At 67.6% G+C, this 55788-nt stretch carries 55 protein-coding genes (2 of these 55 running past the window's edge); 34 read left to right on the plus strand and 21 right to left on the minus strand.

The window, feature by feature from the left end; all coding sequences use genetic code 11:
• The 3 genes from N5I32_RS13955 to mdh form a co-directional block, all read right to left on the minus strand.
• A protein-coding gene (locus N5I32_RS13955; protein ID WP_261496485.1) for a glycosyltransferase family 25 protein crosses the window boundary here: on the minus strand, window positions 1-723 show its 5' portion. The gene continues 150 nt to the left of window position 1, outside the view; only the first 723 of its 873 coding nucleotides appear in the window; its start codon is at window positions 721-723; the stop codon falls past the left edge of the window.
• Window positions 724-737: 14 nt separating this feature from the next.
• Window positions 738-1931, minus strand: a complete 1194-nt coding sequence (sucC, locus tag N5I32_RS13960; protein WP_261496486.1) for an ADP-forming succinate--CoA ligase subunit beta — start codon at window positions 1929-1931, stop codon at window positions 738-740.
• A 279-nt stretch (window positions 1932-2210) separates the two neighbouring features.
• Window positions 2211-3173 (minus strand): malate dehydrogenase, encoded by a 963-nt coding sequence (gene mdh, locus N5I32_RS13965; RefSeq protein ID WP_261496487.1) that lies wholly within the window; start codon window positions 3171-3173, stop codon window positions 2211-2213.
• A gap of 147 nt (window positions 3174-3320) precedes the next feature.
• Between mdh and N5I32_RS13970 the strand changes: the two genes are divergently transcribed.
• Entirely contained in the window at window positions 3321-4061 is a 741-nt protein-coding gene (locus tag N5I32_RS13970) for a sulfite exporter TauE/SafE family protein (protein WP_261496488.1), read from the plus strand.
• On the opposite strand, the gene N5I32_RS13975 is transcribed toward N5I32_RS13970, so the two are convergent.
• A complete protein-coding gene (locus tag N5I32_RS13975; RefSeq protein WP_369414316.1) occupies window positions 3995-4387 on the minus strand; it encodes a hypothetical protein in 393 nt (130 codons plus the stop codon). The two genes, N5I32_RS13970 and N5I32_RS13975, sit on opposite strands and share 67 nt — an antisense overlap.
• A 215-nt stretch (window positions 4388-4602) precedes the next feature.
• Here N5I32_RS13975 and N5I32_RS13980 point away from each other — a divergent pair, with 215 nt between their 5' ends.
• The 12 genes from N5I32_RS13980 (at window position 4603) to N5I32_RS14035 (ending at window position 13906) form a co-directional block, all read left to right on the plus strand.
• The gene (locus N5I32_RS13980) at window positions 4603-5502 is read left to right on the plus strand and encodes an HpcH/HpaI aldolase/citrate lyase family protein (protein ID WP_261496489.1); all 900 of its coding nucleotides are present in this window, start codon (window positions 4603-4605) and stop codon (window positions 5500-5502) included.
• Window positions 5499-6530, plus strand: coding sequence for a MaoC family dehydratase (locus N5I32_RS13985; RefSeq protein ID WP_261496490.1), 1032 nt, complete (start codon window positions 5499-5501; stop codon window positions 6528-6530). The genes N5I32_RS13980 and N5I32_RS13985 overlap by 4 nt, the downstream gene beginning before the upstream one ends.
• 74 nt (window positions 6531-6604) lie before the next feature.
• Window positions 6605-7258 carry a TorF family putative porin gene (locus N5I32_RS13990; protein WP_261496491.1) on the plus strand — a complete coding sequence of 218 codons (654 nt, stop codon included), beginning with the start codon at window positions 6605-6607 and terminating at the stop codon, window positions 7256-7258.
• 60 nt (window positions 7259-7318) lie between these two features.
• A complete protein-coding gene (locus N5I32_RS13995) occupies window positions 7319-8002 on the plus strand; it encodes a DUF1194 domain-containing protein (protein ID WP_261496492.1) in 684 nt (227 codons plus the stop codon).
• A 172-nt stretch (window positions 8003-8174) separates the two neighbouring features.
• Window positions 8175-8558, plus strand: a complete 384-nt coding sequence (gene sdhC, locus N5I32_RS14000; RefSeq protein ID WP_261496493.1) for a succinate dehydrogenase, cytochrome b556 subunit — start codon at window positions 8175-8177, stop codon at window positions 8556-8558.
• Window positions 8559-8569: 11 nt separating this feature from the next.
• Entirely contained in the window at window positions 8570-8941 is a 372-nt protein-coding gene (gene sdhD / locus N5I32_RS14005) for a succinate dehydrogenase, hydrophobic membrane anchor protein (RefSeq protein ID WP_261496494.1), read from the plus strand.
• Between the two features lie 9 nt (window positions 8942-8950).
• On the plus strand, window positions 8951-10753 hold the full coding sequence (sdhA, locus tag N5I32_RS14010; RefSeq protein WP_261496495.1) for a succinate dehydrogenase flavoprotein subunit: 1803 nt from the start codon (window positions 8951-8953) through the stop codon (window positions 10751-10753).
• Window positions 10753-11271 (plus strand): hypothetical protein, encoded by a 519-nt coding sequence (locus tag N5I32_RS14015; RefSeq protein WP_261496496.1) that lies wholly within the window; start codon window positions 10753-10755, stop codon window positions 11269-11271. The genes sdhA and N5I32_RS14015 overlap by 1 nt, the downstream gene beginning before the upstream one ends.
• Window positions 11271-11567, plus strand: coding sequence for a hypothetical protein (locus tag N5I32_RS14020; RefSeq protein ID WP_261496497.1), 297 nt, complete (start codon window positions 11271-11273; stop codon window positions 11565-11567). The genes N5I32_RS14015 and N5I32_RS14020 overlap by 1 nt, the downstream gene beginning before the upstream one ends.
• A 3-nt stretch (window positions 11568-11570) precedes the next feature.
• Window positions 11571-12347 (plus strand): succinate dehydrogenase iron-sulfur subunit, encoded by a 777-nt coding sequence (locus N5I32_RS14025; RefSeq protein ID WP_261496498.1) that lies wholly within the window; start codon window positions 11571-11573, stop codon window positions 12345-12347.
• Between the two features lie 92 nt (window positions 12348-12439).
• Window positions 12440-13597 carry a WD40/YVTN/BNR-like repeat-containing protein gene (locus tag N5I32_RS14030; protein WP_261496499.1) on the plus strand — a complete coding sequence of 386 codons (1158 nt, stop codon included), beginning with the start codon at window positions 12440-12442 and terminating at the stop codon, window positions 13595-13597.
• A gap of 36 nt (window positions 13598-13633) precedes the next feature.
• Window positions 13634-13906 carry a hypothetical protein gene (locus N5I32_RS14035; RefSeq protein ID WP_261496500.1) on the plus strand — a complete coding sequence of 91 codons (273 nt, stop codon included), beginning with the start codon at window positions 13634-13636 and terminating at the stop codon, window positions 13904-13906.
• Here the strand turns inward: N5I32_RS14035 and glyA are convergent.
• Window positions 13903-15222, minus strand: coding sequence for a serine hydroxymethyltransferase (gene glyA / locus N5I32_RS14040; RefSeq protein ID WP_261496501.1), 1320 nt, complete (start codon window positions 15220-15222; stop codon window positions 13903-13905). The two genes, N5I32_RS14035 and glyA, sit on opposite strands and share 4 nt — an antisense overlap.
• A gap of 95 nt (window positions 15223-15317) precedes the next feature.
• Between glyA and N5I32_RS14045 the strand changes: the two genes are divergently transcribed.
• Entirely contained in the window at window positions 15318-16187 is an 870-nt protein-coding gene (locus N5I32_RS14045) for a LysR family transcriptional regulator (RefSeq protein ID WP_261496502.1), read from the plus strand.
• Here N5I32_RS14045 and deoD read toward each other — a convergent pair.
• Together deoD and N5I32_RS14055 are read right to left on the minus strand one after the other, a co-directional pair.
• A complete protein-coding gene (deoD, locus tag N5I32_RS14050) occupies window positions 16184-16888 on the minus strand; it encodes a purine-nucleoside phosphorylase (RefSeq protein WP_261496503.1) in 705 nt (234 codons plus the stop codon). The two genes, N5I32_RS14045 and deoD, sit on opposite strands and share 4 nt — an antisense overlap.
• Window positions 16889-16980: 92 nt before the next feature.
• Window positions 16981-18948, minus strand: coding sequence for a protein meaA (locus tag N5I32_RS14055; protein WP_261496504.1), 1968 nt, complete (start codon window positions 18946-18948; stop codon window positions 16981-16983).
• Window positions 18949-19083: 135 nt separating this feature from the next.
• On the opposite strand from N5I32_RS14055, the gene N5I32_RS14060 reads away from it, so the two are divergent.
• The 8 genes from N5I32_RS14060 (at window position 19084) to N5I32_RS14095 (ending at window position 26299) form a co-directional block, all read left to right on the plus strand.
• Window positions 19084-20499: a 1-acyl-sn-glycerol-3-phosphate acyltransferase gene (locus N5I32_RS14060; protein ID WP_261496505.1), complete on the plus strand. Its 1416-nt coding sequence runs from the start codon at window positions 19084-19086 to the stop codon at window positions 20497-20499.
• Between the two features lie 119 nt (window positions 20500-20618).
• A complete protein-coding gene (gene ccrA, locus N5I32_RS14065) occupies window positions 20619-21911 on the plus strand; it encodes a crotonyl-CoA carboxylase/reductase (protein WP_261496506.1) in 1293 nt (430 codons plus the stop codon).
• A 195-nt stretch (window positions 21912-22106) separates the two neighbouring features.
• Complete coding sequence (locus N5I32_RS14070; protein WP_261496507.1) at window positions 22107-22322, plus strand: hypothetical protein; 216 nt, start codon at window positions 22107-22109, stop codon at window positions 22320-22322.
• Complete coding sequence (locus N5I32_RS14075) at window positions 22279-22980, plus strand: helix-turn-helix transcriptional regulator (protein ID WP_261496508.1); 702 nt, start codon at window positions 22279-22281, stop codon at window positions 22978-22980. Before N5I32_RS14070 ends, N5I32_RS14075 begins: the two co-directional genes overlap by 44 nt.
• A gap of 68 nt (window positions 22981-23048) precedes the next feature.
• On the plus strand, window positions 23049-23681 hold the full coding sequence (locus N5I32_RS14080; protein ID WP_261496509.1) for an acyl-homoserine-lactone synthase: 633 nt from the start codon (window positions 23049-23051) through the stop codon (window positions 23679-23681).
• Window positions 23682-23722: 41 nt separating this feature from the next.
• A complete protein-coding gene (locus N5I32_RS14085; protein ID WP_261496510.1) occupies window positions 23723-25252 on the plus strand; it encodes an ATP-dependent DNA helicase in 1530 nt (509 codons plus the stop codon).
• A 71-nt stretch (window positions 25253-25323) separates the two neighbouring features.
• Window positions 25324-25560 (plus strand): Lrp/AsnC family transcriptional regulator, encoded by a 237-nt coding sequence (locus N5I32_RS14090; protein ID WP_261496511.1) that lies wholly within the window; start codon window positions 25324-25326, stop codon window positions 25558-25560.
• Between the two features lies 1 nt (window position 25561).
• Window positions 25562-26299 carry an SDR family oxidoreductase gene (locus N5I32_RS14095; RefSeq protein WP_261496512.1) on the plus strand — a complete coding sequence of 246 codons (738 nt, stop codon included), beginning with the start codon at window positions 25562-25564 and terminating at the stop codon, window positions 26297-26299.
• A 1-nt stretch (window position 26300) separates the two neighbouring features.
• Here the strand turns inward: N5I32_RS14095 and N5I32_RS14100 are convergent, their stop codons facing one another.
• A complete protein-coding gene (locus N5I32_RS14100; RefSeq protein WP_261496513.1) occupies window positions 26301-27062 on the minus strand; it encodes a TIGR02186 family protein in 762 nt (253 codons plus the stop codon).
• Window positions 27059-27976: a sulfite exporter TauE/SafE family protein gene (locus N5I32_RS14105; protein ID WP_261496514.1), complete on the minus strand. Its 918-nt coding sequence runs from the start codon at window positions 27974-27976 to the stop codon at window positions 27059-27061. Before N5I32_RS14105 ends, N5I32_RS14100 begins: the two co-directional genes overlap by 4 nt.
• A 578-nt stretch (window positions 27977-28554) precedes the next feature.
• Between N5I32_RS14105 and N5I32_RS14110 the strand changes: the two genes are divergently transcribed.
• From N5I32_RS14110 to N5I32_RS14125, 4 genes are all read left to right on the plus strand, one after another.
• The gene (locus N5I32_RS14110; protein ID WP_261496515.1) at window positions 28555-29679 is read left to right on the plus strand and encodes an extracellular solute-binding protein; all 1125 of its coding nucleotides are present in this window, start codon (window positions 28555-28557) and stop codon (window positions 29677-29679) included.
• A 125-nt stretch (window positions 29680-29804) separates the two neighbouring features.
• Window positions 29805-30917: an ABC transporter ATP-binding protein gene (locus N5I32_RS14115; RefSeq protein ID WP_261496516.1), complete on the plus strand. Its 1113-nt coding sequence runs from the start codon at window positions 29805-29807 to the stop codon at window positions 30915-30917.
• 13 nt (window positions 30918-30930) lie between these two features.
• Complete coding sequence (locus tag N5I32_RS14120) at window positions 30931-31851, plus strand: ABC transporter permease (RefSeq protein ID WP_261496517.1); 921 nt, start codon at window positions 30931-30933, stop codon at window positions 31849-31851.
• Window positions 31848-33203, plus strand: coding sequence for an ABC transporter permease (locus N5I32_RS14125; RefSeq protein ID WP_261496518.1), 1356 nt, complete (start codon window positions 31848-31850; stop codon window positions 33201-33203). The genes N5I32_RS14120 and N5I32_RS14125 overlap by 4 nt, the downstream gene beginning before the upstream one ends.
• Window positions 33204-33266: 63 nt before the next feature.
• Here the strand turns inward: N5I32_RS14125 and N5I32_RS14130 are convergent, their stop codons facing one another.
• The 8 genes from N5I32_RS14130 to N5I32_RS14165 all read right to left on the minus strand — a co-directional run bounded on the left by N5I32_RS14130 (window position 33267) and on the right by N5I32_RS14165 (window position 40253).
• Window positions 33267-34235, minus strand: coding sequence for an ABC transporter permease (locus tag N5I32_RS14130; protein WP_261496519.1), 969 nt, complete (start codon window positions 34233-34235; stop codon window positions 33267-33269).
• Window positions 34235-35326, minus strand: a complete 1092-nt coding sequence (locus N5I32_RS14135; RefSeq protein ID WP_261496520.1) for an ABC transporter permease — start codon at window positions 35324-35326, stop codon at window positions 34235-34237. The genes N5I32_RS14130 and N5I32_RS14135 overlap by 1 nt, the downstream gene beginning before the upstream one ends.
• A complete protein-coding gene (locus N5I32_RS14140) occupies window positions 35323-36900 on the minus strand; it encodes an ABC transporter ATP-binding protein (RefSeq protein WP_261496521.1) in 1578 nt (525 codons plus the stop codon). The genes N5I32_RS14135 and N5I32_RS14140 overlap by 4 nt, the downstream gene beginning before the upstream one ends.
• Window positions 36900-37901, minus strand: a complete 1002-nt coding sequence (locus tag N5I32_RS14145) for a BMP family lipoprotein (protein WP_261496522.1) — start codon at window positions 37899-37901, stop codon at window positions 36900-36902. Before N5I32_RS14145 ends, N5I32_RS14140 begins: the two co-directional genes overlap by 1 nt.
• Window positions 37902-38054: 153 nt before the next feature.
• Entirely contained in the window at window positions 38055-38486 is a 432-nt protein-coding gene (locus tag N5I32_RS14150) for a GNAT family N-acetyltransferase (RefSeq protein ID WP_261496523.1), read from the minus strand.
• Window positions 38483-39139 (minus strand): tRNA (adenosine(37)-N6)-threonylcarbamoyltransferase complex dimerization subunit type 1 TsaB, encoded by a 657-nt coding sequence (gene tsaB, locus N5I32_RS14155; RefSeq protein WP_261496524.1) that lies wholly within the window; start codon window positions 39137-39139, stop codon window positions 38483-38485. Before tsaB ends, N5I32_RS14150 begins: the two co-directional genes overlap by 4 nt.
• Window positions 39129-39689: a NifU family protein gene (locus N5I32_RS14160; protein WP_261496525.1), complete on the minus strand. Its 561-nt coding sequence runs from the start codon at window positions 39687-39689 to the stop codon at window positions 39129-39131. Before N5I32_RS14160 ends, tsaB begins: the two co-directional genes overlap by 11 nt.
• Window positions 39690-39797: 108 nt before the next feature.
• On the minus strand, window positions 39798-40253 hold the full coding sequence (locus N5I32_RS14165) for a universal stress protein (protein WP_261496694.1): 456 nt from the start codon (window positions 40251-40253) through the stop codon (window positions 39798-39800).
• A 137-nt stretch (window positions 40254-40390) separates the two neighbouring features.
• On the opposite strand from N5I32_RS14165, the gene N5I32_RS14170 reads away from it, so the two are divergent.
• The 6 genes from N5I32_RS14170 (at window position 40391) to N5I32_RS21355 (ending at window position 50752) form a co-directional block, all read left to right on the plus strand.
• Complete coding sequence (locus tag N5I32_RS14170; protein WP_261496526.1) at window positions 40391-41008, plus strand: sugar transferase; 618 nt, start codon at window positions 40391-40393, stop codon at window positions 41006-41008.
• Between the two features lie 55 nt (window positions 41009-41063).
• Window positions 41064-42512 carry a polysaccharide biosynthesis protein gene (locus tag N5I32_RS14175; protein WP_261496527.1) on the plus strand — a complete coding sequence of 483 codons (1449 nt, stop codon included), beginning with the start codon at window positions 41064-41066 and terminating at the stop codon, window positions 42510-42512.
• On the plus strand, window positions 42509-45934 hold the full coding sequence (locus N5I32_RS21350; protein ID WP_261496528.1) for a glycosyltransferase: 3426 nt from the start codon (window positions 42509-42511) through the stop codon (window positions 45932-45934). Before N5I32_RS14175 ends, N5I32_RS21350 begins: the two co-directional genes overlap by 4 nt.
• Window positions 45934-46713 (plus strand): sulfotransferase family 2 domain-containing protein, encoded by a 780-nt coding sequence (locus N5I32_RS14185; protein WP_261496529.1) that lies wholly within the window; start codon window positions 45934-45936, stop codon window positions 46711-46713. Before N5I32_RS21350 ends, N5I32_RS14185 begins: the two co-directional genes overlap by 1 nt.
• On the plus strand, window positions 46710-47807 hold the full coding sequence (gene wecB / locus N5I32_RS14190; protein WP_261496530.1) for a non-hydrolyzing UDP-N-acetylglucosamine 2-epimerase: 1098 nt from the start codon (window positions 46710-46712) through the stop codon (window positions 47805-47807). The genes N5I32_RS14185 and wecB overlap by 4 nt, the downstream gene beginning before the upstream one ends.
• A gap of 110 nt (window positions 47808-47917) precedes the next feature.
• A complete protein-coding gene (locus tag N5I32_RS21355) occupies window positions 47918-50752 on the plus strand; it encodes a calcium-binding protein (RefSeq protein WP_261496531.1) in 2835 nt (944 codons plus the stop codon).
• Window positions 50753-50756: 4 nt separating this feature from the next.
• Here N5I32_RS21355 and N5I32_RS14200 read toward each other — a convergent pair whose 3' ends face one another.
• Both N5I32_RS14200 and N5I32_RS14205 read right to left on the minus strand, forming a co-directional pair.
• Entirely contained in the window at window positions 50757-51683 is a 927-nt protein-coding gene (locus tag N5I32_RS14200; protein ID WP_261496532.1) for a glycosyltransferase family 2 protein, read from the minus strand.
• Between the two features lie 66 nt (window positions 51684-51749).
• Window positions 51750-52535 carry an ABC transporter permease gene (locus N5I32_RS14205; protein WP_261496533.1) on the minus strand — a complete coding sequence of 262 codons (786 nt, stop codon included), beginning with the start codon at window positions 52533-52535 and terminating at the stop codon, window positions 51750-51752.
• Between the two features lie 73 nt (window positions 52536-52608).
• Here N5I32_RS14205 and N5I32_RS14210 point away from each other — a divergent pair, with 73 nt between their 5' ends.
• Window positions 52609-53826 (plus strand): KpsE/RkpR family capsule polysaccharide export protein, encoded by a 1218-nt coding sequence (locus N5I32_RS14210; RefSeq protein WP_261496534.1) that lies wholly within the window; start codon window positions 52609-52611, stop codon window positions 53824-53826.
• Complete coding sequence (locus tag N5I32_RS14215; RefSeq protein ID WP_261496535.1) at window positions 53823-54509, plus strand: ABC transporter ATP-binding protein; 687 nt, start codon at window positions 53823-53825, stop codon at window positions 54507-54509. Before N5I32_RS14210 ends, N5I32_RS14215 begins: the two co-directional genes overlap by 4 nt.
• An 11-nt stretch (window positions 54510-54520) precedes the next feature.
• On the opposite strand, the gene N5I32_RS14220 is transcribed toward N5I32_RS14215, so the two are convergent.
• Both N5I32_RS14220 and trpS read right to left on the minus strand, forming a co-directional pair.
• The gene (locus tag N5I32_RS14220; RefSeq protein WP_261496695.1) at window positions 54521-55006 is read right to left on the minus strand and encodes a VOC family protein; all 486 of its coding nucleotides are present in this window, start codon (window positions 55004-55006) and stop codon (window positions 54521-54523) included.
• Window positions 55007-55102: 96 nt separating this feature from the next.
• Window positions 55103-55788: the 3' portion of a tryptophan--tRNA ligase gene (gene trpS / locus N5I32_RS14225; protein WP_261496536.1), read on the minus strand. It continues 349 nt past the right edge of the window; the window shows 686 of its 1035 coding nt (coding positions 350-1035); its start codon lies off the right edge, out of view; the stop codon is at window positions 55103-55105.

The raw sequence follows: 55788 nt of genomic DNA on the forward strand, positions 1-55788 counted from the left end.
CCGCCCAAGGCCGCGGGCGCGCCGGCGACGCAAGCCGGTGCCGGGATGGGCCGGGCGGCTGCTGCCGGGCGGTTCGTTGCCCTGAATGACCAGCCCCGGCACGACCTGGTACAACCGAAGCTCACGGGCGAGCCGCGACTGGTTGGGATTGAAGAGCATGTGGTCGATGGGCATAACGATCCGCGGCTCGGCCAGCACCCGTTCCGCGGCTGCGCGGCTGATAACATACCCCGCAGTGCCCGGTGAACGCGACAGGATGCGGCGAACCTCGCGGCCGGAAAAGCGGGCTGCTGCCGGGGCGAGAAGCTGCTTCAGCCGGGGGGAGTGCCAGGCTTCGAACCTGACCACGTCGGCGCCGGCCGGCCACCAGTCGAGCGGCGAGAGCCAATCCCCCAGATCGCGGGCGGCGAAGACGTCATCCTCCAGAATCAGGCAGTGGCTGGCCTTGCCCGCCAGAAAGCCACGAAGCGCGGCCAGATGGCTCAACGTGCAGGCCTGGTCCTGCAAGGCGAAGGGGGCCAGACGTCCGTCTGCCTCCATCTCCTGGATACTGGCCTGCACCTCCGTCCGAGATGCGTCCACGGCCGGGCTGATGGCCGCGGTCACGCCAGCCCGCGCCAGCGTCGCCTCCATCAGCGCGCGCCGGTCTGCCTGCCGGTCGAGGTTGACCATCAGGCAGGCCGCCTGTGCCGTCGTGGCGTCATTTGTGGCGTGCCCCTGCACTGGCCTGGCCCCGACTACCCCTTCACCGCCTTCACGATCTTCTCCGCCGCGTCGCTCAGGTTGTCCCCGGCGATGACGTTGAGACCGGAGGTCGCGATGATCTCCTTGCCCTTCTCGACGTTGGTCCCTTCAAGCCGGACCACGAGCGGCACCTTCAGTCCCACCTCTTTCACCGCGGCGATGATGCCCTCGGCGATGATGTCGCAGCGCATGATGCCGCCGAAGATGTTGACGAGGATGCCTTTGACGTTGGGGTCCGAGGTGATGATCTTGAAGGCCTCGGTCACCTTCTCCTTCGTCGCCCCGCCGCCGACGTCGAGGAAGTTGGCAGGTTCCGCGCCGTAAAGCTTGATGATGTCCATCGTCGCCATGGCCAGGCCTGCGCCGTTCACCATGCAGCCGATCTCGCCATCGAGCGCGATGTAGTTCAGGTCGAACTTCGACGCCGCAAGCTCCTTCGGGTCCTCCTCGGTCTCGTCCCGAAGCGCGAGGATGTCGGCCTGACGGTAGAGCGCGTTGTTGTCGAAGCCCATCTTCGCGTCGAGGCACTTGAGCGTGCCGTCGGTGCCGAGGATCAGCGGGTTGATCTCCAGCATCTCCATGTCCTTGTCGGCGAAAAGCCGGTAGAGCGTCCGCACGAGGGCCACGCACTGCTTGACCTGCGCGCCGGAGAGCCCGAGCGCGAAGGCCACGCGGCGGCCGTGGAAGTCCGACAGGCCCGATGCGGGATCGACCGAGAACGACAGGATCTTCTCGGGCGTCTTCGCCGCCACTTCCTCGATGTCCATGCCGCCCTCGGTCGAGCAGACGAAGGCGATGCGGCTGGTCTGCCGGTCGACGAGCAGCGCGAGGTAGAATTCCTTCGCGATGTCGGAGCCGTCCTCGATGTAGATGCGGTTGACCTGCTTGCCCGCGGGTCCGGTCTGGTGCGTCACCAGCGTGCGGCCCAGCATCTTGCGCGCCTCGTTCGCGGCCTCCTCGACCGAGCGGGCGATGCGCACGCCGCCCTTCTCCCCGGCCTCGGTTTCCTTGAAGCGGCCCTTGCCGCGGCCGCCGGCGTGGATCTGCGCCTTCACGACCCAGAGCGGCCCGTCAAGCTCGCCCGCGGCGGTCTTCGCCTCTTCGGCGCGCAGGACGGCGCGGCCGTCGGACACCGGGGCGCCGTAGCTGCGCAGAAGCGCCTTGGCCTGATATTCATGGATGTTCATGAGACTGTCCCGTGCTGGTGCGGATTGAGCCGCTCATGACATAGGCAAAGGTGCTGTCAAAATGATAAATGCGCGAGAAGGGTCGAACGGGCCAAATAAGTCGATTTTGTGATCACACTCAGAAATTGTGTGATCACAAGACGGCAGGAGACGACTCGGCGGACGCCATGAACTGCTTCGGATGTTCCGGGGAAGGGGAAGACGCGCGTCCGTGTCGCCGGACCGCTGACGCCGTGTTTCCAGGGCCGGGCGCGCGAGGCGCCCGGCCGGAAGGGCCGGTCAGGCCAGGCTGGGGTCGATGGCCTTGCAGGCCTCGACAAGGCCGTTCACCGCGGCCACCGACTTGTCGAACATCGCCTGCTCGTCCTTGGTGAGCCGGATGTCGACGATCCGCTCGATCCCGTTCGCGCCGATGACGGTGGGAACGCCGACATACATGCCCTTGAGGCCAAGCGCGCCGTCCACGTAGGCCGCGCAGGGTAGAAGCCGCCTCTGGTCCTTCAGGTAGCTTTCGGCCATCTCGATGGCCGAGGTCGCGGGCGCGTAGAAGGCCGAACCGGTCTTCAGCAGCCCCACGATCTCGGCACCGCCGTCACGGGTGCGCTGGACGATGGCATCCATCCGTTCCTGCGTGGTCCAGCCCATCTCGATCAGGTCGGGCAGCGGGATGCCGGCGACGGTCGAATAGCGAACCAGCGGCACCATCGTGTCGCCGTGGCCGCCCAGCACAAAGGCGGTGACGTCGCGCATCGACACCTCGAACTCGAGGCTGAGGAAGTGACGGAAGCGCGCCGAATCGAGGACGCCCGCCATGCCCACGACCTTGTTGTGCGGCAGGCCGGAGAATTCGCGCAGCGCCCAGACCATCGCGTCAAGCGGGTTGGTGATGCAGATCACGAAGGCGTTCGGCGCATTCGCCCGGATGCCCTCGCCCACCGACTTCATCACCTTGAGGTTGATGCCCAGAAGGTCGTCGCGGCTCATCCCCGGCTTGCGCGGGACGCCGGCGGTGACGATGCAGACATCGGCGCCTGCGATGTCCTCGTAGGAGTTGGTGCCCCGGAAGGCGCCATCAAAGCCCTCCGACGGGCCGCTTTCGGCGATGTCGAGCGCCTTGCCCTGCGGCGTGCCCTCGGCGATGTCGAAGAGGACGACGTCCCCGAGTTCCTTGATCGCGGCAAGATGGGCGAGCGTCCCGCCGATCTGTCCCGCGCCGATGAGCGCGATCTTCGGTCTGGCCATGATGGGTCTCCGGCTCCTGTGGAATGACGCGGCATTGGGTAGCGGCAACCGGCGCGTCGCGCAAGCCTGCTGCGGTGCGGCATCGACGTGCCGCTTTTTCCCGGGCGGCGGGATTGATAGGAAGGCGGCGCAACAAAGGGGGCGCGCGTGGAGGGATTCTGGTTCTGGCTGCTCGCCGTGGCGGCGTCCTGTTTCGTCGGTCTGTCGAAGGGCGGGCTGCCGGCGGTGGGCATGCTGGGGGTGCCGGTCCTGTCGCTGGCCATCTCGCCGGTGACGGCGGCGGGGCTGTTGCTGCCGGTCTACGTCGTCTCCGACATGTTCGGCCTCTGGGCCTACCGGCGCGCGGTCGACCGGCGCGTGCTCGCCATCCTGGCCCCGGCGGCGACGGTGGGCATCGGCCTTGGCTGGGCCACCGCCGCGATGGTGCCGGAACGGGCGGTGACGGGTCTTGTGGGGGCGATCGGTGCCGCCTTCGCGCTGAACCTCATTCTGCGGGGGACCCCGAACGGGCCGGCGCGGCCCGCCCGGGTGGCGTCGGGTCTGTTCTGGGGCGCGCTGACCGGATTCACCAGTTTCGTCAGCCACGCCGGCGCGCCGCCCTACCAGGTCTACGTCCTGCCGCTGCGGCTGGAAAAGCTGGTCTTCGCAGGAACTTCGACGGTTCTTTTCGCCTATGTGAACGCCGCCAAGCTGGTGCCGTATTGGGCCCTTGGCCAGCTGTCGCCGGCAAACCTGAAGGTCGCGGCCGTCCTGGCCGTGCCTGCGTCGGTGGCGGTGCTGGCGGGGATCCGACTGGTTCGGGTGATCCCGACAGCGCTTTTCTATCGTCTCGTGACCTGGGCGCTGCTGGCGATCTCGGTCAAGCTTCTCTGGGATGCCGTCGCCTGAGGCACGGGCCGGCTCAGCCGTTCCGGCCCGCCGGGGGCAACGCCTCGCACCGGCTCATAGGCTTCGCCCGCGGCGACAAGGCAGGTGGTGCCGTCGGGATGGGTGACGGTGATCGTCCAGGTCCGTGTGGCGTCGGCGGCGAAAAGCTCGACCACCGCGACGTTCCGGACCAGGCCGATCGCCCGGCGTGTTTCGCCGAAGGTCTCCGCAAGCCGTGCGATCACTTCCTCGCGAGGGGCGCAGCGGGGCGTCTGGCTCCGGGCCTCCGCGGCCAGAAGAACCACGCCCGCGAAGCCGAGCGAAAGGGCAAAAAGATGTTTCTGCATGAACTGATTCCCTTTTCCTGGCGTGCCGGTGGCGGCCGGGGTGGTCCGCTGCCGGGGCCTCTGTCGGGTGAAGCATTCGCTTCCAGCCGGTAAGCCGGGGTAAAGCCATCGTTCGCGCGCCGGCAGCGCACTTTTTTCTGCGCCGCGGCATTTCCGGGGTTGAAGATTGTGCCCAAATCGGCATGTCTGGCGCAAGATTGTTGCGAGGAGACGTCATGGCCCCCTTGATCGACCCACGCGGTCGTCCGTTGCGCTCGGTGCTCTACATCCCCGGCTCCCGGGAACGCGCGCTCGAAAAGGCCCGCGACCTGCCAACCGACGCCATCATCTTCGACCTCGAGGATGCTGTCGCGGCAGAGGAGAAGGAGAATGCGCGCGCCCTCCTGGCACGCGTCCTGGACGAAGGCGGCTATGGTGGGCGGCTAAGGATCGTGCGCATCAACGGGTTCGATACGCCTTGGGGCCGTGCTGACGCGGCGGCCTTCGCAAACGTTGACGCGGATGCGATCCTGGTGCCCAAGGTCGGCTCTCCGGCCGATCTTGACGCGGTGGCGGCGATGGTGCCCGACCGTCCGCTCTGGGCGATGATGGAAACGCCTCTGGGCGTTCTCAACGCTGCCGGGATCGCCGCGCATCCGCGTCTTCAGGGCATGGTCATGGGCACGAACGACCTCGCCAAGGAGTTGTCGGCACGGGTCCAGCCTGGGCGGGCCGAACTGATGACGGCACTCCAGCATTGCCTTCTGGCCGCGCGCGCCCGTGGGCTAGCCATCGTCGACGGCGTCTTCAACGCCTTCAAGGACGAGGCGGGGCTGGCCGCGGAATGCGAGCAGGGCCGCAACCTGGGCTTCGACGGCAAGACCCTGATCCATCCTGCCCAGATCGAGATCGCCAACCGGATCTTCGCGCCCTCGGAGGCGGAAATCGACCTGGCCCGGCGCCAGATCGCCGCCTTCGAAGCGGCGGCGACCGCCGGGCAGGGGGTTGCCGTCGTCGATGGCCGCATCGTCGAGAACCTGCACGTGGCCACCGCGCGCGAGGTTCTGGCGCGGGCCGAGGCGATCGCGCGCGATCCCGCGCGCACTGACGCCGGCGGGCAGGAGGGGCGGGCATGAAGACCAATCCGGGCCGCTTTTTCGAGGATTACAGCGTCGGCGAGGTGATAGACCACGCCATCCCGCGCACCCTGTCGGGCGGGGAACGGGCGCTTTACCACGCGCTTTATCCGGCACGGCATGCGCTGCATTCCTCAGATGAATTCGCCCGCGCCTCGGGCCTTCTGGCGGCACCTTTCGACGATCTGATCACCTTCCACACCGTGTTCGGCAAGTCGGTGCCCGACATCTCGCTGAACGCGGTGGCCAATCTCGGCTATGCCGAGGGACGCTGGCTGAGGCCGGTCTTGCCGGGCGACACGATCCGGTCGGAAAGCACGGTGATCGGGCTGAGGGAGAATTCAAACGGCAAGTCCGGTGTCGTCTGGGTCAGGACGCGCGGCATGAACCAGCATGGCGATCCGGTACTGGAATTCGTCCGCTGGGTGATGGTCCGCAAGCATCGCGCAGAGAGCCCCGCAGCCGCGCCGATTGTTCCGGAAGTGAAAGAATTCGTGCCCGCCGATGAGTTGATCGTGCCTGCAGGGCTCGATTTCTCCAATTACGACTTCACTTTTGCGGGTGAGCCGCACCGCTGGGGCGACTATCGGGTGGGCGAAAGGATTGACCACGTCGACGGAGTCACCGTTGAGGAGGCCGAGCACATGCTGGCCACGCGGCTGTGGCAGAACACCGCGAAGGTGCATTTCGACCGGACCCAGCGCGAGGACGGCAAGCGGCTGATCTACGGCGGGCATGTCATCAGTCTGGCGCGCGCGCTGTCCTTCAACGGGCTGGCGAACGCGCAGTCGATCGTCGCGCTGAATGCGGGCGCGCATGCGAACCCCTGCTTTGCCGGCGATACCGTGCGGGCCTGGTCGGAGGTGCTCGACAAGGCCGAAACCGGCGCCCCCGGCGTCGGCGCGCTGCGCCTGCGCCTGGTGGCCACGCGCCACGGCGCGGAGCCCTTCGCGCTCAGGGACGCGTTGGGGAAATACCTGCCCGACGTCCTTCTGGATCTCGACTACTGGGCGCTCATGCCGCTGTGACACGAACGTGTAGCAGAGTGACGCCCGAGTGATCGCGAGCCGTGCTAGCCTTTCCGAAAGGAAGGGAGAACATTATGAAAATCAATGGCCTGGTCACCGTGGTTGCGGTGGCCATCGGGGTGCCGCAGCTGGCGGCAGCCCAGGATTTCAACGTCTACGGCGGTGTCACCGCCACCACCAACTACGTCTTCCGCGGCGTCACCTTCTCGGATGACGGACCCGCGCTCCAGCCCTACCTGGAGGCGGAGTACAAGGGGTTCTACGCCGGCATCTGGGCGTCCAACGTCGACTTCGGCCCCGACGGAACCGACGACTATGAGGTCGACTACTACATCGGCTATCGCGGCGAGACCTCGGGCGGTTTCAGCTACGACGTGAACTATGCGCGGTTCACTTTCGACGATACGGGCGACTGCTGCGGAGAATTCAACCTGGTGCTCGGCCTGCCGGTGGGGGAAAAGACCGAGGTTTCGGCGGTGTTCGCCTATGACCCGGATGCCAATGCGCTCGCCTCGGCGCTGGGCGCGTCCTATGCGATCAACGATCTCTGGTCGGTGTCTGCCAGCTTCGGCCACGATGAATTGCTGGCCCACAACTACTGGGATGCCGGGGTTGGCTACACGATCAACGACACGACCTCGCTTGACCTTCGCTACCATGACACGTCGGACGGGGATTCGCTGTTCGTCGCGTCGGTGTCGTTCGACTTCACGCTTCTCAGCCGCTAGACGCGGGCACCTGCGCCTTGGACGCAGACGAACGCGATCCCGCGTGCTAGCGTGCCGCGCATGAGCCCGTTCCGATCGGCACTTCTCGCAGCCGCCACCGCCCTGTCGCTTCTCCCGGCGCCGGGGCGGGCATGCGATCTTGCGCTGGTCCTGGCGGTCGACATCTCCGGCTCGGTGGACGAACGGGAATACGAGATCCAGATGCGCGGTCTCGCCGAAGGCCTGAGCGACCCGGAGGTTGCCGAGGCGCTGGTGCGCAACCGCGCGGCCCTCACGCTGGTGCAGTGGACCGGCTCGACGCGGCAGGCGGTTTCCGTGCCCTGGACGCGAATCGCCTCGCCCGGCGATGTGGCGGCCCTTGCCGAAAGGATCGAGGGCACCCCCCGGCTCTGGTCGATCTACTCGACCGCGATCGGCGAGGCGCTGCTTTATTCCGCCGCCACCTTCGGCGAGGTGCCGGACTGCGAGCGGCGCGTCATCGACGTGTCGGGCGACGGCCCTTCAAACGAAGGCATCGACCCGCGAGACCTGCGGGACACCCTTCTGCGCGACAGGATCACGGTGAACGCTCTTGTCATCGAGGACGGCGTGTCGGGCCTGCGCGACTATTACTGGCAGAACGTGATCCTCGGCCCCGGGGCGTTCGTCGTCGTGGCCAACAGCTTTCGCGACTATCCCGACCGGATGCGCGAGAAACTCCGGCGCGAGACGGAACGGCAACTGTCGATGCTGGAATCGCCCTGAATTTGCGCCCCTAACGTGTGATCACACATCGCAACGGCGTGATCACAAACTGGAAAAACTGGCGGAACCGGCGGCGAAGGGTGCGTTTTTCGGTGAAGTCCGGCGTGACTTGACGGATTTTTTCGCTATTCATGTCGCAGCATTCGCGCGACGCACTCCGAAAGGACCGACCATGGCAGAGGCAAACCAGGGCAATCGTCCGCTTTCACCGCATTTGCAGATCTACCGCCCGCAACTGACCTCGATCACTTCGATCCTGACCCGCATCACCGGCAATGCGCTGATCGTGGCGACGATCCTGGTGGTGTGGTGGCTGCTGGCGGCGGCCACGGGGCCCGACTATTTCGTGCTGGCCGATGCGGTCGTCCGGTCCTGGTTCGGAAAGCTGGTCTTCCTCGGATCCATCTGGGCGGTCTGGTACCACTTCCTCGCCGGGCTCCGGCACCTCTACTACGACAGCGGCCGCGGCCTCGACATTCCCACCGCGGAAAAGCTCGGCTGGGCCTGCATCATCGGCTCGGTCGTCCTGACCGTGATCACAGTCATCATTCTCTGAGGGGGCGGGCGATGAGATACATGACCGACCGCAAGCGCGCCGCAGGCCTCGGCTCGGCGAAAAGCGGAACCGAGCATTACTGGCACATGCAGGTGTCGGCAGCCGGGCTGGCAATCCTTGTCCCTCTGTTCATCTTCACCTTCGGTTGCATCCTCGGCGCCCCGCACGAAGAGGTGGTGGCCTACTACAGCCGTCCCTTCCCGGCGATCGTGGCGGCACTGACGCTGGTCGTGGGGCTGACCCACTTCAAGAACGGGGCGCAGGTGATGATCGAGGACTACGCCCACGGGTTCACCCGCAAGGCGCTGATCGTGGGCACGGTGTGCCTGTCCTATGCGCTGATGGCCACCGGGCTTTTCGCGCTGATCCGGCTTGCGCTCTGAGGAACGACGATGACTGCTTATCCTTTTGAAGTTCACGAATATGACGTCGTGGTCGTGGGCGCGGGCGGTGCGGGCCTGCGCGCGACGCTCGGCATGGCCGAACAGGGGCTGAGGACGGCCTGCGTGACCAAGGTTTTTCCGACGCGGTCCCACACGGTTGCCGCGCAGGGCGGGATTGCCGCCTCGCTCTCGAACATGGGGCCCGACCACTGGCAGTGGCACATGTATGACACGGTCAAGGGCTCCGACTGGCTGGGCGACACCGACGCGATGGAATACCTCGCGCGCGAGGCGCCGAAGGCGGTTTACGAGCTTGAGCACTATGGCGTGCCCTTCAGCCGGACCGAGGAAGGCAAGATCTACCAACGCCCCTTCGGCGGCCACACGACCGAATTCGGCGAAGGCCCCCCGGTGCAGCGCACCTGCGCTGCTGCCGACCGCACCGGCCACGCGATCCTGCACACCCTTTACGGCCAGAGCCTGAAGGAAAAGGCAGAGTTCTTCATCGAATACTTCGCCATTGACCTCATCATCACCGACGGCGCCTGCACCGGCGTGGTGGCCTGGAAGCTGGATGATGGCACGATCCATGTCTTCAACGCCAAGATGGTGGTGCTGGCGACCGGCGGCTATGGCCGGGCCTATTTCAGCGCGACAAGCGCGCACACCTGCACCGGCGACGGTGGCGGCATGGTGGCGCGCGCCGGCCTGCCCTTGCAGGACATGGAATTCGTGCAGTTCCACCCGACCGGCATCTACGGCGCGGGCGTGCTGATCACCGAGGGCGCGCGGGGCGAGGGCGGATACCTCACCAACTCGGAAGGCGAGCGGTTCATGGAACGCTACGCGCCGACCTACAAGGATCTGGCCAGCCGCGACGTCGTCAGCCGCTGCATGACGATCGAGATCCGCGAGGGGCGCGGCGTGGGCGAGGGCAAGGACCACATCCACCTGAACCTCAGCCATATCCCCCCCGCGACGTTGCACGAACGGCTGCCGGGCATCACCGAGTCGGCGCGCATCTTCTCGGGCGTCGATGTCACGAAGGAGCCGATCCCGGTGCTGCCGACGGTGCACTACAACATGGGCGGCATCCCCACGAACTATTGGGGAGAGGTGCTGAACCCGACGGCGGATGCCCCCGATGCCGTCTTCCCCGGCCTGATGGCCGTGGGCGAGGCAGGCTGCGCGAGCGTCCATGGCGCCAACCGCCTGGGCTCCAACAGCCTGATCGACCTTGTGGTTTTCGGCCGCGCCGCGGCCATTCGCGCGGGCCAGATCGTGAAACCCGGGGCGGCGAACGTTCCCGTCAACAAGGCCGAGGTCGACCGGGCGCTTGCACGCTTCGACGGGTTGCGCCATGCCAAGGGCAACGTCGCGACGGCCGACTTGCGCCTTGAGATGCAGAAGACCATGCAGGCGGATGCCGCCGTCTTCCGCACCGACAAGACTCTGGCCGAAGGTGTCGAGAAAATGGGCAAGGTCGCCGCCAAGATGGACGACCTGAAGGTCACCGACCGGTCGCTGATCTGGAACTCCGACCTGATGGAGACGCTGGAACTCGCCAACCTGATGCCGAATGCGCTGGCCACCATCACCGCTGCCGAGGCGCGCAAGGAAAGCCGGGGCGCGCACGCGCATGAAGATTGGCCGAACCGCGATGACGCCAACTGGCGCAAGCATTCGCTGGCCTGGGTCGACGGTGCGAAGGTGACTCTGGGATACCGTCCTGTGCATCTGGAGCCGCTGACCAAGCCCGAACAGGGCGGGATCGACCCGAAGAAGATTGCGCCGAAGGCGAGGGTCTACTGATGCGCGGGCCCGCACTGATGACTGTCATGGCTTCGCTAGCGCTCGCCGCCTGCGAAACCCAGACCGTTCCGGGCGGGCCGATCGCGCTTTGCAGTGCGCAGTCGGGACTGACGGTGCGCGCGGCGCGCCTGCAGGCCTCGGGCGCCACCGGTCCGGTTGCAGCGACGGCGGCGGAGGCCGAGGCGATCAACGCCTGCCTTGAGCGGGCCGGCGCGCCCGCGCTCGCGCGCGAGGTGACCGTGGCGGTGCCGACGCCGGAGCGCGAGGGGGCGAACGTCCTCTCCGGGGGGGACGCTTATCGCGGTTCCTCGCTGGTCGAGGTGACGATTGCGCCCGTGCCGTCCGCGCCTGCGCCATACGTGAAACCCGCGGCCGGCAAGCTGCCGTTGCCGACGTCCTATCCGCTGCTGCCGGGGGATGCGGAACTGTGGCAGACTCTGACGCGGGCAGAGCAGGAACGCGCGCTCCTGTTCCTTCAGGACGGCTCCAGCATCCGCGCCTCGCTGAGGACGGACTGATGCACCCTGCCACGGCCCTTCTGCCACTGTGCCTTGCCCTTGCGGCCTGTGGTCCGATGTCGGTCGAACGCGCCGAGGAGGCGTGCTATGACCGCGCGCGCCTGGCGGCAGGGCCGCGTGGCATGGTCGCGCTGGGCACCGGTTCGGGCGGTCCGGCCTCCAAGTTCGAGCTGGAGATCTCCAGCGATTACCTTCAGGGCCGCGATCCGTCCGCCCTTTACGATGCCTGCGTCTATCAGAAATCCGGCCAGCCACCGCGCCAGCCGCTCTACACCCGCCGAGATTGGAAGGGATAAGCCATGGTCCAGTTCACGCTTCCGAAGAATTCGAAGATCCGGGTCGGCAAGACCTGGCCGAAGCCCGAGGGCAGGAACATCCGCAAGTTCCAGATCTACCGCTGGGACCCCGACACCGGCGAGAACCCGCGGGTCGATACCTATTTCCTCGACATGGACAAGTGCGGGCCGATGGTCCTGGACGCGCTGATCAAGATCAAGAACGAGGTCGACCCGACGCTGACCTTCCGCCGGTCCTGCCGCGAGGGGATCTGCGGATCGTGTGCCATGAACATCGACGGGATCAACACGCTCGCCTGCATCTACGGGCTCGACGAGGTTAAGGGCGACGTGAAGATCTATCCCCTGCCGCACATGCCGGTGGTCAAGGACCTGATCCCGGACCTCACGCATTTCTACGCGCAGCACGCCTCGATCATGCCCTGGCTGGAGACCAAGACGAACCGGCCGGCGAAGGAATGGCGCCAGTCGATCGAGGACCGCAAGAAGCTCGACGGGCTCTATGAATGCGTGATGTGCGCCTCCTGCTCCACCTCCTGCCCGTCCTACTGGTGGAACTCGGACCGCTACCTCGGGCCGGCAGCCCTTCTCCACGCCTACCGCTGGATCATCGATTCGCGCGATGAGGCCACGGGCGAGCGGCTGGACGAGCTTGAGGACCCCTTCAAGCTCTACCGCTGCCACACGATCATGAACTGCGCCAAGACCTGCCCGAAGGGCCTGAACCCGGCCAAGGCCATCGCCGAGATCAAGAAGATGATGGTCGAGCGGGTGGTGTGAGCGGCGGAGGATCGCCTCTGGCCGTGAGCGGCCGCTAGGCCGTTTTCCGGCTCCGTGCTAGCCTGTCCCTGCGCAAACAGGGAGAGGCAGAAATGTCCGGGAACATCACGCTTCTCGTCGGCACGACGAAAGGGCTTTTCCTCATCGAGGGGGGCAACGACCGCACCGGCTGGTCGGTCTCCGGCCCCCATTGCAACGGCTGGCCGATCAACCATGCCGTGGGCGATGCCGAGACCGGCACGATCTGGGCGGGCGGTGGCGGGGACTGGCACGGCGCGGGCGTCTGGCGGTCGGAGGACGGCGGGCAAAGCTGGGAGCTCAGCAAGCTGACCGCGGGCCAGATGGACGACTGGGCGGCGAACGACGCCGACTTCGCGGCCATGATCGGCTGGACGGCGGCGGAACCCCCCTTCGGCAAGGACTTTGCACAGGTCTGGTCGCTGGGGCGGGCGCATGGGCGGCTTTATGCGGGAACGAAGCCCGCAAGCCTTCTCGAAAGCGCGGACGGCGGGCGGACCTGGGCCCGCGTCCAGGGGCTTTCCGATCACCCCTCGGCCGGAAGCTGGCAACCCGGCGCCGCGGGTCTGGTGCTGCACACCATCGTGGCGGACCCGGACGATCCGCGAAAGCTCTGGATCGGCATTTCGGCGGCGGGCGTTTTCGCGACCGAGGACGGAGGCGCGACCTGGGAACGCCGCAACCGCCTGTCCAACGCCGAGGCCTGCGCCCATCACGACCATCCCGCCGCGCCCAGGGACGGAGAGACCGGGCACTGCGTGCACAACATGATGCGCGCGCCGGGAGAGGCCGATGTGCTTTACCAGCAGAACCATCACGGTGTCTGGCGCTCGGCCGATGGCGGGCGCAGCTGGGACGACATCACCCCCGGCCTGCCCTCGACCTTCGGCTTTCCGATACGTGTGCATCCGCGCGAGCCCGACACGGTCTGGACGCTGCCGCTCAACGGCGACATGGCCGGCCGCTTTCCGCCAGACGCCGCCTGCGCGGTCTGGCGGTCGCGCGACGGCGGGCAGACATGGGCGGCGATGCGCGCGGGGCTGCCGCAGCAGGGTTGCTTCTTCACGGTGCTGCGGCAGGCGATGTCCGGCGACGCCCGCGACCCCGCCGGGATCTACTTCGGCACCAACAGCGGCTCGGTCTTCGCGAGCTTCGATGAAGGCGACAACTGGCACGAGGTCGCCCGCCACCTGCCCACGATCCTGGCCGTGGAGGCGCTGGATCGTGCGTGAGGGGGCCGGGGCGGTCGGGGCGTTGAGGACGGCGAGATGCCCCTGATCCGGTCTCTGAAGGACGGCTGGCAGCGCCAGAAGCCCCGCCTCCGCAGGTTGCTGGCGCAGGTCAACCGCAGGGTTCCGCCGGGGCTTCGGCTGGTGCTGGGGCTCCTGCTGATCGCCGGGGGGATCTTCGGTTTCCTGCCCGTGCTGGGGTTCTGGATGGTGCCCCTTGGCGCCGGGGTGGTGTGGCTCGACCTTCGCGCGTTAAGGAAGGCGCGAAGGTCCGAGTCGGGGGGAAAGGGAAGCGGCGGTTCCCCGTCCTAGCCGCGAATGTAGTGCAAACCCTGGAAGCCTGCGCGCAACGCGGCGGTTTCCGGCGCCAGGCTTTCGGGGTCGTTCGACCTCAGCGCGGCCGCGATCAGTCGGGCGAGGGCCGGGGCGTCCGCCTCGGTCACGCCGCGCCGCACAAGCTCGGGCGTCCCGATCCTGAGGCCGTTGAGGTCGCCCGCCACCTCGGGGATCGGAAGGCCGATGCCGCAGGCCAGGAACCCGGCCTTGCGCAGCGTCTTTGAGGCGGTTTGCCCACCCCCGAAGGCCGCCGCCTCAAGCGCGAACTGGTGCGAGGCGGTCGCGCCGCGCGCCGAGGCAAAGACCGGCATTCCCTCGGCCGTCAACGCCATGGCCAGTGCCCGCGCGACCGAGATCATCTTGCCCGCGTAGGCGCCCCCAAGATCGCGCCAGTCGAGCAGCGTCATCGCCAGCGCCGCCACCCGGCCCGCGTCGAAGTTCGCCGTCATGCCCGGAAAGGCGATCCTGTCCAGCCGTTCCGCGATCCCGGCGTCATTCGTCACGATCAGCCCCCCGGCTGGTCCGCCCAGGCTTTTGTAGGTGGACATGGTCATCAGGTCGGCGCCCTCGGCCAGCGGATCGTCCCACTGGCCGCCGGCGATGATGCCGCACTGGTGGGCCGCGTCGAAAAGGACGCGCGCGCCGACCTCATCCGCGATGGCGCGGATGTCGCGCACGGGGTGCGGAAAGAGGTTGAGCGACCCGCCGATGGTGATGAGCACGGGCCGCACGCGCCGCGCGAGGTCGCGCAGCGCGTCAAGGTCGACGGTGTAGCCGTCGGCATCGACCGGCGCAGGGTGCGTGACCAGGCCGTAAAGTCCCGCGCACCCCGCCGCATGGTGGGTGACGTGGCCGCCGACGGTGGCGGGCGGCGCGATGATGTGATCGCCCGGCTTCGTCAGCGCCATGAACCCGTAAAGGTTGGCCATGGCCCCCGAAAAGACGCGCAGTTCCGCGTATTTCGCGCGAAAGACCTCGGCCGCCAGTTCGGCCGCAATGGTCTCGATCTCCTCGATCGCCTCAAGCCCCATCTCGTACTTGTCGCCCGGATAGCCAAGCGAGGGGCGCGACCCGAGGCCCGCCGACAACAGCGCCTCTGCCCGCGGGTTCATCACGTTTGTCGCGGGGTTGAGGTTGAAGCAGTCACGGTCGTGGGTGCGGCGGTTCGCCTCGGCCAGCCGTTCGATGCGGCGGGCGACCTCGGCCGACGGCGCCGCGGTTTCGCCGGCATGGCGCTGGATCAGGGTTTCGCAGGGCGCGGGCACCCAGTCACGCGGGGTTAGATGGGGCATCGAATCCTCCTTTAGTCCGGGGCATCTGAACCCGTGGGGCTTGCGCGGGCAAATGAGATTTGCAAGACCTTAGGCGTAGAAAATCTGAGGCTGGTATGCCGGTTTCCCCGCCTCCCCTGAAGGGCCTTCCGCTGAATGCGCTTCGCGCTTTCGAAGCTGCCGCGCGCCTCGGCGGGTTTGCTGCCGCGGCAACGGAACTGGGCGTGACCGCCGGCGCGATCACCGCCCATGTCAAGACGCTGGAGGAGGCGCTGGGCGCGCCGCTCTTCGAGCGTCACGCCAGGGGTGTGCGGCTGACCGCGCTGGGCCAGCGGGTGCTGCCCGATTTCGTCGAGGCGTTCGACCGGCTCGGGCTTGCGGTGCAGACGCTTCGGGCTGAAGCGGCGCCACGGCAGGTCCATATCGCGACCTTGCCCGCCATCGCACAGCTTTGGCTGTCCCCGCGACTGCCCGCGATCCGGGCCGCCGCGCCGGAAATCGCCGTTTCCATCACAGCGATGGAGGCGCCGCCGGACCTCAAGCGCGCGCCCTTCGACCTCAACCTCTTCTTCCGCGAGGACAACCTTGGCCGGCTTGTCAGCGCGGACGAGATCTTTCCCGTCTGCGCGCCGCAACTGGCCGCCGACCTCGTCCATCCGCGCGATCTGGCGCAGGTGCCGTGCCTGTCCGATGCCGTCTGGGCCGATGACTGGCAGCTTTGGGCCGAGGTCGCCGCACCCGGTTGGTCGTTTGCCCCGCGCGGGCCGGTCTTTTCGCTCTACGCGCTCGCGGTCGAGGAAACGGTGAACGGGGCAGGGGTGCTTGTCGGTCACGAACCGCTGGTCGCGCAGCAGCTCGCCACCGGGGCGCTGGTGGCCCCCTTCGGCGCCAGACGCAGGCTCCGGCGCACGCTGCGCCTGTGGTCCGCGCGCCCGCTGCGCCCCGGTTCCGCCGCGGCGCGGGTCGCGGACTGGCTTTCGGCCTAGGAAAAGGCCGCCTGAAGCGCGATTTCCACCATGGTGCCGAAGCTGCGTTCGCGGTCTTCGGCCGGCAACGCCTCATGCGTGATCAGGTGATCGGAGATGGTCAGGATCGCCAGCGCCCGTGCGCCGAGACGGGCGGCGACCGTGTAAAGCTCCGCCGCCTCCATCTCGACGCAGAGCGTGCCGTGGCGGGCCAGCACCTCGTTCAGGTCGGGGCGTTCATCGTAGAAGACATCGGCCGAATAGATGCCGCCGACATGCGTGGGCGTCCCGTTCGCGCGGGCTGCCGCGACGGCCTTTTCCAGCAGGCCGTAATCGGCGCAGGGCGCGAACTGCATCTCCCGGAAGAACCCGCGCGAGGGGGTGGACATGGTCGAGGCGGTCATGGCGATGACGATGTCGCGCACCTTGACGCGGTCCAGCATCGCGCCGGCCGATCCGATCCGGATCAGCGTCTTCGCGCCGTATTCGCGGATCAGTTCGTTCGCGTAGATCGACAGCGACGGCATCCCCATGCCGGAGCCGTGGATCGTCACCCGATGGCCCTTCCAGGTGCCGGTGAATCCCAGCATCCCCCGCACCTCGTTGACGCAGACGGGATCGGTCAGGAACGTTTCCGCCGCCCAGCGGGCGCGGCGCGGATCGCCGGGCATCAGGACGGTTTCGGCGATGTCGCCGGGCTTGGCGCCGATATGCGGGGTCATGCGGTGTCTCTCGGTTGCGGGTCGGGCCACATGGTAACGCCCGCGGGTTCCGCAGCAAGACCGAACTTGAGCGCGCCGGCCGCAGGAAGGTCCTACTCCGCCGCCTCTGCCTTCGGCTCGGCAAGGCCGACGATGTCGCCCATGATCCGGTTCAGCTGGAAATCCTTGGGCGTGTAGACCCTTGCGACGCCCATGGCCGAAAGCGCCGCGCCGTCTTCGTCGGGGATGATCCCGCCGACGACGACCGGCACCCGGCCCAGGCCGGCCGCCCGCATCCGATCCATCACCTCGGCCACCAGCGGCAGGTGACTGCCCGACAGGATCGACAGGCCGACCACATGCGCGCCCTCGCTTTCGGCCGCGGCGACGATCTGCGCCGGCGTCAGGCGGATGCCCTCGTAGTGGATGTCCATGCCGCAGTCGCGGGCGCGTGCGGCGATCTGCTCGGCGCCGTTCGAATGGCCGTCAAGTCCCGGTTTGCCGACGACGAACTTCAGCCGCCGCCCGAGGCGGGTGGAGACCGCATCGACGGCGGCGCGCAGATCGTCGAGCCCCTCGGTGCGGTTTGACGGCGCCCGCGCGACCCCGGTAGGGCCACGATACTCGCCGTGCACGGCGCGCAGGACGCCGGCCCATTCGCCGGTGGTGACCCCCGCCTTCGCGCAGGCAATCGAGGGGGGCATGATGTTGCGCCCCTCCGCCGCCGCGCGGCGGAGCGCGGCCAGCGCCGCCTCGACGGCGCGCGGGTCGCGGGCCTGCCGCCAGGCGTTCAGGCGCCCGATCTGTTCGGCCTCGACCGCCGGATCGACGGTCAGGATAGCGCCGTCGCCCGCGGTCAGAGGCGAGGCCTCGCCCGCCTGCCAGCGGTTGACGCCGACGACGACGGTCTCGCCCGCCTCGATCCGGCTCAGCCGCTCTGCATTGGCCTCGACAAGGCGGCCCTTCATGTAGTCGATCGCGGCGATTGCGCCCCCCATGCCGTCCAGCGTCTCGAGTTCCGACCGCGCGCCCTGTTTCAGCGCCTCGACCCGGGCCGCGACCACGGGGCTGCCGTCGAAAAGGTCGCCGTATTCGAGAAGGTCGGTTTCGTAGGCGAGGATCTGCTGCATCCGGAGCGACCATTGCTGGTCCCACGGCCGTGGCAGCCCCAGCGCCTCGTTCCAGGCGGGAAGCTGCACGGCGCGGGCGCGCGCATTCTTCGAGAGCGTCACCGCAAGCATCTCCAGAAGGATGCGGTAGACGTTGTTCTCCGGCTGCTGTTCGGTCAGGCCAAGCGAGTTGACCTGCACGCCATAGCGGAAGCGGCGGTATTTCTCCTCCTCGATCCCGTAGCGGTCGCGGCAGATCTCGTCCCAAAGCTCGGCGAAGGCGCGCATCTTGCACATCTCTGTGACGAAGCGGATGCCCGCGTTCACGAAGAAGGAGATGCGGCCGACCATAGCCGGAAAGTCGGCCGCCGCCACCTTTCCCTTCAGGTCGTCGAGCACCGCGATGCCGGTTGCCAGCGCGAAGGCCAGCTCCTGCTCGGGCGTCGCGCCGGCTTCCTGCAGGTGGTAGGAACAGACGTTCATCGGGTTCCATTTCGGCAGGTGCCCGGCTGTATAGGCGGCCACGTCGGTGATCATCCGCAGCGAGGGCTTCGGCGGGCAGATATAGGTTCCGCGACTGAGATATTCCTTGATGATGTCGTTCTGCACCGTTCCTTGCAGTTTTCGAACATCCGCGCCCTGTTCCTCGGCCACCGCCACATAAAGCGCCAGAAGCCAGGGCGCGGTCGCGTTGATGGTCATGGAGGTGTTCATCTCCTCCAGCGGGATCCCTTGGAAAAGCGCACGCATGTCGCCCAGGTGGCAGACCGGGACGCCGACCTTGCCGACCTCGCCCCGGGCAAGCTCGTGGTCGCTGTCATAGCCCGTCTGTGTCGGCAGGTCGAAGGCGACGGAAAGGCCCGTCTGTCCCTTGGCAAGGTTGGCGCGGTAAAGCGCGTTCGACTTCTCGGCGGTCGAGTGGCCCGCGTAGGTGCGGAAAAGCCATGGCTTGTCGCGTGTCGCCTCGGTCATGACGGCCTCCTGAATCGCGCGCGTAACTTTATTTCGCAGATGCAGAGATAGGCGACACTTCCTGACCTTGTCAATTCGCTGCGTTGCGGCATCCGGGGATTTACCGGCGCATCGCGACCTGTCAGGGTCCGTCCCATGTTCCAGCCGGTCACGCTTCCCCTTTGGCTTTTCGTCCTGATCCTCGTCTTCGCCGGGGTGACCTTCGCCTCGCATTTCCTGTTTCCGTCGGTCCGCTGGTTCTTCCGCCGCAGGGTGGAGCGGGTGGTGACGCGCCTGAACGCGCGGCTCGAACGGCCGATCCAGCCCTTCAAGCTGATGGCCCGGCCGGACATGATCGTGCGGCTGACGCACGACCCGAAGGTGGCCGAGGCCATCGCAACTGAGGCAGCATCGACCGGGATACCCGAGACCGTGCATCTGGAGCGTGCGCGCCGCTACGCGCGCGAGATCGTGCCCGCCTTCTCGGCGACCGTCTACTTCGGCTTTGCCACCCGCGCGGCCCGATGGCTGGCGCGTCTGATCTACCGGGTGCGAATCGGGCAGCTCGACACCGCCGCGCTGGCCGCGATCGACCGGAAATCGGCCGTGGTCTTCGTCATGAATCACCGCTCGAATATGGACTATGTGCTGGTGACGCATCTGGCCGCCGATCGTTCGGCGCTGTCCTATGCGGTCGGCGAATGGGCACGGGTCTGGCCGCTGTCGTGGCTGATCCGGGCGTCGGGCGCCTATTTCATCCGGCGTAAGTCGGGCAACCCTCTGTATCGCCGGGTGTTGGCCCGCTATGTCCAGATGGCCACCGCCGAGGGCGTGACGCAGGCGATCTTCCCGGAAGGCGGGCTGAGCCTTGACGGCCGCGTCGGGCGACCGAAACTCGGGCTCCTCTCCTACATCGTCGAGGGCTGGCAGGCGGACGGGCGCGACGTGGTCTTCGTGCCGGTGTCCCTGGCCTATGACCGGGTGATCGAGGACCGGGTGCTGACCGCGGCCCATGCCGCTGGCGTACGCCGGTTCCGGGCATCCTTCGGGTCGATCCTTCTGTTCTTGGGGCGCCAGATCCGAAGGCTTCTCACCGGCCGGTTCGAGCGGTTCGGCACGGCCTCGGTCAGCTTCGGCGCCCCCTTGTCGCTCTCCGCGTTCCTGGCGTCCCCTCGCGTCGATCCGACACTGGAACTGGCCGAGGAACTGATGCGGCGCATCGCCCGCAACGTGTCGATCCTGCCGGTTCCGCTTTTCTGCGCAGCCCTTGGGCAGGATGCCGATGTGGCGCTGAGCGAGGTCACTGCCCGCGCGCAGGCGCTCGCGTCCAGGCTGGAGGCGGCCGGCGCGCATCTCGATCTTCCGAACGGTTCGGCGGGCCTGGCCGTGACGCGGGCTTTGCGCATCCTGGCACTCAGGAAGGTCGTCCTGCGGGTTGGCGACAGGGTCGAGGTGCCGCCGAAGGATCGTGCGCTCATCAGCTTCTACGGGGCTCCCGTGCTGCAGCATCTTTCTGCGACTGCGGCATCGCTTGCCGAAGAAACGGCCATATGGGGCGCTTCTGAGATGTGAGAAAGTCATAAAATTACAAATTACACTCATCCTCTATTGCAAAATTACCAAGCCAATCCTATTCCATGCCTGAACCGCTGATTGATTCTGCGATGCGGCAACAGGACCGGGAGAGACAGATGGCTTTGGACACCCAGACCGAGATCGCGCCCTACGACGCGCCGGAGAAGGATCTCTACGAGATCGGCGAGATGCCCCCACTCGGCTATGTGCCGAAGCAGATGTATGCCTGGGCCATCCGCCGCGAGCGCCACGGCGAGCCCGACACCGCGATGCAGGTCGAGGTGGTCGAGACGCCGGAGATCGACTCGAACGAGGTGCTGGTCCTCGTGATGGCGGCGGGGGTGAACTACAACGGAGTCTGGGCCGCGCTTGGCATCCCGATCAGCCCCTTCGACGGCCACAAGGCACCCTACCACATCGCCGGGTCCGACGCCTCGGGCATCGTCTGGAAGGTCGGCGACAAGGTGAAGCGCTGGAAGGTCGGCGACGAGGTCGTGGTGCATTGCAACCAGGACGACGGCGACGACGAGGAATGCAACGGCGGCGACCCGATGTTCTCGCCCAGCCAGCGGATCTGGGGCTACGAGACGCCGGACGGTTCCTTCGCCCAGTTCACCCGGGTGCAGGCGCAGCAGCTCATGCACCGGCCGAAGCACCTGACCTGGGAGGAAAGTGCCTGCTACACGCTGACGCTGGCCACCGCCTACCGGATGCTCTTCGGCCACCGGCCGCATATCCTCAAGCCCGGCGACAACGTGCTGGTCTGGGGTGCCTCCGGTGGCCTCGGCTCCTACGCGATCCAGCTCATCAACGCGGCGGGGGCGAACGCGATCGGCGTGATCTCGGAAGAGGACAAGCGCCAGTTCGTCATGGATCTGGGCGCCAAGGGCGTGATCAACCGCAAGGAGTTCAGCTGCTGGGGCCAGATGCCCACGGTGAACACGCCGGAATACGCCGCCTGGTTCAAGGAAGCGCGCAAGTTCGGCGCGGCGATCTGGGCCATCACCGGCAAGGGCAACAATGTCGACATGGTGTTCGAGCATCCCGGAGAGGCGACCTTCCCGGTGTCGGTCTTCGTGGTCAAGCGCGGCGGCATGGTGGTGATCTGCGCCGGCACCACGGGCTACAACCTGACCTTTGACGTGCGCTATCTCTGGATGCACCAGAAGCGCGTGCAGGGCAGCCACTTCGCCAACCTCAAGCAGGCGAGCGCGGCCAACAAGCTGATGCTGGAGCGCCGGCTCGACCCCTGCATGTCCGAGGTCTTTCCCTGGGCGGAGATTCCGGCCGCGCATATGAAGATGCGCCGGAACGAGCACAAACCGGGCAATATGGCCGTGCTGGTGCAGTCGCCCAGAACGGGATTGCGCACCTTCGAGGACGCGTTGGAGGCCGGGCGGCGCGGCTGATTTTGCGGCGAAAAGCAGGCAGCATTCTGGAGGACGCGCCACCCATGGTGGCGCGTTTTTTCCATCCTTTGTTTTTCAATGACTTGACGTAAGCGTTTCCCCCATTTTCGGGGAATTGCAAAGGGGCCAGCCTCGTCCGATTCTTCGTCAAAAGATTGCGAACAAGGGTTCAGTTCACTTCACGCGAGAGTTGAAATGCATTACGAATGGATTTTGGATGTGCTGAGTGATCTCAAGTCTTTCGCCCAGGGGAACGGTCTGCCCGAACTGGCTGAACAGTTGGGGGACACATCGATCATCGCGGCGACGGAAATCGCCCGGCTGTCCGAGGACAGGATCGGAGGCCAGGCACCGGATGCGGGCAAGGTTGCGGCGGTTCGTTGGGGAACTACAGCAAGCGACAACGCGTGACGATCTCCAGCGCCATGTCGGCTGGCTGCGCGACCAACTTGGAATTGACCACCTCGTCTATCACTCGGTCAGCGGCGCCGGGCAGCAGTACGGAATACTGACCTATTCCGACGACTGGGTGCGTCGCTACGTCGACGAGGGCTACGCGCGCATCGATCCCGTGGTGCAGGGCAGCCTGCGCCGCTTCGAGCCCATCGACTGGAAGGAACTGGACTGGAGCGGCCGCCAGTCCCGCAACTTTCTGGGAGAGGCGATTTCCGCAGGCGTTGGCAACCAGGGATATTCGGTGCCGATCCGCGGACCGGGGGGCCAGTTCGCGCTGTTCACCATTTCCGGTCGGGTTTCGGATGCCTCCTGGGGCCGGTTCGTCACCAGCACCACGACGGAAGTGCTGCTTGCCGCCCATTTCCTGAACCAGAAGGCACAGGAGATCGTGCAGGGCGCGGCGCAGGGCGATGCCCAGCCGCTCAGCGGACGCGAGATCGACGTGCTGACGCTGCTGGCGCTGGGCATGAACCGCGCGCAGGCCGCCGATGCTCTGCAAATCTCGGAGCATACCCTGCGGTCCTACATCGAAAGCGCCCGCATCAAGCTGGGCGCGATGAACACGACGCACGCGGTCGCGCGCGCCGTCGCGGGCGGTCTCGTGCTGCTCTAGGGTGACCCGCTAGGCTCCTGTTAACCAGTTTTCATTAAGCCCTCCTTATCCAAAAAAGGAGGGATGTGATGCTCAGGTATCTGACCGCAGAAGGACTTTCCGCCTTTCCCCGATTGCGTGACTCGATGTTCGAGGATCGGGCACGACAGTTCCGCGACCGGCTGAACTGGTCCGTGAGCGTGGACGAGCGGGGTTGGGAACGGGACGAGTATGACAGCCTTGGCCCGCTTTACGTGATCTGGCAACGCGTGGACGGGGGGCACGGCGGTTCGATGCGCTTCATGCCGACCGAGAGGCGGACCATGGTGAACGACCACTTCCGCCATCTGGCAGGCGGCCGCCGTATCGCCAGCCCGAAGGTCTGGGAATGCACGCGCTTCTGCCTCGCATCCGAGACGGATCAGAACGCCGCCGCGGCCCTGATGCTCGGGGGCGCGGAACTGGGCATGGGCCTTGGCCTCACCCGGGCGGTCGGCGTCTTCGATGCGCGGATGGTGCGTATCTACCGGCACCTCGGGTGGGAGCCGGACATCCTCGGCACCACGGGCACGGGGCGCGAGGCGGTCAGCCTGGGCTTCTGGCGCTTTTCCGAGGAGGTGCGCCTGCGGCTGGCTGCGAAGGCGGGTTTGCCGCCGTCTCTGTCGCGGGACTGGTTCCTGGCCGACATGCGCCCGAAACTGCCCGCGATGGCCACGGGATAACCCGTCTGGCGCTTGCCCGGCGGGGCGGGTAGGGTCACGCCATGACCCTGCCCGTGCCCCAGTTTTCCGACGATCAGGCCGAAGCCTGGGATCGCGTGGCCGATGTGCTGCGTGGCGCGGGCGTCGATTTGCTGGAGGGCACGACGCTTCCGGCCGCGACCGGCAAGCCGACCGTTCTAGCCGTCATCGGCAAGGCGGGGTCCGGCAAGACCATGCTACTGGCGGAGCTTACCAAGGCGCTGGCAGAGGCCGGGGTGGACCTGATTTCGGGCGACTATGAAGGTCGCCGCCGCAAGGACCGGCGCACGCTCGCCATCCTGGCGCCCACGAACAAGGCCGCAAGCGTGCTGCGCGGGCGCGGCGTGCCGGCGACGACGATCCACCGCATCCTCTACACCCCCGTCTACGATCCCGAATACGAACGCATCGCCGAATGGCTGGCCGGAAACGGCGACCGGCCGGAGGTGGAGGGGCTGAGCGATGCCGCGCTCGACCGGGCGAAGGCATTCTACGATCAGGTGAAATCCATTCCCGGCGCGCTGGCGACGGCGGGCCTTCGGGGATCGGACTTCATCCTTGGCTGGAAGCGGCGCGAGGATCCGCTCGACATCGGATTCATCGACGAATCCTCGATGCTCGACGAACGCCAGTTCGAAGACCTGCGCGAGATTTTCCCGACGCTGGTTCTTTTTGGCGACCCCGCGCAGCTTGCGCCGGTGGGCCAGTCGGGAGAGATGGTGTTCGACCGCCTGCCCGAGGGGCGCAAGCTGACGCTGAGCCGCATCCACCGGCAGGAGTTTGACAGCCCGATCCTCGACCTGGCCCACGCGCTGTCCGATCCCGCGCTGGAGTTCGAGGCGTTCGAGCGCATGGTCGAGGAGGCCGCCCGCCGTGATGACCGCGTGCTCTGGTCCGAGCGGGTGGACGCGGGGCTGATGGCGCGCTCCCCGGTGCTGGTCTGGCGCAACCAGACGCGGGTGCGGCTGATCCAGGCGTTCCGCTCCGCCTATGGCGCGCCGGCCGATGCGCTCCTGCCCGGCGAGCCGCTGATCTGCGACGGGATCGAACTGCCGCTCAAGCATCGCAAGAAGCGTATCGACCTTGAGGCGCGGGGCCTGATCAAGGGGGCGCAGGTCATCTACCTCGGACCCGGCAAGAAGCCTGGCTTCTCGCGACTGCATGTCGTCGGGTCCGAGGATCCGCTGGTCTCTGCCGCCTCGATCGTCAAGATCGAACTGCCGGACACGGAGGAGCCCTTCATTCCCTACGCCGCGCGGATGGGTGCTGCCTTCCTGCATGGGGCGGCCGTCACCATTCACAAGGCGCAAGGATCGCAGTGGGAGGACGTGCAGGTCTTCGCGCCGGATCTTTTCGTGGCGGCGCGGACGGGGCGGTGCGAGGCCGGCCTGCCCTTGTGGAAGCGGCTCGCCTATGTCGCCATCACGCGGGCCGAAAAGCGGCTGCACTGGGTGGTGCGCAACCGGCTGGCGCGGCCCTCGGAGCCCCTTGGCATCGCCGATCTTCCGAGGGCGAATACGGTCCTTGCGCTCGACCCGGTAGAGGAAGACTGAACGGGCGCGGCAGGCGCCTTTCCGTGGCGCGCCCATCCCGTTACTGTCGCGGACAAAGAAGGGAGTCGCCCATGCGCTGCGTTTTCGTCCAGTTCCGTTGCCAGCCCGGCAAGACCTATGAGGTCGCCAACGAGATCTACGACCGCGAGGTGGTGTCAGAGCTTTATTCCACCTCGGGCGAATACGATCTGATCGCCAAGATCTACATCCCCGAGGATGAGGACGTGGGCCATTGGCTGAACGAAAAGCTTTTCGACATTCCGGGCATCAACCGGACGCTGACCACCATGACGTTCCGGGCGTTCTGAGATGGCGGGCACGATCGTCGTGACTGGTGCCTCTGCCGGCATCGGTCGGGGCGTGGCAGAACGGTTCCTGGCCGAGGGCTGGAACGTCGCCCTGATCGCCCGGCGCGCCGATCTGCTGCGCGCGGTCGCGGGGGCGTCCGACCGCGCGCTTCCGCTCGCCTGCGACGTGTCGGATGCGGGGGCGGTCGACACCGCCTTTGCGGCGGCGGCGGAGCGTTTCGGCAGGATCGACGTTCTGTTCAACAATGCGGGCATTTCGCGCCCGGCGGGGCTGATCGACGAGATCCCGGTCTCGGACTGGACCGACACGCTTGCGGTGAACCTGACCGGGATGTTCCTTTGCGCCCGCGCCGCATTTCGCCAGATGCGGGCGCAAAGGCCGCAGGGCGGGCGGATCATCAACAACGGGTCGATTTCCGCCCACGCGCCGCGCCCCGGATCGGTCTGCTACACCACGACCAAGCACGCGGTGACCGGGCTGACGAAGACGCTGGCGCTCGACGGGCGGCCCTTCGGTATCGCCTGCGGGCAGATCGACATCGGCAATGCGCGCACCGAACTTGCGGCGAAGATGGAAACCGGCGTTCCCCAGGCCGATGGCACCATCCGCGCCGAACCGATGATGGACGTGGCCGATGTCGCCGAGGCGGTCCTGACCATGGCAAGGATGACGGCATCGGCCAACGTTCTGACGATGACGGTCATGGCCTCCAACATGCCCTTCGTCGGGCGCGGCTAGATCAGCGGCGCATCATCCGGAAGGCTTCCGAGGCCGCCCAGCCCGCGACCGCCGCGATGAAGAGCGCAAGCACGCCGTAGATGGCGGGGTGGGTCTGCGCGAGCGTGTAGAGCCAGCGCTCGATCCCGACCTTGCGGACGTAGATCGCCGACTGGTTCGAGGCGATGACCTCGCGGTTGCGCAAAAGGTAGATGCGCGTGGTGTAGTTGCCTTCGACAAGGTTCGCGGGCAGGTCGAAGGTCGCGCTGAACAGCGTCTGCTCCTTCAGGTGCGTGCCGCTTTCGGCCGAGGCGTAAAGCCCCTGGCTCTGGCGTATGCGGATCAACGCATCGGTGAAGGCGCGGGCGTCGAGCACATCCTGCGGCGCGCCGACCGAGCGGATCTTCTGCGGAACGGAGATCTTGCGCCGCAGATCCTCGGTTTGCGACAGGATGTATTCGAGCGGCGCGGTCGCCGCGACCGCGTAGAAGCTGGGCGCGTTGTCGACCTCGACCGACGCGGTATTGACCCAGATGCCCATCTCGCGCGACTTGCGCCGCACGACGATCGGCCCCGATGGCCCCTCGACCGTGATGATGACCTGAAGGATGCCGGTTTCGGGGATCCTGGTTTCCCGCTTTACCGCGCCGTAGACGAGAATGTCCGACCCTTCGAAGTTCGCCGTGATCGAGATGCGGTCCTGGCTCATGCCGGACACGACCTCTTCCTGCGCGGCGGCCTGCGCGGCGCACCCGATGGCGAAGGCGAGCGCGAGCCACCTCATCGCCGCACCTTGGCGAGCGAGTAGAGTTCCGACGGCTCCAGCAGCAGGTCGAGCGCGATCTTGGCGCAGACCGCAAGGACCAGGATCGCCAGCAGCACGCGCAGCTGTTCCGCATTCAGCCGCGCGCCGAGCCGGGTGCCGATCTGGGCCCCGACGACGCCGCCCAGGATCAGCAGCAGCGCCAGCATCAGATCGACAGACTGGTTCGTCAGCGCATGCATGAAGGTGGTGAATCCGGTGACGAAGATGATCTGGAACAGCGAGGTCCCGATGACGACCTTTGTCGGCATTCCCAGCAGGTAGATCATGGCCGGAACCATGATGAAGCCGCCGCCGACACCCATGATCGCGGCAAGAATACCCACCGAGGCGCCCACGACCAACGGCGGAATGACCGAGATGAACAGGCCCGAGGCGCGGAACTTCATCTTGAGCGGAAGATTGTGGATCCAGGTGTGATGGTGGCGCTTCACGCGCGGGGCGGTTCCCGTCCGCATCCGCCTGAGGGTGCGCAGGCTTTCCTGCAGCATCAGAACGCCGATAAGTCCCAGGAAGACCACGTAGGCCAGTTGCACCGCCAGGTCGATCTGCCCCATCCGCGACAGGAAGTTGAAGACCCAGATGCCGACGCCCGACCCGGCAAGGCCGCCGATCAGCAGGACGATACCCATGCGGACATCGACGGTGCGGCGCTTCAGGTGGGCAAGCACACCCGAGATGGAGGACGCGACGACCTGGTTCGCGCCGGTCGCCACCGCCACCGTGGGCGGCACCCCGATGAAGAACAGGAGCGGCGTTATGAGAAAGCCGCCGCCGACGCCGAACAACCCCGACAGCACCCCGACAAGACCGCCAATTCCGAACAGCAGGATGGCGTTCACGGACACTTCGGCAATGGGCAGATATATCTGCATCGGCGGCCAGCTGCCTGTGGAGTTTGACTGCGCAACGGTCGCGGTCCGTCACGGGGATGTCAAATCCCCTTGCGCCCGAACCATGCAAAATGGAAGAGAAAATTCGCCCCGCGTTGCCGAAAAGCCGGAACCGGGACGCCGCGCGCCGGGCGCCGGAACAGGCAAACAGGCGGCACGTCCGGTCGCACTGCCCTGTGCCGCGGTTCGCGCAAGTCCCTGTCCGCAAACGACGCCTGCCCATCGTCCACCTTGCGGCGGAACGATCGAAGCGGTCGCGGCGCCGGGTGGTGGCGGGCGCGGCGCAGGTCAACTGGACATAACTATTGGTTTCTTTGGACCTATCGCAACCATGGCGGGCATGGTGACCTTCATGCAGATGTCGTCAAAGCCTGCTTCCCTATCCGCGCGGTACCCGTCCTTCGGCGGCCTATCCGCGCGCAGGGTAGGCGCGGGCGGTTCGACACGGGGCATTGCAGGACTAGGAATTTTTCATCCATCGGTGGAGTATCGGGGGGCGAGGACACAACCGACTCAGCGGTTCAACGATAATCAGACACGTATCCAAGGGAGATATCTGCATGACGAAGACCAAGACACTTTCACGGCGCACGGTGCTGAAGGGCGCCGGTGCGGCTGCTCTGGCAGCACCGCTCTATTCCAGAAGCGCGCTCGCCTCTTCGGGTGAACTCAACATCCTGATGTGGTCGGACTACCTGCCGCCGGACTTCCTTGCCGCCTTCGAGGCGGAAACCGGGATCAAGGTGAACTACACCGGGATCGGCTCGAACGAGGAAATCATCAACAAGATGAAGGCCACGAAGGGCGAGGGCTTCGACATCGTCAGCCCGACCAACAACCGCTCGCTCCAGTGGGAGCCGCTGGAACTGCTCCAGCCGATCGACATGAACCGCGTGAAGATCGACGCGGTGAACCCGGCGATGGCCAAGATCGGCACCGATGCCTGGAACTTCGGCGCCAAGGGGTCGCACTGGCTGCCGCATATCTGGGGCACCGAGGGCATCGCCTACCGCACCGACCTGTGGCTGCCGGCGGGTGACGCGCCGTCCTACGGTGATGTCTGGTCCGAGGAGAATGCCGGCAAGACCATGGGTCGCGCGCATTCCATGCTGCTTGGCGCGGGCCTCTTCATGGAGCGTTCGGGCGAGATGGAGCCGGGGTCGATCTGGTCTGCCTACAACGACGAAGAAACCATGCGCAAGGTCTGGGGTCAGGTGACCGACTGGTGCGTGGCGCGGAAGGACCGGATCAAGCTGATCTGGAACGATGCGGACACGCAGAAGAACGGTCTTCTGAACGAAGGCGTGGTCGTCGGCCAGACCTGGGACGGGCCCCCGCTCGCGCTCAAGGCGGCGGGCGAGCCGGTGCACTACCAGGCGCCGGTTGAAGGGGCGATGGCCTGGGTCGACGGCATGTCGATCCCGACCGGCGCGACCAACATCGACCAGCTCTATGCGTTCATCGACTTCTCGTACCGCGCCGACCAGGCGGGCCATGCCATCGACAGCCACGGCTACAACTCGCCGGTCCTCGGCGCGGACGGCTTCGCGGGCGACGTCTACAAGAAGAACTTCCAGGAAGCCTATCCGGGCGAGAGCCTGGCCAACCTGAACCCCTGGCCGGCCGAAGCGCCCTGGTATGCCGACGTGCGGACCGAGTTCGTCAACAAGTTCACGAGCGCCTGAGCGCGCGTGCCGGTCCCTCCGCCCGTCGCGGGGGGACCTTTCTGCCTGGCGGGGGCCCGGACCCCGCGCACAAGGGGAATGCGGCCCAGCCGAAACGAGAGCCGCATGAGGGGGGAAGTCACGACATGAGTGCAGGCGTCGGCGTCGATCTGGAGAACCTCTGGATCCGCTTCGGGGACTTCGTCGCCGTGCGCGACGCAAACGTGAACATCCGGGGCGGGGATTTCTTTTCCTTTCTGGGGCCTTCGGGGTGCGGCAAGACGACGATCCTGCGCGCGGTCTCCGGGTTTCTGGAACCGTCGCAGGGCAACATCCTGATCGGCGGCAAGAACATGAAGGGCGTCGGCCCGAACAAGCGGCCAACCGCGCTGATCTTCCAGAACCTCGCGCTGTTCCCGCTGATGAAAGTCTGGGAAAACATCGCCTTCTCGATGGAGATCAAGGGGGCGAGCGCGGGCGAACGGCGCAGGCGCGCCGATGAGCTTCTGGAAATGATCGCGCTTGAAGGCCAGGGTGACAAGCTGCCGTCCGAGCTGTCCGGCGGCCAGCGCCAGCGCGTCGCCATCGCCCGCGCGCTTTGCGCCGAACCGCATGTCCTGCTGCTGGACGAGCCGCTTTCGGCGCTCGACCTGAAGCTGCGCCAGCACATGCGGACCGAACTGCGCGAGATCCAGAAGCGCGTCGGCATCACCTTCATCTACATCACCCATGACCAGGGCGAGGCGCTGACGATGTCGGACAGCATCGCCGTCATGCGCGCGGGCGTTATCGACCAGATCGGCGACGGCAAGACCATCTACAACGACCCCGCCACTCCCTTCGCGGCCTCGTTCGTGGGGGAAAACAACGTCTTCCGCGGCAAGGTCAAGCAGGTCAGCGGCGACCGCGTGCTGGTCCAGTCGAACCGGTCGGGCGATCTTCTTGCGCGGGTCTCTTCGGCCAACATCGGCAAGATGAAGGAAGGCGACAGTGCCATGATCTTCATCCGGCCCGAGGCGTTCCAACTGGCCCGGACCGGAACCGAGGGCGATCACTACGTCTCGGCCCGCGTGGTCAACGAGGAGTTCGAGGGTAACGCCTTCAACATCTTCATGGAGGGCGACGGCGGCAAGGAGATCAAGGTTTCGCTGCCCAACCACGGCCAGTCCTTCGACAGCCACAAGGGCGAGACGATGACGCTGAGGTATGACGTGAAGAACGCCGTGGCCATGCCCGCGGGCGTTCTGGCGACGGAATGACGGAGAGGAACGCATGCCCCGTTTCCTCAAGGATTTCCTGAACCGCAACGGCACCGGGCCGGGGCTGGCGATGCTGGGGCTTGTCCTGTTCTGGACGGTCGGCCTGATCATCCTGCCGCAGCTTTCGATGCTCGACTTCTCGTTCCGGCCGAACCTGCCGCCGCCGGAATTGGGCGGGCCGAAGGATCTCTACACGCTGGAGAACTACAAGTATCTGGTCTACGGCCCCGAGGGCGGCAGCCAGGCCTACAACACCGTCGACCTGATGGTCTTCTTCCGCACCCTCGTCGCGGCGGTCTGCGTGACGGTGTTCAACCTGATCCTGTGCTATCCGATCGCCTACTACCTTGGCCAGACCAGGGGCAACCACATCCGCGTGCTCGCTCTCCTTCTCATCATCCCCTACTGGATCAACGAGATCCTGCGCGCCTTCGCCTTGCGGATAATCTTCGGGGAAACCGGTGTCCTGAACACGATCTTCATGGGGATCGGGCTTTTCGATGCGCCGTTCGACTTCATCCGCAACGACTACGCGCTCTATGCCGGGCTGGGCTATGCCTACATCCTGCTGATGATCTTTCCGATCTACAACGTCATCGAAAGCCTTGATCACAACCAGATCGAGGCGGCGCGTGATCTGGGCGCGCCGTGGTGGCGCATCCACTGGCGGGTGGTCATTCCCTACGCGAAGCCCGGCATCAGTTCAGGCTGCACCATGGTCTTCATGCTGTCGGCGGGTGCGCTCGCCGCGCCGCAGATCCTCGGCGGTCCGTCGAGCCTGTGGTTCACGCAACTCATCTACCAGCAGTTCAACGACAGCAGCGACTGGCCGCAGGGCGCGGCCTATGCGGTCGTCCTGCTGGTCACCTGCGTGCTTCTGGTGCTGGCGGTGATGCGGCTCTTCAAGGTGAACATGGGGGACATCGGCAAATGAGCCTGCCCTTCCTGCGCCTCAGCGTCTGGGTCTACCTCGCGATCTTCTTCGCCTACCTGCTTGGCCCGCTGGTGATCATGTCGGTCACCGCCTTCAACTCGCCGTCGTTCCCGAGTGCCACGCCGTGGGAGTGCCTGACCTTCGACTGGTTTTCGGCGCTGTTCCAGGACCAGCGCATCCTGAACGGGATCCGCAACTCGCTCCTGATCGGGGCGGGGACGGTCGTTCTGTCGGTGCTGATGGGGCTGGCCGGCGCGCTGATGCTGACCCAGGTCTGGCCGAAGCTGCGCGCCACCTTCTACACCGTCATCATCGCGCCAATCCTGATCCCGGGCGTCGTCCTCGGAATTTCGACGCTGGTCTTCTGGGACCGCATCAACCGGATGCTTGGCCTCGGCCCCGACAGCTTCTTGTCGAGCGGCCTTTTCCTGACCATCGTCGGCCAGTCCACCTTCATCGCCTCCTACTGCATGCTGGTCTTGGTGGCGCGGCTGCAGCGCTACGACATCGCGCTGACCGAGGCGGCGCTCGACCTGGGCGCCAGCCATGCGCAGGCGTTCCGCAAGGTCCTGCTGCCGTTCATGCGCCCCGCCATCGCCTCGTCGGCGGTACTGGCGTTCCTTGCCAGTTTCGAGAATTACAACACCACCACCTTCACCTTCGGCGAATATCCGACGCTGACGATCGAACTGGCGCAGAAGGTGCGCTATGGCATCTCGCCCGCGATCTCCGCGCTGGCTTTCCTCATCGTCGTGCTGACCGTGTTCGCGGCGCTCGCGAACGAGGCGGTACTGCGGCGTCGCGAACTGGTCATGGCCGCGCGGCGTCAGGCGACCGTGGCAGAGCTTTCGGGCGGCGGCCTCAGGCTGCCGGGCTTTCTCAGCGGCAACGTCGCGGCCGTTCTTCTGGTCGTGATGGCGGTTGGCACCATCGTTGTGGTCGGCACCGCGGCGACCTACCGGCCGGACCAGTGCATCGCGGACGTGCGCGAGCAGAAGCGGCTGGAGGCCGAGAAGCGCGCCGAGGAACTGCGCGCCAAGCGCGAGGCGGAGCGGAAGGAGAAGGCGGGCAGCGAGCCTGCGGCGACAGCGCCCGCGGGGGCTGGCGGCGCCAACAGCGGCAGCTTCGGCAGCGTCTTCAATCCCGGCGCGCTCCAGGGCGGGACGGTGGAGGAACCCGCCGCCAAGGACGGCAGCAACAGCGGCTTCGGCAGCGTCTTCGATCCGGGCGCCTTGCAGGGCAGCGAAACGGAGGGCGAGGCCCCGTCCGGGGACGGCGCCACGGGTTCGGGCGCCAGCGGCGGTTTTGGCGGGGTTTTCGATCCAAACCTGCTGCAGGGGTCGGGCAACTGACCCGGCCCGGATCGCGCGCGGGCGGCCCCACCGGCCACCCGTCCGGGTCATGGAAGACGCGGCCTAGCGTTCCTTTACATAGGGCTCGCCCCCCGCGCGGGGCGGGATGGCGCGACCGACGAAGCCCGCAAGCACGATGACGGTCAGGATGTAGGGCAGCGCATCCAGTGCCGGGACCGGCACATCGAAGCCGATCGTGTTCCTGATCACGTCGGGGCGCAATGCCAGCGCCTGGAAGAAACCGAACAAGAGCGTCGCCATCAGCGCGTACCACGGCCGCCACTTGGCGAAGATGAGCGCGGCAAGCGCGATGTAGCCGCGCCCTGCCGTCATCTCCTTGCCGAAGCCTGCCTGAAGGCCCGCGGCCATGTAGGCCCCGGCGAGACCGCAGAGCAGGCCGGTGATGACGACCGCGGCATAGCGCAGGCGCACGACAGAGATGCCGGCAGTATCGACCGAGGCGGGGTTTTCCCCCACCGCGCGCAGCCTGAGGCCGAAGCGTGTCCGGTAAAGCACCCACCACGTCGCCGGAACCGCCAGGAAGGCGATGTAGACCAGCGCCCCGTGCCCCGACACCACGTCCGCGTAGAACGGGCCAAGGATCGGCACCCCCGACAGGGCGTCGGCGAAGGGCAGGGTAATCGGGTTGAACCGCGCGTCCCCGCTCAGCGGCGGGGTGCGCCCGCCCTGCTGGAACAGCGACTGCGCGACAAGCACGGTCACCCCGGAGGCGACGAAGTTCAGCGCGACCCCGGAAATCAGCTGGTTACCCCGGAAAGTAATCGACGCGACCCCGTGGATGACGGCGAAAAGGACGGACCCGGCGATCCCGGCCAGAAGCCCGACCCAGACCGATCCGGTCATGGCGGCCACCGCGCCGGTGCACATCGCCGCCATCAGCATCTTGCCCTCAAGCCCGATGTCGAAGATGCCCGACCGTTCGGAGTAGAGCCCGGCCAGGCAGGCCAGCAGCAGCGGCACCGCCAGCCGAATGGTGGAATCGAGGATTTGCAGCAGGATCGCGTAGTCCATCACGCCGCCTCCATCCGCCGGGGCCGGAAGAAGATGCCGAGTATCATCCGCACCATCTGGTCAAGCGCCCCGGTAAACAGGATCACGAGGCCCTGGACGACCGTCCTCAGCTCTATCGGTATCGAGGTCCAGAGCCCGATTTCGGCCCCGCCCTGGTAGAGCATCCCGAACAGGATGGCGGCGAGGAAGACCCCGATCGGGTGATTGCGCCCCATCAGCGCCACCGCGATGCCGATGAAACCCGCGCCTTCGGAGGAGTTCTGCAGGAGCCGTCCGCTTTCCCCCATCACGTTGTTGATCGACATGAGCCCCGCCAGCGCGCCCGAGATCAGCATGGCGATCATCGTCACCTTGAAGGGCGAGATGCCGGCGTAGATCGCGGCCGGCTCCGATTTGCCGAATGCGCGGATCTCATAGCCGAGCCGCGTGCGCCACAGGATCAGCCAGACCAGCCAGCAGGCGATGAGCGCGACGAAGAGCGTGACATTCGCTGGCACCTTCTTGTCGAAGATCAGGCTGAGGAGGGGCAGGTCGCTCAGCGTCGGAAGCGCGGTTCCGGCGGGGAAGCGGGCGGTTGCCGGGTCCATCTGGCCCGCGGGTTTCAGCACGTTGACGAGCAGGTAGATGATCAGCGCCGCGCCGATGTAGTTGAACATGATCGTGGTGATGACGATGTGGCTGCCGCGCCTGGCCTGCAGATAGGCCGGAACCGCCGCCCAGGCCGCCCCGAAGATCGCGCCCGCCACCATCGCCACCGGCAGCGCCAGCGTCCAGTGCGGCCAGGGCAGCGCCAGGCAGACGAGCGCCACGCCCAGCCCGCCCAGCTGGGCCTGCCCTTCGCCGCCGATGTTGAACAGGCTGCCGTGGAAGGCGACCGTCACCGCCAGTCCGGTGAACATGAAGCTGGTGGCGTAATAAAGCGTGTAGCCCCAGGCATAGGCCGACCCGACCGATCCGGTCACCATCGTCCTGAGCGCCTCCCAAGGGCTTTGGCCGATGGCAAGGATCACGATCGCGGAAATGATGCCGGCGAGCGCCAGGCTGATGAACGGCACGAGGACAAGATCGGCCCAGCGGGGAAGTCGGGTCATCGCGCGGTGTCTCCGGTGACGCCGGCCATCAGAAGGCCAAGCTCGCGTTCATTTGTGGTCGCGGGGTCGCGTTCGCCCATGATCCGGCCGTCGAACATGACCGCGATGCGATCGGCAAGGCTCATGATCTCGTCCAGCTCCACGCTGACCAGCAGCACCGCCTTGCCCGCGTCGCGCAGTTCCACGATGCGCTTGTGGATGAACTCGATCGCGCCGATGTCGACGCCGCGGGTGGGTTGGCCGACCAGAAGCAGGTCGGGGTTCCGCTCGATCTCGCGCGCGAGGATGATCTTCTGCTGGTTCCCGCCCGAAAAGCTCTTGGCGGGCAGGGTGGGGATCGGCGGGCGCACGTCGAAACGCTCCATCTTGCCCTTCGCATCCGTTAGGATGGCGTCGTTGTCCATCAGGATCGCGTTCTTCTGATAGGCCGGATCGTTGTGGTAGCCGAAGGCCATGTTCTCCCACGCGGTGAAGTCCATGATCATGCCAAGGCGCTGCCGGTCCTCGGGCACATGGCTGATGCCGCGGCGCCGGCGCGACTGCCCGTCGGAGTGCTTGCCGGTCAGGTCGAGGCTTTCGCCGTTCAGAATGACGGCGCCGGTCCCGCGGGCAATGCCGCCCAGCACCTGCAAAAGCTCCGACTGGCCGTTGCCGGCAACGCCGGCGATGCCGAGGATCTCGCCCGCGCGGATGGACAGGCTGATGCCCTTCAGCCGCTCCACGCCGTCGTCGTCACGCACCCGCAGGTCCTTGACCTCAAGCACGGTCCGCCCCGGCCGGGCCTCGCCCTTGGGCACGTGCAGCAGCACCTTGCGCCCGACCATCAGTTCGGCCAGTTCCTCGGGGCTGGTTCCGGCGGTCCGGACGGTCGCCGTCATCTCTCCGCGCCGCATCACGCTGACCGTGTCGGTGATCTCCATGATCTCGCGCAGCTTGTGGGTGATGAGGATGACGGTCTTGCCCTGTTCCTTAAGGTTTCTCAGGATGCGGAACAGGTGGTCGGCCTCGGCCGGGGTCAGCACGCCGGTGGGTTCGTCCAGAATCAGGATGTCGGCGTGGCGGTAAAGCGCCTTCAGGATCTCCACCCGCTGCTGGTGGCCGACCGACAACTCCTCGATCACCGCGTCGGGATCGACGTCAAGCTCGTACTCCTCGGCCAGTTCGCCAAGAACCTTGCGCGCCTTGGCCAGCGACGGGCGCAGAAGCGCGCCATCCTCGGCGCCCAGGATCACGTTTTCAAGGACGGTGAAGTTCTGCACCAGCTTGAAATGCTGGAACACCATGCCGATGCCGGCGCGGATCGCGGCCTGGCTGTCGGGAATGACGGTGGGGCGGCCGTTGATCAGGATCTCGCCCGCGTCCGCCTTGTAGAAGCCGTAAAGGATCGACATCAGCGTGGATTTGCCCGCGCCGTTCTCGCCGATGATGCCGTGGATGGAGCCTTTCGCAACCTGGATCGCGATTTCCTTGTTGGCCTGGACCGGGCCGAAGGCCTTGGAAATGCCCCTGAGTTCGATGGCAAAGGGGGCGGCAGTTGCCTGCCGCCCCGAAGCGTTCCCGCCCGTCGCCTTCATCAGAAGGACGCGGCCGGGCAGGTTTCGTCGGACATGTAGTCGTGCACGACCAGTTCGCCCGATTTGATCTTGGCCGCCGCTTCGTCGACCGCCGCCGCCATCTCGGGCGTCACGAGCGAGGCGTTGTTCTCGTCTATCGCATAGCCCACGCCGTCATTGGCCAGGCCCATGACCTTGACCATGCCGGTCTCTAGGTCGGCGCCGGCCTTGAACGCCTCGTATACCGCGTTGTCCACGCGCTTGAGCATCGAGGTGAGGACCTGTCCCGGGTGCAGGTGGTTCTGGTTGCTGTCCACGCCGATCGAGAGGATGCCTTCGTCCGCGGCGGCCTGCAGCACGCCGATGCCGGTGCCGCCCGCGGCCGCATAGATCACGTCCGCGCCCTGCGATTTCTGCGCCTTGGCCAGTTCCGCGCCCTTCACCGGGTCGTTCCAGGCCGCCGGCGTGGTGCCGGTCATGTTCATGACCACGGTCGCGTCCGGATTCACCGCCTTCACGCCCTGCGCATAGCCGCAGCCGAAGCGGCGGATCAGCGGGATGTCCATGCCGCCGACAAAGCCGACCGTGCCGGTCTTGGAGGCGAGGGCGGCCAGCATCCCGACGAGGTAGGAACCCTCATGCTCGGTGAAGGCGACCTGAAGGATGTTCGGCGCGTCCAGCCAGTCGACGTCGATGATGGCGAATTTCGTGTCCGGGAAATCGGGCGCGACCTTGGCCAGCACATCGCCGAAGGCGAAGCCGGTCATGACGACCGGGTTCGCCCCGGCCTCGGCCAGCCGGCGCAGCGCCTGTTCGCGCTGGGCCTCCGACTGCATCTCCAGTTCCTTGTAGGACCCGCCGGTTTCCGCCTTCCAGCGTTCGGCCCCGTTGAAGGCGGCTTCGTTGAAGGATTTGTCGAACTTCCCGCCCAGGTCGTAGATGATGGCAGGATCGGCCAGGGCTACGCCCGAGGTCAGCGCCAGCGTCGCGGCCGCGCCGAGGAATTTGGTCATGAGGGTCATCGGTTTCTCCCGGTTCTGTTCTTCGGTCACCCGGATCGGGGCCGCCCGCAATCCGCGGGTCGATCACTTGCGGATCGACCCAGATTAGCGCGGAGTCGCGACAAAGGGTCAATAGCAATCTGCGGGCGGTCGCGGTCAGGTTTGACCTTTTGGTCAAGCTGGAGCGGGATTTCCGTTCAGCGCCCGCACCATGATCAGCGCGTCGATGCGGCGGCCGTCGGGATGGCGGAAGTATCCCTTGCGCAGTCCCGTCCGCGCGAAGCCCGCCGCCGAATAGAGGGCGATGGCCGCGGCATTGTCTGCGGCGACTTCCAGAAACGCGGTGGCGGCGCCTCGTGCGGCCGCCTGCTCCAGGAACACGCCGACCAGCGCCGCGCCCAGGCCGCGGCGGCGGGCAGCGGGGGCGACCGCCAGGGTCAGCAGTTCTGCCTCGTCCGCGATGACCCTGCCCAGCAGAAAGCCCTCGCCCGTGCCGACCAGAAAGGTGTCGGCGCGCGCGGTCAGGTCGGCGAACTCCGCGGCGCTCCAGGGGCGTGGCACGACGAAGGCGAGGGCGTGCAGCCGGGCAAGGTCAGCGGGTGTCATGTCAGGATGCGCGGAGCGGCCTCGCGCGAGGGCAGGGCATCCGCCGGGCGCAGGTAGAGCGGCGCGGGCCGGGCAGGGGCGGCCTGCCACCGAAGTGCTGCAATGCGGGCGGTGGCCTCGGCCAGCGGATAGCGGGGCGGTGCGACGCGCCCCCCGGTGATCGAGGCAATCCTGTCGGCATCGTGGCCGATGCAGAGCGGCGGTTGACCCGTGGGAATCGCGGGCAGGGTCGCCGGATCGCACAGGACGGGCGTTTCCGCTTCTTGCGGGCCGAAGACCTGGACGTAGAGCCGACCCTGGCGCGCGTCGAGGCTGGCCGCCCGCAACCCCTCGGCGCCAAAGGCCAATGCCTCCAGCGCGGACACGCCGACGGCCGGAATGCCAAGCGCAAGCGCCAGACCCCGTGCCGCCGCGACCGAGATCCTGACGCCGGTGAAGTTACCCGGCCCGATCCCCACGCCGATGGCGTGAAGATCGCGCCAGCCCGCGCCGGCCTCGCCAAGCAGTTCCGTCAAGAGCGGCATCAGCCGTTCCGCCTGCCCCTTGTCCATGGGTTCCGCCGCCTCGGCCAGAACCCGGTCGCCCTGCAGCAAAGCGGCCGCGCAGTGCGCGGCCGATGTGTCGAAAGCAAGGATCAGGGGTTCAGGCCGCAACGGGCCTGACCTCGACGACCTCGGGGATATAGTGCCTGAGCAGGTTCTCGATCCCCATCTTCAGCGTCAGCGTCGAGGACGGGCAGCCCGCGCAAGCGCCCTGCATGTGCAGATAGACGATCCCGCGATCGAAGCCGTGGAAGGTGATGTCGCCGCCGTCTTGCGCCACCGCGGGGCGCACGCGCGTGTCCAGCAATTCCTTGATCTGTCTCACGATGTCGCCGTCAGGCCCGTCATGGGCGGCATGCGCGCTTTCGCGCCGCTCCCCCTCGATCGCCGGGCGACCGGACTGGTAATGCTCCATGATGGCGCCAAGGACCGCGGGCTTTATGTGGTCCCAGAGCACCGAGTCCGCCTTGGTCACGGTCACGAAGTCGCCGCCAAGAAAGACGCCGGTTACGCCCTCGACCGCGAAGATGCGGGAGGCGAGCGGGGACTTGGTCGCGGTGTCGGGCGCGGGGAAATCCGCGGTTCCGGAATCCAAGACTGCCAGTCCTGGCAGGAACTTCAGCGTGGCGGGGTTGGGCGTGGATTCGGTCTGGATGAACATCCTGGGTCTCCGACTGTTCCAGTCGGATATGCGCCTCGTGCCCCGGCAAGTCAAGGCGGCCGCGGCGCAATCAGGGCGCCAGGGCCCATTCGGTGCGGTCTGCCCGACTCAGGTGATGGCCTCGAGCCGCTCCTTGGACATCTCGCCCGGAACGATGGTGATCGGGATCGGCAGGTTCCCCGACGAACGCGACATCTGCGTGACGAGCGGGCCGGGGCCGGACTTTTCGGTGCCCGCGCCCAGGACCAGGACCCCGATCTGGGGATCGTCGCGAATGAGCGTCAGGATCTCGTTCACCGGCTCGCCTTCGCGAATCACAAGCTCCGGGTTCACCCCCTGACGGTCGCGCATCCACTTGGCGAAGACCTCGAAATGGGCCTCGATCCGTTCGCGCGCCTCTGCCCGCATGATGTCTGCCACGCCGACCCAGTGCTGGAACTCGTCCGGCGGGATGACCGCCAGAATCGTTACCCCGCCCCCGGTATGGGCCGCGCGCAGCGCCGCGAAGCGCATCGCGTTCAGGCACTCGCGGCTGTCGTCGAGAACGACAAGGAACTTGCGCATGATCTCCCCCTTGTGCGCCGCGATCATGGCGGGTCGGCGGTGTTCTGGCAACCGGATCGCGCGTGGGCGGATTAAGGCTTCGTCAAGCACGATCATGGTCAACTCCGCCGTCGCCCGCATCAGACGGATGGAAGCCGATGACAAAGCGCCTGTTCGACGTGGGTCTTGCGATCGCACTGCTGCCGTTCCTGCTCCCCGTCATGGCGGCGATCGCGGTGGTGGTCCTGGTCTGCGACGGCCGGCCGGTGCTGCATGCGGGCGAACGGATGCAGACCTGCGACCGCGGGTTCCTTCTGTGGAAATTCCGCACCATGCGGCCGGGTTCCGCCGACGGCGTGGCGACCGGGGGCGACAAGAACGGGCGAGTCACGCGCCTCGGCCGCGTGCTCCGGCGGACACGGCTCGACGAAATGCCGCAGCTTTTCCACATCCTTTCGGGGCGGATGAGCTTCGTCGGGCCGCGTCCCCCCCTGCGCCGCTATGTCGAGCTTCACCCCGAGATCTTCGCTGAGGTGCTACAGAGCCGCCCCGGCGTCACCGGTCTGGCCACGGTGCGTTTTCACGCGCACGAGTCGCGGCTGATGGCGCGGTGTCGCACCGCCTTGGAAAGCGATGGCGTCTACCGGCGCCGCTGCCTGCCGGCGAAGGCGCGCCTTGACCGTCTCTACGCACGCAAGCGCCACCTCGGCCTCGATCTCCTGATCCTCGCCTGGACCATCCGGGCGGTCCTGCCCGGCCGGACCCGCGGGACTTAACCGGCCGGTAAGCATGTTTCGCCTAGAGGTTCGGTCAGTGCCAGGAGGGCTCGGGATGCGACAGGATGATCGACATGTCAGGTTTGCCCGCTCCGGGTGGCCCCGGGCGGCCGAGGCCGTCTCGGCGGTCGCGCCGGCTTTCCTGACGCCCGCGGGGCCGGGGCAGGTCGCATTTGCGCTGGCCGGGCTTGCCATCCTTGCCGGCCTCGCGCTTGCGGCGGGCGAGGGGCAGCCGCCCGCCTTCCGTCGGCGGATCGCCGGGGGGCTGCTGCTTCTGGGCGCCGGGCCGTCGGCGGGGATGCTCCTCGGCGGCAGCGGCGGCGGCGACGGTTCGGTTCTGGCCGCCGCCACCTATCTTCTGCTCTCCGCGCTGACCTTGCCCGCCGCCCTTTCCGTTCGCGAACCAGCCCCCACGCGCCCCGAGGCAGAGGCGATCCTCGGCCGAAGGTCCATCGCCCCGGTCCTGCCGCCCGACGCACCGTTCCGGGGCCGCAGCATCCTCGTGACCGGCGCCGGCGGCTCCATCGGCAGCGAGATCTGCCGCCAGGTTATCCGGCTCGCACCCGCCCGACTGGTGCTCTTCGACCTGAGCGAGGCGGCGCTTTACGACGTCCTGCAGCGGCTGCGCGGATGGCCTGGCTCCGAAAACGTGGATTTCGTGCCGGTGATCGGGTCCGTCACCGATGGCGACACGGTGCTCAGCGTGCTGCGCGGCCATCGCGTCGATGTCGTCCTGCACGCGGCCGCTTACAAGCATGTGCCCCTGATCGAGCACAATCCCCGCGCGGGCCTTGTCGCCAACGCCCTTGGCACGCAGACCATCGCCCGCCTGGCGCGCGAGGCCGGCGTGGCCCGCTTTGTCCTGATCTCGACAGACAAGGCGGTCCAGCCCGCCAGCGCGCTCGGCGTCTCCAAGTTCCTCGCCGAATGCGCGGTCCTCGATCTTGCCGCGCGGCCGGCGTCCACGGTCTTTTCCGTCGTCCGCTTCGGCAACGTCTACGGTTCTTCCGGATCGGTCGTTCCGCTTTTCCTTGACCAGATCGCACGGGGCGGCCCGGTGACGGTGACCGACCCCGAGGCGACGCGCTACTTCATGACCGTGAAGGAGGCCGTCGGCCTCGTGCTGGCCTCCGCCGCCCTGGCGGAGGGCGGCGAGGTCTACGTACTCGACATGGGGGAACCCATTGCCATCGGCGAGCTTGCACGCCGCCTGATCGCAGCCGCGGCCCCGCGCGGTGTGCGCATCCCGATCGAGATCACCGGCCTGCGCCCGGGCGAGAAGAAGCGCGAATCCCTCTCCTTCCCCGGCGCGCTCGCCCCGACCGCGGTGCGGGGAATCTGGCGCGCCGCCGACCCCCGGCCGAGCCAGATCGAGATCGCGGCGGCGTTCCGTGATCTTCGCAGGGTGCTCTCGGGTGACGACGCGATGGTGCATGCCTTCGTCGCGCGTTGGCGTGCCGCGCCCGAGGTCCGCGCCGCCCTGTCGCGGGAGCTTGCGCTGTGAAAGAGGCGGTCGTGGTCCTCGGCATGCACCGATCCGGCACCTCGTTCCTGGCCAGCAGCCTGGCCGCACTCGGGTATTGCCTGCCGCGCGACCGGCAGCCGGGCGCCGAGGACAACCGCCACGGCCATTGCGAACCCCGGGCCGTGGTCGCCCTGAACGATACCATCCTTGCCGCGGGTGGGGGGCGCTGGGACCAGGCGGCGCCGTTCCTGGCCACGCCGGCGCGGCAGGTGATCCCCGATCTCGGCGCGCGGATGCGGGCAGCCCTTCGCGCCAGCTTCGGTGCCTCTCGCAGGGTGGTGCTGAAGGACCCGCGACTGTCGCTCACCTTTCCGCTTTGGCGGGCCGAGATGGAGGCGATGGGGATCGAGCTGCGCGTCCTGATCGCGCTGCGCCATCCGGTCGCGGTGGCGCAGTCGCTCGCCCGTCGCAATGCCTGCCCCCCCGATCTCGCGGCGCTGTCCTGGATGGCGCACACGATTTCCGCGATCGAGGCGAGCCGCGGCCTGACCCGCGCGATCGTGGTCTATCCCGACTGGATGGCAGGGCAGGCCGGAACCGCGCACGAGCTTGCCGCCCGGCTCGGATTTCCGGCGGATGCGGCGGGGGAATGGGCCCGCGCAAGCCGGCGCGGCTTCAGCGACGGCGACCTGCACTGCCGCGCGACGGGATCCGCGCGCGGGGCGCTCGCCGACGCGGTGCACCTTTACCAGGCCCTGCGCCAGGCGGAACCGGAAGACGAGGGGCTGGACCGCGCCGCCGCGCAATCGCGCCCCGCGCTCAGGCAGAGGCAGGCCGCACTCGCCCCCGTCGACAGCCATCGCCTGCGCGAGATCGCGGCCCTGTCCGCCGCGCCCGGCGCGCAGGTCGCCGCCGATACCGCGGACCGCCTTGGCGCCGAACTGGACCTGGCCGAGGCGCGGATCGCAGCCCTTCGGGCCGAAAGGGACGCCGACCGGATGGCGGTCGCCGCGGATCGTGTCCGCGATGCTCGGGACCGGGCCGTGCTGTCCGGGCGTCTCGCGACTCTGCGCCGCCTGATCGCCGGGCGCGATCGGGAAGGTGCCGCCGCGCTGCGCGCGGCCGCCCGCGACCGCGCCCGCCTGCGGGTCTCGCATCGGCGCGCGCTCCTGCGACAGGCCGAAACCGAAGCCGTCGCCCGGGCAGCACAGGATCGCGCCGAGGAGATCGACCGGCGCCTGACCGCTGCGCTGGGCGAATGTGCCGCGCTGAGGCGGGCGCAGGCGGATACCGAATGCCGGGCCGAAGACCTCGCCCGGCTTGTCCAGAAGGAGATGCTGACCGTGTTCCGACCCATCTATCGGCGCCTTTACCGTTTCGGCGGCACCACCCTTCGCCGGCTCCTGCCGCCTGCTCGGGTCGAGCGGATCAAGCGGCTTCTGCCGCACCCCGAGGGGGTTCCCCGCGTGCTGGCGGCTCCGGCACATGAGGAGGCAGCACGGGTCCCTCGGACTGCCGTGCCGGAGCAAGCAGTCGTCATGCCGCCGCGCGACCTCGGCATCGACAGGGCGGACATCTTCGTGCTCTCGATCATCAACTGGGACTTCCGCACCCAGCGGCCCCAGCACCTTGCGCGGGAGTTCGCGTCGCGCGGACACCGCGTGTTCTTCGTCGAGATGGAGGCCGAGGCGGCGGGAACGCAGCTGCGCCCGGTCGCCGACGGCGTCTGGACCGTGCGGCTGTCGAACGAGGGGATCGGCTTTGTCCGGCCCTACTCCGGCCGTCCGAGCGGCGCACAGGTCAAGGCATGGCTGGATCATTTTCACGCGCTTTGCGACCGCATCGGCGCCTCGCCCTGGCGCCATGTGGTCATCGAGCATCCCTACTGGTGGGCCTTCGCCCGCCACCTTCCCGCCGAAAACCGGATCACCTTCGACTGCATGGACGAGATCGCCGGGTTCGCGAACACCGAGCCGCACATCCTCGCGGCCGAGGAGCAGATGGTGGCCGCCTGCGACCGGCTGATCGTCAGTTCGGACTACCTGATGTCGCGCCGCGGGTCTGGTCGGACAGCGGCGCTGGTGCGCAATGGGGCCGACATCGCCCATTTCACCGGGCGGCCGCAGACCCCACTGCCGCGCCGGATCGCCGCTGCGCTGCGCCCGGGCCGCCTGCGCGTCGGTTATGTCGGCGCGATCGCGGAATGGTTCGACGAAGACCTTCTTTCCGAGGTCGCGCGGCTCTGCCCCGACCTCGACATCCACCTATGCGGCGCCGTGACCGCGCCGGGCCCCCTGCGCCTGGCGGATCTGCCCAATGTCACGCTTCACGGCGAGATTGCCTATGCCGAGGTGCCGGCCTTCCTCGATGCGATGGACGTGATGATCATCCCCTTCCGGCCCCTGCCGATCATCGCCGCCTGCGATCCGGTCAAGTACTACGAATATTCCGCCGCGATGCGCCCGACCGTCGCGACCCCGATGCCCGAACTCCGGCGGGCAGGCGATCTGGTGCGCACCGCGGCCACTGCCGGGGACTTTGCCGCGGCGATCCGCGCGGCGGCGGCAGACCGCGATGATGCACTCACCGGGGAGCGGCTGAGGAATTACGCGCTGGCCAACACCTGGAGCGCGCGGGCGACCCTGATGCTTCAGGAAATGGAGCGCGCGCCCCTGGTGTCGGTGGTCATCCTCGCCTGGGGCGACGCCAGCCTGACCATGACCGCCGTGCACGCGCTCCTGGGCGAGGGGCGGGCCTATCCGGCGCTGGAGGTGATCGTCGTCGACAACGGCTCCCCCTCGGCGGAATGCGAGAGACTGGCAAGCTACCTCGCCCGCTTCCCCGAGGCGCGGCTGATCGAGAACGGGGCCAATCTGGGCTTTGCCGCCGGCAACAACGTCGGCATCGCGGCGGCGCGGGGGGACTATGTCCTGCTTCTGAACAACGACACGTTCATGGCGCCCGGCGCGATCTGGGCGATGGTCGGCCATCTCGAACGCAGCCCGGAAATCGGCGTCGTCGGCCCCTTGACCAACAACATCGGCAACGAGGCGCGGGTGGCGGTGGATTATGCGGACATGGAGGCGATGCGGATCGCGGCTCGGCGTCTGACGCAGGGGTTCCGCGGGCGGTGGGAGCCTTTGCCGGTCGTCGCCTACTTCTGCGCCATGTTCCGGCGTGCCGATCTAGGCCGGTTCGGCCTGCTCGATCCGGCCTACGGGCGCGGCATGTTCGAGGATGACGACCATTGCGCCGTGATCCGGGCGCAGGGCTTCGCCTGCGCGCTCGCCGAGGATGCCTTTGTCCATCACCATCTCTCGGCAAGCTTTGCGCGCCTCGAACCCGCCGAGCGCACGGAACGGTTCGAGGCCAATCGACGGATCTACGAGGGTCGGTGGGGCCCATGGCAGCCGCACCGCTACCGCCAGTCCCGCCCCGCCCCGGCGTGGGAGGCCGCCTGATGCGCACCGTCATCTGTCACTACCACATCTACAAGAATTCCGGCACCAGCTTCGATGCCGCCCTGCACCAGGTCTTCGGCGCGGCGCACCTGAGCTTTGACGGGCCGTTTCCCTATTTCGGCATCGACCGCACGCAGCTTGACCGGATCATCTGCCGCAATCCCGCCGGACGGGCTTTTTCCTCGCACCAGATCCGGCTTCCGGCGCCGGCCTCGCTCGACTACCGGGTGCTGGCGGCGACGTTCCTGCGCAACCCTTTCCTGCGTGTCGCGTCGATCTGGCGCTTCAAGCGCGGGCACGAGGATGGCACCCGCACCTCCGACCTGGCCCGGCGCATGGACTTCGCCGAATGGCTCGACCACGCGCTCTCCGACCCGCAGGAGATCACCCATGTCTCGAACGCCCAGACCCGGATCCTGGGCGAGGACGGGACGGGGCGCACGCTCATGCGGCGGTCTGCGGGGCGGATGGAATACGATCTGGAGCAGGCGCGCGCGAACCTCAGGAACGTCGCGCTTCTGGGCCGGACGGACCATTACGAGGCCGACCTGGCCCGCATGACCCGGCGGCTGAAAGCCGAGGGGATCGACTTCTCCACCCCCGCGCCGCTAAGGCTGAACGTGACAGAGGCGTCTGCAGGCCCCCCCGAAGACCGCGTCCGGGCGCTCCTCGCCGCGCTGCCCGAGGCGCTCGCCGCCCGCTTCGTCGCGGCCAACGACCAGGATGTCGCCCTTTACGACCACGCCACCCGCCTGATCGAAGCGGAGGATCGCCCTTGACCGTCCCGAAGACCGTCCTCTGTGCCATCGGCACCCGGCCGGAGGCCATCAAGATGGCCCCCGTTATCCTCGCGCTCAGGGCGGATCCAGCGTTCCGTTGCCGGGTCCTGGCCACCGCCCAGCACCGCCAGATGCTCGATCAGGTGCTCTCGGTCTTCGGCATCGTCCCCGATGTCGATCTCGACATCATGCAACCCGACCAGAGCCTTTGCGACCTGACCGGCCGGCTGCTCCTGCGGCTCGGCACCGTGATGGCCGAGGAGGCGCCGGACATCGTCCTGGCACAGGGCGACACGACCACGGTCTTGACCACCGCAATCGCCGCCTTCTACGCGCGCATTCCCTTCGGCCATGTCGAGGCGGGCCTCAGAACCGGCGATCCGTGCAATCCCTTTCCCGAAGAGATGAACCGGGTGCTGACCGCAAGGCTGGCGAGCTGGCATTTTGCGCCGACGCCGCAAGCAGCACACCACCTCAGGGTGGAGAACACTCCCGACCACGCGATTCACGTCACCGGGAACACCGTCATCGACGCGCTACACCAGGTGCGCGACAAGGCGCGGCGGCCGGCATGCCTGACCCCGGGCCGGCGGCTCATCCTGGCCACGCTGCACCGTCGCGAAAACTTCGGCGCCCCGCTCGCCCGGATCTGCGCGGCTCTGCGTGCCATCGTCGAGGCGAACGAGGATGTCGAACTGCTGCTGCCGGTACACCACAACCCAAATGTCCGCGCGACCGTCACCGAGGCGTTCCGGGGTTGTTGCCGGGCGCACTTGACCGACCCGCTGGACTACCTCGACTTCGTCGGCGCGATGGAACACGCCCATATGGTCATGTCCGATTCCGGCGGCGTGCAGGAAGAGGCGCCCGCGCTCGGCAAGCCCGTGCTGATCCTGCGCGAGACGACGGAGCGGCCCGAGGCGGTCGAGGCGGGCGTGGCCGCGCTGGTCGGCACCGACGCAGGGGCGATCCGTGCCCGGGCGCAGCGCCTTCTCGACGATCCCGCCGCCTATGCCGCAATGGCGCGCGGGGCATCGCCCTTCGGCGACGGGCAGGCCGCGCGGCGCATCCTCGGGGTTCTGCGCGCCGCCTGATCCCCTGGGCCTTAGGACTTCGTTCACCTTTCGCGCGGTTCGCCGAAAAGATTCACTCCTTGGCAACGGTTTCGCCCGCCTAATCGGGGCGGGTGAATTCGGGTGTAGTGGTGATCGGGGTCCAGCATATGGCCACGCTCGGCGGCGCTGTGGTGCCCGCCGGGTTCCGCATCACCGACCTTGTCGCGACGACGACGGGGTCGGGCGGCGTCCTTTACGCTGCGACCGCCGCCAACGGGGTTCTGGGCCTGGCGCTGTCGCAGGGTGCGGCCGCGACGCTGGTCGGGTCCGCCAGCTATGCACCGGGCGCGGACATCTTCGGCCCGCCGCGGCTCGATATCCTCGACCACGACGGGCAGCGATGGCTCCTGCCGGGCGGGCGCTTCCCGGCCGAGATGAGCGGCTTCACGCTCGCCGCCGACGGCATTCCGGGCGCATCCACCACATTCTCGGACGGGCCGGGCGGAGACTTTGCCGCCGGCGATCTCGCCGTGCTCGATCAGGGCGGATCCGGCCGGATCTTCGCGGCAGAGGCGGGCGGGGGCGGGCTTGCGGCCTGGACCATGGCCGCGGGGTCCACGGCACTTGTCGCTGGCGCGGGGTTTGCCGACACTGCCGCAACCTATCTCGCCGCGCCGTCGGTGCTGACCGCGGCCGTCATCGGTGGGCAGGGCTGGGTCTTTGCAGGATCGGCGGCCGATCACGGCGTCACGGCGCTGAGGCTTGGCGTCGATGGCACGCTGTCCCATGCCGGGTCGATCGGCGCGGCCGAGGGGTTCGGCCTTGACACGCCGACCGCGCTTGCGGTGGCGGCGCAGGCGGGCGCGACCTATCTGATCGTCGCCGACGCGGGCAGTTCCTCGCTTTCGGTGCTGCGCCTGGATGCGGGCGGCCTCACCCCCACCGACTACGTGCTCGACATGCTGACCACGCGCTTCCAGGGGACGATCGCGCTTTCAGCCCTGACTGTCGGGGAACGGACCTATGTCGCCGTCGGCGGCTCGGATGACGGCATCTCGATCTTCCGGCTGCTGCCGGACGGCAGGCTCTACCTCGAGTCCACGCTGTCCGACAGCGCGGGCGTAACACTTGCCGACGTCTCCGCCCTCCAAATGGTCGAGGTCGCGGGCGAGATCCAGCTTTTCGTGGTCTCCGGATCGGAGGACGGGCTGACCCAGTTCCGGCTGGTGCCCGGTCCGGTCGGTCTCGACCTGACGGGGGGCGCGGGCGCGGACCCTCTGACGGGCGGCGCGTCGGACGATATCCTTCACGGCGGGGCGGGGGACGACACGCTGACCGGGGCGGGGGGGAACGACATTCTTCTGGATGGCGCCGGGTCGGACGTTATGCGCGGCGGCGCCGGGGCGGATGTCTTCATCCTCAGTGCGGACGGCAGCGCGGACCGGATCGAGGATTTCGACATTGCCGCGGACCGCCTCGACCTTTCGGACTGGCTGATGCTCAATTCGATCGGTCAGATCGCGATCGAGGCGACGGCGACGGGCGCCATCCTGCGCTACGGCTCCGAAGTGCTTGAAATCCTGAGCCATGACGGCACGTCGCTTCTGCCCGGCCAGTTCTCGAATGCCGGTGTGCTGAACCTGCCGCGGCCGGCGGTGGAACTGATCCACCGCGCCCGCGTCCAGGCGGGCACGGCCGGGGCCGATTCGATCGCGGGATCGGTGTTCGCCGACCAGATCGCCGGCGGCGAGGGCGACGACACGCTGGCAGGGGGCTACGGCGATGACACGCTTGAAGGCGGCGGCGGTGCCGATCGCCTCGAAGGCGGTGCGGGGTCGGACTGGGCCGATCATGCCCAGGCGCCGGCCGCGGTGACGGTCGATCTGGTCAGTCCCGCGAACAACCGGGGCGCCGCGGCGGGCGACCGGCATGTCTCGATCGAGAACCTTCGCGGATCGGCCTATGCCGACGACTTGCGCGGCGATTCCCTAGGCAACGTGCTGGAGGGCTGCGCGGGGAACGACTGGCTGACCGGGCGCGGCGGCAACGACACGCTGCGCGGCGGCGAGGGCATCGACAACCTGGTTGGCGGCGAGGGCGCGGACCTTCTGGACGGCGGCGAGGGGCTGGATCGTGCAGTCTACTCCGACGCCACCTCGGGCCTGCGCATCGACCTGCTGGAACCCTGGACGAACACCGGCATCGCCGCGGGCGACATCTTCGTGTCTGTCGAGGCGGTGCGCGCCTCGGCCTACGCGGACGAGCTTTTCGGCGATCACGGCAACAACACGCTCGACGGTGGGACCGGCAACGACCAGATCTTCGGACGCGGGGGCAACGACTGGCTGCTGGGTCGGGCCGGCGACGATCTGCTGGACGGGATGGAGGGTAACGACATCCTGCTGGGCGGCCCGGGGGCGGATCGCTTCGTCGGCGGCGCCGGGATCGACCGGGCGCATTACGGCGATTCCGCGGTCGGACTGCTGGTCGATCTCCTCTATCCCGCGAACAACACGGGAATTGCGGCGGGCGACACCTATTCGGGCATCGAGAACCTGCAAGGCTCGCTCGGCAACGACACCCTCTGGGGGGACGACCGCGGCAACATGATCCTGGGCGCGCGAGGGAACGATCTGATCCGCGGGCGCGGCGGCAACGACTTCCTCATCGGTCTCGACGGCAACGACACGCTGAGCGGCATGTCGGGCGATGACACGCTCGAGGGGGGCGCGGGGGCCGATGTCTTCCTCTTCGAGGCGGGCAGCGGAATTGACCGCGTCAAGGATTTCCAGATCGGGCAAGACGCTCTCCGTTTTGACCCCGCGCTCGCCGCGGTCTCGGGTATGGATGCCCTGACGCTGATTTCGACCTACGGCCAGTCGACCGCCGCGGGCGCGACCTTCGATTTCGGCGGGGGCGATGTACTCATCATCCGCAACGTGGCCGATCCCTTCGATCTGCTGGGGGACATCGTGATCGGATAGGTGATCAGACCCGGCCGATCATCGCGGCGACGGCGAGCGACAGGTTGCCCGCGCGGCTCTGCCGGAACAGCCCGGCGGCGCGAAGGCGGCGCAGCGCGGTTATGCCGCGATCGCGTCGCAAGGCCACAAACGCGTCGAGGCAGTCCCGGTTCTCCCGCGTGAGCAGCGGGGCCACCTGCGACAGGGCGGCGGCATTGGCCCGGTTCCAGTCGGCGAAGCGGCCGCCGATCATTGCCTTAAAGCGGTGGTATCTGGCCTTCAGCGAAAGGTTCGCGCCGATCTGGTTCTGCCCGTGCTGGCGGTAAAGCAGCGTCGGGGACGGGTCGAACAGGATCGTGCCGCCGGCGCCCGACACCAGCTGGTAAAGCCACCAGTCGTGGCAGGCAGCCCCGTCCGCCCGGCCCGCCCGAACCGAGATGTCGCGCGCCCGCGCGTTCAGGACCATCGTGTTGCCGCCGGCAAGGCTTTGCACCAGGGCGTTGCGGAACCCCGGCGTGCGGCGCGGCATCGGCGAGACTCCCAGGATGGTCAGGCCGGCGTCCGTCACCCAGGTGCGGCTGCCGTAAAGCGCGGGTGTCGCGGCATGGGGCGCAAGGGCGGCGACGGCGCGGCTGAGCTTGTCCGGCAGCCAGACATCGTCCTGATCGGCGAAGGCGAAGAAGTCGGCAGCGATCCGGGGGTCGTGCAGGAGCGAGAGGAAGTTTGCGGTGCTCCCCCGCCCTGGCCCCCTGCGCCAGACGATGCGCCGGCCGGGATGGGCCCGCGCGAACGCGGCCAGGATGGCCAGTGTCCCGTCGCTCGATCCGTCGTCGGAGACGTGGAGCGACCAGTCGTCATGATCCTGCACTGCAATCGATTCGAGTTGGTCGCGCAGGAACCGCGCGCCGTTGTAGCTGGCCATCAGGATCGCGATGTGTCGGCCTGTCTGCATCCCGGAGCCTCCCTTGCGTGGTGCGACAAAGTCTTGCGCGCGCCGGGTTAACCAGGACCTGACATCTCACATTTGAAGCATTTTCCCAGATTGCCCGCGGATCAGGATGATCCCGGCCAGGAACAGCACCGCCGCGACGGTCAGGACATAGGGGGCGGAAACGAAGCCGTCCGGGTCGGGGCCGAAGAATCCCGCGCGCATCGTCTCCACCACATGCAGGATGGGGTTGAACCAGAGCGCCCCGGCCAGCGCCTCGGGGATCTGGCGCGCGGTGAAGAGGATGCCGGAGATGACGAAGACCGGCCGGCTCAGCACCGACCAGACCTGCCGCCAGGTGGGAAACATGGCGGCCAGCCCGGCGTTGAGCGTGCCCGCCCCTGTGCCGAGTGCCGCGGCAAGCGCGAGCGACAGGGCGATCCACTCCGGCGCGATGTCGGGCCGGCGCGGTTCGGCCAGCACGACCGGGGTCAGGACGGCGGCGGCGACCGCGATATGGGTCAGCGTTTCAAGGAGCGCGCGGGCCAGAATGACGTCCAGCGGCCGCACAACCGGGTAGGTGAGAAGTCCGCGGTTCGCCTGGACGGCTGCCATAAGGGCGGACGTTAGCGAATTGTACATCAGGAACGGGATAATTCCGCTGGCGTAGAAGAGCGTGAAGCTCGACCCCAGCGGAGGTTTCGGCGCGATGAACGAGAAGGCCAGCGACAAAAGCGCGATCCCGCCGACAGGTTCGGCCAGGGCCCAGGCATACCCGCCCCAGGACCGGCCGAAGCGGGCGCAGGTCTCGCGCAGGGCAAGGGCTGCGACGATGCGGAAGGTGTTGCGGTGCGCGGGGGTCGTGACGGCGGTCATGCACCCATCCTTTCGTTCTCAGGGGACGCCCACGATCCTGATGGCCAATGGTTAAGAAATCGGAGTGACGATGATGTCGCAGCCCGCCCTCGCCCAGCCCGCTCTCGCCCAGCCGTTGCGCCCGCTTCCCGCCCCGGTTACCGTGCCGGACCCCTCGACGGTCTTTCTGGTGCGCTCACGCCTGCGCAGCGCCGCGCGCAGTCGGCGGCGCCGGCTGATCGCGAGCTTTGTGCTGGCGGTCCTTCTGCCCGCGGCCCTCGCCATCGGCTACCTTTTCGCCTTGGCGGAGGACCAGTTCCATTCCCGCGTGGCCTTCTCGGTGCGATCGGAGGCCGCGCCGATCGGCCCCGATCTCGGCGTGCTTGCCGCGGTCGGCGGCATCGCCAGCGCCTCCGCGCCCGATGCCGACATCCTGTTCGACTTCATCGGCAGCGAGCAGATGGTCGCCGCCATCGACCGGCGGCTTGACCTTGCGCGCCTCTTCCACCCGGTCGACAGCGACCCGGTGTTCACGCTGGCCGACGGCGCCACGCGCGAGGACAAGGTCGACTATTGGCACCGCATGGTGCGCGTGCGCCGCGACGCGGGCACCGGGCTTCTCAATGTCGAGGCGCGGGCGTTCCGGGCGGCCGACGCCCGCGCCCTGACGGCGGCGATCTTCGAGGAAAGCGAGGCCTTGGTGAACCGGCTGTCGGAGCAGGCGCGCCGGGACGCGATCCGCTACGCCGCGGCCGACCTCGCCGATGCGGAGGCGCGGCTGCGCGACAAGCGCCGGCTTCTGGCCGAGTTTCGCGACGAAAACCGCATCATCGACCCGAAGGCCGATGTCGAGGGGCAGATGGGGCTGCTCGCCGCGCTGCAGTCCGAACTGGTGCAGACCCTGGTCGAACGCGACATGCTGCTGAGCTATGCCAAGGCGGATGACCAGCGGGTGGCCCAGGCGAACCGCCGTGTCGACGCAGTCAGCGCCCGCATCGAGGCGGAGCGGGAAACGCTGGGCCTCGGCGGCGACGGCCGGGCGATGGCATCGCTTCTGGGGCGCTACGAGGAACTGAGGACCGATCTGGAATTCGCCGCCGGCGCCTATACGCAGGCGCTGGCGGGCCATGCGGCGGCCCAGGCCGAGGCGCGGCGCAAGTCCCGCTATCTGGCCGCCCACGTCGCCCCCACCCTGCCCGAAAGTGCGGTCCACCCCCGGCGCGTGCTGCTATCGGCGCTGATCGCCATGGGTCTCGTGGTCGCCTGGGGTATCGGGACGGTCCTGGCCTACAACCTGCGTGACAGCCGATGAGCGCGCAGATCCGGCCCCCCGATCTCGCGCTGTCTCTGGTGGGCCTGTCCAAGGGGTTCGCCGCCCCCGACGGATGGCGCAGCCTGTTCGAGGGCCTGACGCTGCGCCTGCCCGCGGGCGCGCGGATGGCGCTTCTGGGTGCGAACGGCGCGGGGAAATCCACGCTCCTGTCCATCCTTGCGGGGACGGTCCGGCCCGATGGCGGGCAGGTGCGGACGGACGCGCGCGTGTCCTGGCCGATGGGATTTTCCGGCGGCTTCGCGAACGACCTGAGCGGGGTGCAGAACGCCCGCTTCGTCGCCCGCATCTACGGCGCGGACACCGACGCGGTCGTCGATTTCGTGACCGGGTTCTCCGAACTTGGGCGCGACATGCGGCTGCCGGTCCGCGCCTATTCGGCCGGGATGCGCGCGCGGCTGGCCTTCGGCCTGTCGATGGCGCTCCGCTTCGACTGGTATCTGGTGGACGAGATCATCGCCGTCGGTGACCAGCGTTTCCGCGCCAGGGCCGAGACGATGTTCCGGGACCGGCTGTCGCAGGCCGGGCTGATCATGGTCTCCCACGCCCCGGCCATCCTGCGCCAGTACTGCACCGGCGCGGTCCTGCTGGATCGCGGCCGGGCGCATGTCTTTCCCGATCTAGAGGAGGCGCTGGCGCGGCAGGCCGAACTCGCCGCCGCCTGAGCGGGCGCGCCTCAGCGCGCCTCGGCCAGCAAGGCCCGCAGGTCGAGCGGTTCGGTCACCATGGCAAGCTCGCCGCTGTCGTCACGGGGCCAGTCGGCCTCGTCCCGGTCGCGGTAAAGCTCCACCCCGTTGCCGTCGGGGTCGCGCAGGTAGATCGCCTCGCTCACCCCGTGGTCGGAGGCGCCGTCCAGCGGATAGCCCGCCTCGACCAGGCTTTTGAGAACCCGCGCCAGGTCGGCGCGGGTCGGGTAGAGGAACGCGGTGTGGTAAAGCCCGGTGTGACCCCGCGCCGGCGGGGTGCCGCCCTTGCTCTCCCACGTGTTCAGCCCGATGTGGTGGTGATAGCCACCTGCGGAGAGGAAGGCCGCGCCCTTGCCGTAGCGCTGCATCACCTCGAAGCCGAGAATCCCGGAATAGAAGGCGATCGCGCGGTCGAGGTCCGCCACCTTCAGGTGGACGTGGCCGATGCGGGTTCCGGCCGGGGCGGTATAGGTCATCTGTGTCTCCATTCGCGTCTCCCCGCAATATGACATGGCGAGGACGCACATAAAGACACGTTTATGCGCGCAGTCTGTGCAAGAACGCAGAGGATGTCAGACGCGCGACCGGATCATGCCCACGATGTCGTAGGTCTGGCGCAGGATCGGCGAGGCGATTGCGTCGGCCCGCGCCGCCCCGTCGCCGAGGATGCGGTCGATCTCGGCCGGGTCGGCCATCAGCCGCTTCATCTCCCCCGCGATGGGGGCAAGCCGGGCCACGGCGAGATCGGCGAGCGCCGGCTTGAACGTGCCGAAGCCCTTGCCGCCAAACTCCGCGATGACCGCCTCAGGCGTGGCATCGGAGAGCGCCGCGTAGATGTTGACCAGGTTCTTCGCCTCGGGCCGGTCCTTCAGCCCGTCGAGCGTTTCGGGCAGGGGTTCGGGGTCGGTCTTTGCCTTGCGGAATTTCTGCGCGATGGTGTCCGCATCGTCCGTCAGGTTGATCCGGCTGGCATCCGAGGGATCGGATTTCGACATCTTCTTCGATCCGTCACGCAAGCTCATCACCCGCGTCGCGGCGCCTTCGATCACCGGCTCGGTGACGGGGAAGAAATCGACCTTGTAGTCGTGGTTGAACTTCATCGCGATGTCGCGCGTCAACTCCAGGTGCTGCTTCTGGTCCTCGCCCACCGGGACGTGGGTCGCGTGGTAAAGCAGGATGTCCGCCGCCATCAGCGACGGATAGGCGAACAGCCCCAGGCTTTCGGCCTCGGCGTTCTTGCCGGCGGTCTTGTCCTTCC

The sequence above is a fragment of the Albidovulum sediminis genome, assembly GCF_025380365.1.
GTDB classification, from domain to species: Bacteria; Pseudomonadota; Alphaproteobacteria; order Rhodobacterales; family Rhodobacteraceae; genus Albidovulum; species Albidovulum sediminis.

Coding starts and splice junctions, on each gene's coding strand:
- sdhC (WP_261496493.1), top strand. CDS start 8,175: ATGGCAGAGGCAAACCAGGGCAATCGTCCGCTTTCACCGCATTTGCAG.
- N5I32_RS13995 (WP_261496492.1), top strand. CDS start 7,319: ATGAGCCCGTTCCGATCGGCACTTCTCGCAGCCGCCACCGCCCTGTCG.
- N5I32_RS14205 (WP_261496533.1), bottom strand. CDS start 52,535: ATGACCGCCGTCACGACCCCCGCGCACCGCAACACCTTCCGCATCGTC.
- N5I32_RS14105 (WP_261496514.1), bottom strand. CDS start 27,976: ATGCAGATATATCTGCCCATTGCCGAAGTGTCCGTGAACGCCATCCTG.
- N5I32_RS14080 (WP_261496509.1), top strand. CDS start 23,049: ATGCTCAGGTATCTGACCGCAGAAGGACTTTCCGCCTTTCCCCGATTG.
- N5I32_RS14120 (WP_261496517.1), top strand. CDS start 30,931: ATGCCCCGTTTCCTCAAGGATTTCCTGAACCGCAACGGCACCGGGCCG.
- N5I32_RS14170 (WP_261496526.1), top strand. CDS start 40,391: ATGACAAAGCGCCTGTTCGACGTGGGTCTTGCGATCGCACTGCTGCCG.
- N5I32_RS14055 (WP_261496504.1), bottom strand. CDS start 18,948: ATGACCGAGGCGACACGCGACAAGCCATGGCTTTTCCGCACCTACGCG.
- N5I32_RS14045 (WP_261496502.1), top strand. CDS start 15,318: ATGCCGGTTTCCCCGCCTCCCCTGAAGGGCCTTCCGCTGAATGCGCTT.
- N5I32_RS13985 (WP_261496490.1), top strand. CDS start 5,499: ATGAAGACCAATCCGGGCCGCTTTTTCGAGGATTACAGCGTCGGCGAG.
- N5I32_RS14150 (WP_261496523.1), bottom strand. CDS start 38,486: ATGACACCCGCTGACCTTGCCCGGCTGCACGCCCTCGCCTTCGTCGTG.
- N5I32_RS13980 (WP_261496489.1), top strand. CDS start 4,603: ATGGCCCCCTTGATCGACCCACGCGGTCGTCCGTTGCGCTCGGTGCTC.
- N5I32_RS14085 (WP_261496510.1), top strand. CDS start 23,723: ATGACCCTGCCCGTGCCCCAGTTTTCCGACGATCAGGCCGAAGCCTGG.
- ccrA (WP_261496506.1), top strand. CDS start 20,619: ATGGCTTTGGACACCCAGACCGAGATCGCGCCCTACGACGCGCCGGAG.
- N5I32_RS14115 (WP_261496516.1), top strand. CDS start 29,805: ATGAGTGCAGGCGTCGGCGTCGATCTGGAGAACCTCTGGATCCGCTTC.
- sdhA (WP_261496495.1), top strand. CDS start 8,951: ATGACTGCTTATCCTTTTGAAGTTCACGAATATGACGTCGTGGTCGTG.
- N5I32_RS14070 (WP_261496507.1), top strand. CDS start 22,107: ATGCATTACGAATGGATTTTGGATGTGCTGAGTGATCTCAAGTCTTTC.
- N5I32_RS14185 (WP_261496529.1), top strand. CDS start 45,934: ATGCGCACCGTCATCTGTCACTACCACATCTACAAGAATTCCGGCACC.
- sdhD (WP_261496494.1), top strand. CDS start 8,570: ATGAGATACATGACCGACCGCAAGCGCGCCGCAGGCCTCGGCTCGGCG.
- N5I32_RS14145 (WP_261496522.1), bottom strand. CDS start 37,901: ATGACCCTCATGACCAAATTCCTCGGCGCGGCCGCGACGCTGGCGCTG.
- glyA (WP_261496501.1), bottom strand. CDS start 15,222: ATGCCCCATCTAACCCCGCGTGACTGGGTGCCCGCGCCCTGCGAAACC.
- N5I32_RS14100 (WP_261496513.1), bottom strand. CDS start 27,062: ATGAGGTGGCTCGCGCTCGCCTTCGCCATCGGGTGCGCCGCGCAGGCC.
- N5I32_RS14210 (WP_261496534.1), top strand. CDS start 52,609: ATGTCGCAGCCCGCCCTCGCCCAGCCCGCTCTCGCCCAGCCGTTGCGC.
- N5I32_RS14140 (WP_261496521.1), bottom strand. CDS start 36,900: ATGAAGGCGACGGGCGGGAACGCTTCGGGGCGGCAGGCAACTGCCGCC.
- N5I32_RS13975 (WP_369414316.1), bottom strand. CDS start 4,387: ATGCAGAAACATCTTTTTGCCCTTTCGCTCGGCTTCGCGGGCGTGGTT.
- sucC (WP_261496486.1), bottom strand. CDS start 1,931: ATGAACATCCATGAATATCAGGCCAAGGCGCTTCTGCGCAGCTACGGC.
- N5I32_RS14175 (WP_261496527.1), top strand. CDS start 41,064: ATGCGACAGGATGATCGACATGTCAGGTTTGCCCGCTCCGGGTGGCCC.
- N5I32_RS14090 (WP_261496511.1), top strand. CDS start 25,324: ATGCGCTGCGTTTTCGTCCAGTTCCGTTGCCAGCCCGGCAAGACCTAT.
- N5I32_RS14215 (WP_261496535.1), top strand. CDS start 53,823: ATGAGCGCGCAGATCCGGCCCCCCGATCTCGCGCTGTCTCTGGTGGGC.
- N5I32_RS14035 (WP_261496500.1), top strand. CDS start 13,634: ATGCCCCTGATCCGGTCTCTGAAGGACGGCTGGCAGCGCCAGAAGCCC.
- N5I32_RS14220 (WP_261496695.1), bottom strand. CDS start 55,006: ATGACCTATACCGCCCCGGCCGGAACCCGCATCGGCCACGTCCACCTG.
- N5I32_RS14125 (WP_261496518.1), top strand. CDS start 31,848: ATGAGCCTGCCCTTCCTGCGCCTCAGCGTCTGGGTCTACCTCGCGATC.
- N5I32_RS14095 (WP_261496512.1), top strand. CDS start 25,562: ATGGCGGGCACGATCGTCGTGACTGGTGCCTCTGCCGGCATCGGTCGG.
- N5I32_RS14165 (WP_261496694.1), bottom strand. CDS start 40,253: ATGCGCAAGTTCCTTGTCGTTCTCGACGACAGCCGCGAGTGCCTGAAC.
- deoD (WP_261496503.1), bottom strand. CDS start 16,888: ATGACCCCGCATATCGGCGCCAAGCCCGGCGACATCGCCGAAACCGTC.
- N5I32_RS14110 (WP_261496515.1), top strand. CDS start 28,555: ATGACGAAGACCAAGACACTTTCACGGCGCACGGTGCTGAAGGGCGCC.
- N5I32_RS14020 (WP_261496497.1), top strand. CDS start 11,271: ATGCACCCTGCCACGGCCCTTCTGCCACTGTGCCTTGCCCTTGCGGCC.
- N5I32_RS14025 (WP_261496498.1), top strand. CDS start 11,571: ATGGTCCAGTTCACGCTTCCGAAGAATTCGAAGATCCGGGTCGGCAAG.
- N5I32_RS14160 (WP_261496525.1), bottom strand. CDS start 39,689: ATGTTCATCCAGACCGAATCCACGCCCAACCCCGCCACGCTGAAGTTC.
- N5I32_RS14030 (WP_261496499.1), top strand. CDS start 12,440: ATGTCCGGGAACATCACGCTTCTCGTCGGCACGACGAAAGGGCTTTTC.
- N5I32_RS14135 (WP_261496520.1), bottom strand. CDS start 35,326: ATGACCCGACTTCCCCGCTGGGCCGATCTTGTCCTCGTGCCGTTCATC.
- N5I32_RS14130 (WP_261496519.1), bottom strand. CDS start 34,235: ATGGACTACGCGATCCTGCTGCAAATCCTCGATTCCACCATTCGGCTG.
- N5I32_RS14015 (WP_261496496.1), top strand. CDS start 10,753: ATGCGCGGGCCCGCACTGATGACTGTCATGGCTTCGCTAGCGCTCGCC.
- N5I32_RS14200 (WP_261496532.1), bottom strand. CDS start 51,683: ATGCAGACAGGCCGACACATCGCGATCCTGATGGCCAGCTACAACGGC.
- mdh (WP_261496487.1), bottom strand. CDS start 3,173: ATGGCCAGACCGAAGATCGCGCTCATCGGCGCGGGACAGATCGGCGGG.
- N5I32_RS13990 (WP_261496491.1), top strand. CDS start 6,605: ATGAAAATCAATGGCCTGGTCACCGTGGTTGCGGTGGCCATCGGGGTG.
- N5I32_RS14060 (WP_261496505.1), top strand. CDS start 19,084: ATGTTCCAGCCGGTCACGCTTCCCCTTTGGCTTTTCGTCCTGATCCTC.